General features: G+C 66.0%; 53 protein-coding genes, 2 pseudogenes and 1 CRISPR repeat array (1 of these 56 running past the window's edge). Of the genes and pseudogenes, 23 read left to right on the forward strand and 32 right to left on the reverse strand.

Going from position 1 to position 56,246, the window contains the following annotated elements; genetic code table 11:
• Positions 1-1,039 (forward strand): DNA polymerase domain-containing protein (locus FJ694_RS22345; RefSeq protein WP_310735060.1); only part of this gene is annotated, 1,039 nt, incomplete at its 5' end.
• Between the two features lie 46 nt (positions 1,040-1,085).
• Here FJ694_RS22345 and FJ694_RS22350 read toward each other — a convergent pair.
• Entirely contained in the window at positions 1,086-1,268 is a 183-nt protein-coding gene (locus tag FJ694_RS22350; protein ID WP_157269535.1) for a hypothetical protein, read from the reverse strand.
• Positions 1,269-1,614: 346 nt separating this feature from the next.
• Here FJ694_RS22350 and FJ694_RS22355 point away from each other — a divergent pair, with 346 nt between their 5' ends.
• On the forward strand, positions 1,615-2,304 hold the full coding sequence (locus FJ694_RS22355) for a hypothetical protein (protein ID WP_157269536.1): 690 nt from the start codon (positions 1,615-1,617) through the stop codon (positions 2,302-2,304).
• Between the two features lie 137 nt (positions 2,305-2,441).
• Positions 2,442-2,753, forward strand: coding sequence for a hypothetical protein (locus FJ694_RS22360; RefSeq protein WP_157269537.1), 312 nt, complete (start codon positions 2,442-2,444; stop codon positions 2,751-2,753).
• A 60-nt stretch (positions 2,754-2,813) separates the two neighbouring features.
• Here the strand turns inward: FJ694_RS22360 and FJ694_RS22365 are convergent, their stop codons facing one another.
• The gene (locus tag FJ694_RS22365; RefSeq protein WP_157269538.1) at positions 2,814-3,008 is read right to left on the reverse strand and encodes a hypothetical protein; all 195 of its coding nucleotides are present in this window, start codon (positions 3,006-3,008) and stop codon (positions 2,814-2,816) included.
• A gap of 231 nt (positions 3,009-3,239) precedes the next feature.
• Positions 3,240-4,937, reverse strand: a complete 1,698-nt coding sequence (locus FJ694_RS37815; RefSeq protein ID WP_157269539.1) for a sensor domain-containing diguanylate cyclase — start codon at positions 4,935-4,937, stop codon at positions 3,240-3,242.
• Between the two features lie 246 nt (positions 4,938-5,183).
• Between FJ694_RS37815 and FJ694_RS22375 the strand changes: the two genes are divergently transcribed.
• From FJ694_RS22375 to FJ694_RS22385, 3 genes and pseudogenes are all read left to right on the forward strand, one after another.
• Positions 5,184-5,948, forward strand: a complete 765-nt coding sequence (locus FJ694_RS22375) for a DUF7673 family protein (RefSeq protein WP_157269540.1) — start codon at positions 5,184-5,186, stop codon at positions 5,946-5,948.
• 139 nt (positions 5,949-6,087) lie between these two features.
• Positions 6,088-6,807: pseudogene (locus tag FJ694_RS22380) on the forward strand (winged helix-turn-helix domain-containing protein).
• Between the two features lie 82 nt (positions 6,808-6,889).
• A complete protein-coding gene (locus tag FJ694_RS22385) occupies positions 6,890-7,465 on the forward strand; it encodes a ProQ/FINO family protein (RefSeq protein ID WP_157269541.1) in 576 nt (191 codons plus the stop codon).
• Positions 7,466-8,126: 661 nt separating this feature from the next.
• Here FJ694_RS22385 and FJ694_RS22390 read toward each other — a convergent pair.
• From FJ694_RS22390 to FJ694_RS22435, 10 genes are all read right to left on the reverse strand, one after another.
• The gene (locus FJ694_RS22390) at positions 8,127-9,221 is read right to left on the reverse strand and encodes an IS110 family RNA-guided transposase (RefSeq protein ID WP_157269542.1); all 1,095 of its coding nucleotides are present in this window, start codon (positions 9,219-9,221) and stop codon (positions 8,127-8,129) included.
• An 86-nt stretch (positions 9,222-9,307) separates the two neighbouring features.
• A CRISPR array of direct repeats spans positions 9,308-15,805; the repeat unit is 29 nt; unit sequence CGGTTCATCCCCGCTCGTGCGGGAAATAC.
• Positions 15,806-15,888: 83 nt separating this feature from the next.
• A complete protein-coding gene (cas2e, locus tag FJ694_RS22395; protein ID WP_157269543.1) occupies positions 15,889-16,185 on the reverse strand; it encodes a type I-E CRISPR-associated endoribonuclease Cas2e in 297 nt (98 codons plus the stop codon).
• The gene (cas1e, locus tag FJ694_RS22400) at positions 16,166-17,080 is read right to left on the reverse strand and encodes a type I-E CRISPR-associated endonuclease Cas1e (protein ID WP_157269585.1); all 915 of its coding nucleotides are present in this window, start codon (positions 17,078-17,080) and stop codon (positions 16,166-16,168) included. Before cas1e ends, cas2e begins: the two co-directional genes overlap by 20 nt.
• 19 nt (positions 17,081-17,099) lie before the next feature.
• Positions 17,100-17,807 (reverse strand): type I-E CRISPR-associated protein Cas6/Cse3/CasE, encoded by a 708-nt coding sequence (gene cas6e / locus FJ694_RS22405; protein WP_157269544.1) that lies wholly within the window; start codon positions 17,805-17,807, stop codon positions 17,100-17,102.
• Positions 17,804-18,577 (reverse strand): type I-E CRISPR-associated protein Cas5/CasD, encoded by a 774-nt coding sequence (gene cas5e / locus FJ694_RS22410; protein ID WP_157269545.1) that lies wholly within the window; start codon positions 18,575-18,577, stop codon positions 17,804-17,806. Before cas5e ends, cas6e begins: the two co-directional genes overlap by 4 nt.
• Positions 18,578-18,584: 7 nt before the next feature.
• Positions 18,585-19,652: a type I-E CRISPR-associated protein Cas7/Cse4/CasC gene (cas7e, locus tag FJ694_RS22415; RefSeq protein ID WP_157269546.1), complete on the reverse strand. Its 1,068-nt coding sequence runs from the start codon at positions 19,650-19,652 to the stop codon at positions 18,585-18,587.
• A 39-nt stretch (positions 19,653-19,691) separates the two neighbouring features.
• On the reverse strand, positions 19,692-20,189 hold the full coding sequence (casB, locus tag FJ694_RS22420; protein WP_157269547.1) for a type I-E CRISPR-associated protein Cse2/CasB: 498 nt from the start codon (positions 20,187-20,189) through the stop codon (positions 19,692-19,694).
• A 21-nt stretch (positions 20,190-20,210) separates the two neighbouring features.
• Positions 20,211-21,833, reverse strand: coding sequence for a type I-E CRISPR-associated protein Cse1/CasA (gene casA / locus FJ694_RS22425; protein WP_157269548.1), 1,623 nt, complete (start codon positions 21,831-21,833; stop codon positions 20,211-20,213).
• Positions 21,834-22,126: 293 nt separating this feature from the next.
• Positions 22,127-24,982, reverse strand: a complete 2,856-nt coding sequence (cas3, locus tag FJ694_RS22430) for a CRISPR-associated helicase Cas3' (protein ID WP_198320939.1) — start codon at positions 24,980-24,982, stop codon at positions 22,127-22,129.
• A 53-nt stretch (positions 24,983-25,035) separates the two neighbouring features.
• Positions 25,036-25,593 (reverse strand): transposase, encoded by a 558-nt coding sequence (locus FJ694_RS22435; RefSeq protein ID WP_157269550.1) that lies wholly within the window; start codon positions 25,591-25,593, stop codon positions 25,036-25,038.
• 1,315 nt (positions 25,594-26,908) lie between these two features.
• Between FJ694_RS22435 and FJ694_RS22445 the strand changes: the two genes are divergently transcribed.
• Entirely contained in the window at positions 26,909-27,589 is a 681-nt protein-coding gene (locus FJ694_RS22445; RefSeq protein WP_157269551.1) for an SOS response-associated peptidase, read from the forward strand.
• 23 nt (positions 27,590-27,612) lie between these two features.
• Here FJ694_RS22445 and FJ694_RS22450 read toward each other — a convergent pair whose 3' ends face one another.
• Positions 27,613-28,242: a class I SAM-dependent methyltransferase gene (locus FJ694_RS22450; protein WP_157269552.1), complete on the reverse strand. Its 630-nt coding sequence runs from the start codon at positions 28,240-28,242 to the stop codon at positions 27,613-27,615.
• Between the two features lie 383 nt (positions 28,243-28,625).
• Between FJ694_RS22450 and FJ694_RS22455 the strand changes: the two genes are divergently transcribed.
• Complete coding sequence (locus FJ694_RS22455) at positions 28,626-29,192, forward strand: OmpW/AlkL family protein (RefSeq protein WP_157269553.1); 567 nt, start codon at positions 28,626-28,628, stop codon at positions 29,190-29,192.
• A 331-nt stretch (positions 29,193-29,523) separates the two neighbouring features.
• On the opposite strand, the gene FJ694_RS22460 is transcribed toward FJ694_RS22455, so the two are convergent.
• Positions 29,524-29,697, reverse strand: a complete 174-nt coding sequence (locus tag FJ694_RS22460; RefSeq protein ID WP_157269554.1) for a hypothetical protein — start codon at positions 29,695-29,697, stop codon at positions 29,524-29,526.
• Positions 29,698-30,068: 371 nt separating this feature from the next.
• On the opposite strand from FJ694_RS22460, the gene FJ694_RS22465 reads away from it, so the two are divergent.
• From FJ694_RS22465 to FJ694_RS22475, 3 genes are read left to right on the forward strand one after another with little or no spacing between them, the layout of a single operon-like run.
• Complete coding sequence (locus FJ694_RS22465; RefSeq protein WP_157269555.1) at positions 30,069-30,875, forward strand: helix-turn-helix transcriptional regulator; 807 nt, start codon at positions 30,069-30,071, stop codon at positions 30,873-30,875.
• A complete protein-coding gene (locus FJ694_RS22470; protein WP_157269556.1) occupies positions 30,862-31,926 on the forward strand; it encodes a fatty acid desaturase in 1,065 nt (354 codons plus the stop codon). Before FJ694_RS22465 ends, FJ694_RS22470 begins: the two co-directional genes overlap by 14 nt.
• Before the next feature lie 33 nt (positions 31,927-31,959).
• Positions 31,960-32,994: an IS630 family transposase gene (locus FJ694_RS22475; protein WP_157269557.1), complete on the forward strand. Its 1,035-nt coding sequence runs from the start codon at positions 31,960-31,962 to the stop codon at positions 32,992-32,994.
• Between the two features lie 57 nt (positions 32,995-33,051).
• On the opposite strand, the gene mnmH is transcribed toward FJ694_RS22475, so the two are convergent.
• The 16 genes from mnmH to FJ694_RS22555 form a co-directional block, all read right to left on the reverse strand.
• Complete coding sequence (gene mnmH, locus FJ694_RS22480; RefSeq protein WP_375140247.1) at positions 33,052-34,089, reverse strand: tRNA 2-selenouridine(34) synthase MnmH; 1,038 nt, start codon at positions 34,087-34,089, stop codon at positions 33,052-33,054.
• Between the two features lie 606 nt (positions 34,090-34,695).
• Positions 34,696-35,151, reverse strand: coding sequence for a lysozyme family protein (locus FJ694_RS22485; RefSeq protein WP_157269559.1), 456 nt, complete (start codon positions 35,149-35,151; stop codon positions 34,696-34,698).
• Positions 35,151-35,738, reverse strand: coding sequence for a TrbM/KikA/MpfK family conjugal transfer protein (locus FJ694_RS22490; RefSeq protein WP_157269560.1), 588 nt, complete (start codon positions 35,736-35,738; stop codon positions 35,151-35,153). Before FJ694_RS22490 ends, FJ694_RS22485 begins: the two co-directional genes overlap by 1 nt.
• A complete protein-coding gene (trbL, locus tag FJ694_RS22495; RefSeq protein ID WP_157269561.1) occupies positions 35,735-37,243 on the reverse strand; it encodes a P-type conjugative transfer protein TrbL in 1,509 nt (502 codons plus the stop codon). Before trbL ends, FJ694_RS22490 begins: the two co-directional genes overlap by 4 nt.
• Before the next feature lie 7 nt (positions 37,244-37,250).
• Complete coding sequence (trbK, locus tag FJ694_RS22500; protein ID WP_157269562.1) at positions 37,251-37,472, reverse strand: entry exclusion lipoprotein TrbK; 222 nt, start codon at positions 37,470-37,472, stop codon at positions 37,251-37,253.
• The gene (gene trbJ / locus FJ694_RS22505) at positions 37,472-38,221 is read right to left on the reverse strand and encodes a P-type conjugative transfer protein TrbJ (protein WP_157269563.1); all 750 of its coding nucleotides are present in this window, start codon (positions 38,219-38,221) and stop codon (positions 37,472-37,474) included. The genes trbK and trbJ overlap by 1 nt, the downstream gene beginning before the upstream one ends.
• On the reverse strand, positions 38,218-38,490 hold the full coding sequence (locus FJ694_RS22510) for a hypothetical protein (protein WP_157269564.1): 273 nt from the start codon (positions 38,488-38,490) through the stop codon (positions 38,218-38,220). Before FJ694_RS22510 ends, trbJ begins: the two co-directional genes overlap by 4 nt.
• Positions 38,487-39,866, reverse strand: a complete 1,380-nt coding sequence (locus FJ694_RS22515; RefSeq protein WP_157269565.1) for a TrbI/VirB10 family protein — start codon at positions 39,864-39,866, stop codon at positions 38,487-38,489. The genes FJ694_RS22510 and FJ694_RS22515 overlap by 4 nt, the downstream gene beginning before the upstream one ends.
• A gap of 2 nt (positions 39,867-39,868) precedes the next feature.
• On the reverse strand, positions 39,869-40,288 hold the full coding sequence (locus FJ694_RS22520) for a conjugal transfer lipoprotein TrbH (protein WP_157269566.1): 420 nt from the start codon (positions 40,286-40,288) through the stop codon (positions 39,869-39,871).
• The gene (gene trbG, locus FJ694_RS22525) at positions 40,288-41,184 is read right to left on the reverse strand and encodes a P-type conjugative transfer protein TrbG (RefSeq protein WP_157269567.1); all 897 of its coding nucleotides are present in this window, start codon (positions 41,182-41,184) and stop codon (positions 40,288-40,290) included. Before trbG ends, FJ694_RS22520 begins: the two co-directional genes overlap by 1 nt.
• Positions 41,185-41,192: 8 nt before the next feature.
• Positions 41,193-41,918, reverse strand: a complete 726-nt coding sequence (locus FJ694_RS22530; RefSeq protein ID WP_157269568.1) for a VirB8/TrbF family protein — start codon at positions 41,916-41,918, stop codon at positions 41,193-41,195.
• Positions 41,915-44,449 (reverse strand): VirB4 family type IV secretion/conjugal transfer ATPase, encoded by a 2,535-nt coding sequence (locus FJ694_RS22535; protein WP_157269569.1) that lies wholly within the window; start codon positions 44,447-44,449, stop codon positions 41,915-41,917. Before FJ694_RS22535 ends, FJ694_RS22530 begins: the two co-directional genes overlap by 4 nt.
• Positions 44,446-44,763 carry a conjugal transfer protein TrbD gene (locus tag FJ694_RS22540; protein ID WP_157269570.1) on the reverse strand — a complete coding sequence of 106 codons (318 nt, stop codon included), beginning with the start codon at positions 44,761-44,763 and terminating at the stop codon, positions 44,446-44,448. The genes FJ694_RS22535 and FJ694_RS22540 overlap by 4 nt, the downstream gene beginning before the upstream one ends.
• Positions 44,764-44,766: 3 nt before the next feature.
• Positions 44,767-45,147 (reverse strand): TrbC/VirB2 family protein, encoded by a 381-nt coding sequence (locus tag FJ694_RS22545; protein WP_157269571.1) that lies wholly within the window; start codon positions 45,145-45,147, stop codon positions 44,767-44,769.
• Positions 45,148-45,175: 28 nt separating this feature from the next.
• A complete protein-coding gene (trbB, locus tag FJ694_RS22550; RefSeq protein WP_157269586.1) occupies positions 45,176-46,141 on the reverse strand; it encodes a P-type conjugative transfer ATPase TrbB in 966 nt (321 codons plus the stop codon).
• A 67-nt stretch (positions 46,142-46,208) separates the two neighbouring features.
• Positions 46,209-46,559, reverse strand: a complete 351-nt coding sequence (locus FJ694_RS22555) for a helix-turn-helix domain-containing protein (protein WP_157269572.1) — start codon at positions 46,557-46,559, stop codon at positions 46,209-46,211.
• Between the two features lie 177 nt (positions 46,560-46,736).
• Between FJ694_RS22555 and FJ694_RS22560 the strand changes: the two genes are divergently transcribed.
• The 3 genes from FJ694_RS22560 (at position 46,737) to FJ694_RS22570 (ending at position 48,348) form a co-directional block, all read left to right on the forward strand.
• Positions 46,737-46,937, forward strand: coding sequence for a hypothetical protein (locus FJ694_RS22560; RefSeq protein ID WP_157269573.1), 201 nt, complete (start codon positions 46,737-46,739; stop codon positions 46,935-46,937).
• Between the two features lie 102 nt (positions 46,938-47,039).
• Positions 47,040-48,026 (forward strand): ParB/RepB/Spo0J family partition protein, encoded by a 987-nt coding sequence (locus FJ694_RS22565; protein WP_157269574.1) that lies wholly within the window; start codon positions 47,040-47,042, stop codon positions 48,024-48,026.
• The gene (locus tag FJ694_RS22570; RefSeq protein WP_157269575.1) at positions 48,016-48,348 is read left to right on the forward strand and encodes a KfrB domain-containing protein; all 333 of its coding nucleotides are present in this window, start codon (positions 48,016-48,018) and stop codon (positions 48,346-48,348) included. Before FJ694_RS22565 ends, FJ694_RS22570 begins: the two co-directional genes overlap by 11 nt.
• Positions 48,349-48,379: 31 nt before the next feature.
• Here FJ694_RS22570 and traJ read toward each other — a convergent pair whose 3' ends face one another.
• On the reverse strand, positions 48,380-48,802 hold the full coding sequence (gene traJ, locus FJ694_RS22575) for a conjugal transfer transcriptional regulator TraJ (RefSeq protein WP_157269576.1): 423 nt from the start codon (positions 48,800-48,802) through the stop codon (positions 48,380-48,382).
• 394 nt (positions 48,803-49,196) lie between these two features.
• On the opposite strand from traJ, the gene FJ694_RS22580 reads away from it, so the two are divergent.
• From FJ694_RS22580 to FJ694_RS38095, 9 genes and pseudogenes are all read left to right on the forward strand, one after another.
• A complete protein-coding gene (locus tag FJ694_RS22580; RefSeq protein ID WP_157269577.1) occupies positions 49,197-49,580 on the forward strand; it encodes a TraK family protein in 384 nt (127 codons plus the stop codon).
• A complete protein-coding gene (locus FJ694_RS22585) occupies positions 49,580-50,308 on the forward strand; it encodes a PRK13886 family protein (protein WP_157269578.1) in 729 nt (242 codons plus the stop codon). The genes FJ694_RS22580 and FJ694_RS22585 overlap by 1 nt, the downstream gene beginning before the upstream one ends.
• Positions 50,308-50,748 (forward strand): conjugal transfer transcriptional regulator TraM, encoded by a 441-nt coding sequence (gene traM, locus FJ694_RS22590; RefSeq protein ID WP_157269579.1) that lies wholly within the window; start codon positions 50,308-50,310, stop codon positions 50,746-50,748. Before FJ694_RS22585 ends, traM begins: the two co-directional genes overlap by 1 nt.
• 38 nt (positions 50,749-50,786) lie before the next feature.
• On the forward strand, positions 50,787-53,105 hold the full coding sequence (traI, locus tag FJ694_RS22595; protein WP_157269580.1) for a TraI/MobA(P) family conjugative relaxase: 2,319 nt from the start codon (positions 50,787-50,789) through the stop codon (positions 53,103-53,105).
• Positions 53,102-55,018, forward strand: a complete 1,917-nt coding sequence (locus FJ694_RS22600; RefSeq protein WP_232540174.1) for a type IV secretory system conjugative DNA transfer family protein — start codon at positions 53,102-53,104, stop codon at positions 55,016-55,018. The genes traI and FJ694_RS22600 overlap by 4 nt, the downstream gene beginning before the upstream one ends.
• Positions 55,015-55,212, forward strand: a complete 198-nt coding sequence (locus FJ694_RS22605) for a hypothetical protein (protein ID WP_157269582.1) — start codon at positions 55,015-55,017, stop codon at positions 55,210-55,212. Before FJ694_RS22600 ends, FJ694_RS22605 begins: the two co-directional genes overlap by 4 nt.
• On the forward strand, positions 55,209-55,736 hold the full coding sequence (traF, locus tag FJ694_RS22610; protein WP_157269583.1) for a conjugative transfer signal peptidase TraF: 528 nt from the start codon (positions 55,209-55,211) through the stop codon (positions 55,734-55,736). The genes FJ694_RS22605 and traF overlap by 4 nt, the downstream gene beginning before the upstream one ends.
• Positions 55,737-55,749: 13 nt before the next feature.
• Positions 55,750-55,956: a conjugal transfer protein TraD gene (locus tag FJ694_RS22615; protein ID WP_198320941.1), complete on the forward strand. Its 207-nt coding sequence runs from the start codon at positions 55,750-55,752 to the stop codon at positions 55,954-55,956.
• 32 nt (positions 55,957-55,988) lie between these two features.
• Positions 55,989-56,246 (forward strand): annotated as a pseudogene (locus FJ694_RS38095) (zincin-like metallopeptidase domain-containing protein); its annotated part runs 801 nt beyond the window's last position; the annotation flags it as partial.

Genomic DNA, 56,246 nt, shown 5'->3' on the forward strand with positions numbered 1-56,246 from the left:
GCACGGCGCGGACGCAAGCGGCTCGGTGCCCGGCTTCGACGGCGCGCGCTTCTCGCGCACGCGCCACTGCCTGCCCGCCATGGTCGAGCAGGTCTGGCAGGGCCGCGAGGCCGCCAAGCGCGAGGGCAACGCACCCCTGTCCCAGGCGCTCAAGATCATCATGAACTCGTTCTACGGCGTGCTCGGCACGCGCGGCTGCCGCTTCTGCGACCCGCGCCTGACGGCCTCCATCACGCGCCGGGGCCACGAGATCATGCGCAGCACGCGCGAGCTGATCGAGGCCCAGGGCTGGCGCGTGATCTACGGCGACACCGACTCGACTTTCGTCTGGCTGGGGCGCGAGCACAGCCAGGCCGACGCGGCGTGCATCGGCCGCGGCTTGGCGCAGCACGTCAACCAGTGGTGGCACGACCACATCAAATCGGAATTCGGCCTGGACAGCGCGCTGGAGCTGCAGTTTGAGACGCACTACCGGCGCTTCCTCATGCCCACCATCCGCGGCTCGCAGGAGGGCAGCAAGAAGCGCTATGCGGGCCTGGTCACACGCGACGACGGCAGCGAGCATCTGGTCTTCAAGGGGCTGGAGACGGTGCGCTCCGACTGGACGCCCCTGGCGCAGCAGTTCCAGCAGCAGCTCTACCTGCGGGTGTTCCAGCGCCAGCCGCACCAGGACTACGTGCGCGACTTCGTGCGCCGCACCCTGGCCGGCGAGATGGACGAGCTGCTGGTCTACCGCAAGCGGCTGCGCCGGGAGCTCGACGACTACCAGCGCAACGTGCCGCCGCACGTGCGCGCGGCGCGCATGGCCGAAGAGAACGACAAGCGGCTCGGACGCGTGCTGCAGTACCAGGGCAGTAACCGCACCCGCATCAGCTACATGATGACGACTTCAGGCCCGCAGCCGCTGGAGTTGCGCAGCGCGCCGATCGACTACCGCCACTACATCGAGCGCCAACTCCAGCCCGTGGCCGACGCCATCCTGCCGTTCCTGCAGGACGACTTCGCCAAGCTGATCGACCCGAATCCCAGCCTGTTCTGATCCAGGCCTGCTCGACGGCCGCTTCGGCCCAAGGCATGCAGCAGCTTCAGTTGCCTGGCCTGACCCATTGCGCGACGGTTACAGCCAATGCCCGCTCCTGCGCCGAATCGCTGCAGCCAGCGGCGGGGTCGGCCAGGTGCTGCTCCAGCGACCAGCCGTCGGGCCGGCCGGCCTCCCACCAGGCTCTGGCGGCGGCGGCCAGCGCCAGCATCTGGGGCGACGCCTCCAACGCACTGTCATCGCCGGCAAGGGTTGACGGACCGCTGGATCGCCCGGCGCGTGGGACACCCGGGCCAAACGCGAACTGCAGCATCATCCCAACGGGGCTACTGGATCGGTTCATGGGCGCCTTCTGAAGCACTTCGGACACGACCAATGTACTGCGCGCTGTATTGGCTTGGGCACAGCAGCCGATCAGTCCCGCCTTGCTCGCCACACCTCAGCGGTACTCGGCAATGCAGCACTCAAGGCCCAGCCCGCTTGTTCACCTGGGATCTCGAAGGGACACGCGACATGCCGCGTCAATAATCCCGGCTGTCACAACACCGTTCGTTCCGTTGAGGGAGTAACCTACGATGCCGACCAAGAAGACCGTCGCCAGCAAGAACGTAGCCGCCAAAAAAGCCGCTGCCAAGAAGGCCGCGCCCGTTGCCAAGAAAGCGGCGACGAAGAAGGCCGTGCAGCCAGCGGCTGTCGCAGCCACGTTCCGCACGAAGATCGACCTGGCCAACCTCGCGGTGGGAGCCAAGACGGTCAAGCAGCTCGCCCGCGCGGTAGCCAAGCTGGCACAGACGTTGGCCAAGATGAATGAGAACGGTGCGGTGCGCCTAGAGCAGCCCGTGACGCCCAAGGGCGCGCATCTGGTCACGACCGACGCCAAGGCCACCAAGCGCTTCGGCATGGACGAAGGCCGTGCGCCGCGCGGCGCCAAGACGGCTGCGCCGGCGGCCAGGAAGGCCGCTGCGGCACCGGCTCCAGCGCCGGCGCCTGCGAAGAAGACGCGCACCCAGGCTGCGACGGCAGATGCTGCTCAGTCGGCCGAGGCGCTTGACGCCGCGACACCCGCAGCGAAGAAGGCATCCGCCAAGACGGCAGCTGCCAAGAAAGCTCCGGCGAAGAAAGCTACGGGCAAGAAGGCCGCGCGCAAGACGCTTGCTGCCAACGGCGGGAACGGTCCTGCACATGCCGCGGGCGCGAAATCCGCCGCTGCGCCCGAGGCGCCGCCGGCCACTGACACGCCGGGCGCCGAGGCCGCCGCGTCCTGACTGCTTCCTCAGCCTGAAACCACCCTGCCCGCCGCTTTGCCGGACTGATCTTCGGGGGCAGGGGTTTCCATGGCCCTGCCGGTCAAGTCCCCAGCGAGGGACGAACATCACGGCATGGCAACTTGGGGAGGGATGCCGTGAGAGAGCTGCGTGTAACGATCCCGGAAGGCGTCGAGTTCGCGGACCTGCGCCTGTCGCGTGATGTGGCCAATGGCCGCGTGCGCTTTTCCATGGCACCCATCGCGGCGATCTGCGAGGCCAGTGCCTTGGATCTCGGCGAGATCGTGGATGGGGATGAGCCGCTTGTGGTGCTGCTGATTGCAGCCTGGTACCGGGCGCACCGCAGCGGAGGCGGCGCACCGGACCCGGTGCAGGAGGACCTGCTTGAGGAAACGCGCCTGGAGATAGAGCACGGCGGCGGCTTCTCTTACGCGCCGGGGCACGCCTGAAGGCACGGCATGCCGGGCTCGGTGCTGATCAAGCCGCCGCAGCAATGGAGCCCGAAGCACTCAGGCGCTGCAGGCCGGCGGCTCCTTGGGCTGATGCGGCTTCGGCGCCAGCTCGGCAAACCGCAGCGCGGCGTCGCTCCAGTCGCATTCGGCCTCGACCCGCTTGAGCGCATCGACCGAAGACTCGCCCAGGTTGTCGAATTTCGACTTCCTCACGACCTGGCCGCGCCTGAAAACCACCCTCAACAGCGACATCTCCCTCAGCTCCTGCAACTCTTGTCAACGCCACCCGAACTGGCGCCGAATCCGATTACACAGCGTTGACGCGTCGCGTCGGCGACACGCCGCGGCAGTGCCCTTCAGCTACGGGATCAGGCCGGTGGCTGTTGCTGCCCCTGGCCTTCGCGACTTGCCTCAGCTCTACCGCGTACAGCCAACGCTCGAACCACAGTCTCGACGGTTCCCCAGTGGAACCATCAAGCCGCGTTACTGCACCCGCACATGGGACGCAGCGTTGGAGCTTGAGCTGCGACCGGTTCGGCCCTGGCGCTTGTGCTCATACATGCGGCTGTCGGCAAGCTGATGCAGTTCATCGACGCTGGCGACTTCGCTCAGATGCGCAGTCCCCCAGCTGGCACCGGCATTGACGAAGCCCTCACGGCGAAGCGCTTGCACTGCGGCGGAGACAGCCTTCTCCACGGCGGCGCTGTCTCCACGTGGGGCGATCACGGCGAACTCGTCGCCACCGAGCCGGTGCAGAATGGCGCAGTCGTCCAGCCGCCGTGCCAGCTCGGCGCCGAACGCGCGCAACAGCCGATCGCCTTGCGCATGGCCATGTCGGTCGTTGTAGTCCTTGAGGCCGTCGAGATCGATGGCCGTCAGGCTGGCCTGCGCAGGCAGCGTGCGCAGCCCGTCCGTGAAGGCATGCCGGTTGGGCAGTCCCGTGAGGGAATCGGTATGCGCCAGCCGCAGGTTCGCCTGTGCCCTGGCCAGCGCCTGCACGGTCGCGCGTTGCATCTCGCCGAACTGGAATGCCAGGACCAGCGACAGCAGCAGCACCTCGATGGTCACCGCCACCAGTCCCACGTGCTCCACCACGATGGTGTTGAGCTCGCCCATGCCGCCCAGCGTGATGGCCACCGATCCCGTGATGGCAAAGCCGACGTTGGCCCAAAGATAGGATCGTGCCAGCCGGTCGCCAGCGCGCGCGCGCAGGATGCCCGCGGCCAAGCCGTAGGCGAGGAACGCGCCGACGCCTGCACGGCACAGCTCCATGGCCCAGTTGGGCCACCACACGGCAACTGCGGCCATGCTCGCCATGACTAGCAAAACAACGAGTCCCAGGCGGTAGAGACCGGGTGCCGTCGTGCGCAGCCGCAGCAGCGCCATCACGAAGCCGACGTACGCCATGTTGGACAGCAGGATCGGCGCGCTGCTCAGGTGGAACCAGCGGATGCCCAGCAGTTCATGCGCCACGCCCAGTCCGCTGGCGTTATAGAGCAGGTTGCCGGCGATGAACGCGGCGTACAGCCCTTCGGTCCAGCGCTGGCGCGCGACGGCCAGCACTGCATAGAAGACGCCCAGCCCGATGAACACGCCCAGGCACAGCAGCGTCAGCGCGTTGCCCGGCTTGATGGCTTGCCGGTAGTGGTCCAGCGTATCGACGTAAGGCTGGGGCGGCGTGATGAAGTAGGGCGACTCCAGCCGGGTCAGCAGCCGGTAGTGTCCCGGCGCAAGTTCGAACTCGCGGCCATGGCGCAGGAAGAACGGGCCTGGATCGGAGGACGTCAGCCCGCCGCTGGCTTGGGCCACGACCCTGCCTTGCTCGTCCAGAAGCCGGTGCTCGAAGCGCCCCAGGATGGCGCCGTGGCGAAAGTCGATCACGTAGCGGCCGCCGCGAGCGATTAGCAGGGTGGCCTCGTGCTCGAACGTGCCCCCGGTGGTCGGTAATCGTTCGATGGCCTGCACAGGGCTTCGGGAAAGATCCGTCCAGGCGCCTTGTAGCGCCACGGGAAACGCAAGTGCAGCCATTGCGCCCCCGGACCACGCCAGCAGGCCCAGTACCAGGACCGGCCGCGCCATGACTTGGGCACGCAGCTTCAGGAAGGCGAGCACTGCGTTGACTCGCAGCAATGCCAGGCGATGCATCGGACTGTTTGGAGGAAAAACCTCGGAGTACAGCACGTGCCGGAGTTGTCAGCGTCACTCGGCCCGAAGAACAGGCAGCCAGCGCGTACCGAGGCGCCTGGAACAGCGCAAAACTGCACAACTTCGACATGCCGCGGCAGCAGACATCGCCTGCGCCGAAATAGAAAGTTCGCAGCGCCTGCGCACCATCAGCGTAGTGATGCTTGCCAGACATCCCTGCACGTACGGGCACCGCTGCCCTGGCATCCTTTGCATGCCGGGACGGCAGCGCCGCCGGCGCCCATGGACTCCAAAAGGAAACTTCCCTTGATGGGATCTACCAACGACGCACCCCCCTGCCCCACCGTCAAGGTCACGCTGGAAGTACCCCAAGAGCATCTGCCGGCCTTCGAGCAGCTGGTGAGCGATTTCAATGCTGGCAGGGTGCGGGCTGCCGCGCCGGCGTTCGACTTCACCGCCCGTGACTATCGCGAAGCGGCGCAGGCGCTGGTGCACGACCCCGAGACCACCTACGCACTGCGCGGCCGCATCCTCGACGACGACAAGCGCGACCCGGCCGCGGCGCTGACCGATGCCGAAGCCCTGCACTCACTGCAGGCACGGCGCTTTGCCGGGTCCGGGCCGCTCGGGGCAGTGAGCGGCGGCGAGGCCGCCATGGAGCAGGCGGGCATCGACGCGCTCAAGCGGCTGTTCCAGGTCGCGCAGGGCCAGTCGAGCCAAGGCAGCTGGATTGCGCGCTTCCTGCTGAGCCTCTACAACGGGCAGCGGTTTCCCTTCGACCTCGCATCCCTGCGCTGCCTGGATGCCGACGTGTTCGAGGACTGCATGCGGCTGCTGCGCATGGACGCTCGCTGCCGGACGCAGGAGGTGCACACTTACTTTTCCAACGGCGGCGTGCAATTCGAGGCACTGGCCAGGACCTGGCACATGCTCGACGTCAGCCGGCTCAAGGTTGCAGCCAAGGGGCTCGCGGAGCGGATCGACCCATCAGGGCCGTTCGCCAAGGAGGCGGTCGAGCTCGTGCAGCTGCTCAAGAACAATCGCTGAGATGCAAGGCCCAAGATTTTCGACAGCCGCCCCAGCAAAGCACGCTGCCGAGCCCCCGCATGAGCACCGGCGCGGAACGGGCCGCGGCCGGGGCTATGCTTTTGGGTTGCCTACTGCGCCCAAGAGCGCTCTTGCTTTCATGCCCCGACTGCTACTGATCGACGCCGATGCGCGCCTGGGTGCCATGGTGGCCGACTACCTGCGCAACGCCGGCTTCGATGTCGATCTCGCCACCACCTTTTCCGAAGGACGGCGCCGGCTGCTGATGGAGAACTTCGACGCCCTGGTGCTCGACTTCATGCTGCTCGATGGCGACAGCCTGGACCTCACGCGCGAGCTGCGCGCCGACAGCCGAATGCGGCGCCTGCCGCTGCTGATGCTCACCACGCGCGGCTAGCCGCTGGAGCGCAGCGTCGGCTTGGACCTCGGCACCGGCGACTACCTGGTCAAGCCCTTCGAGCCGCGCGAGCTGCTGGCGCGCATCAAGGCGCTGCTGCTGCGCGCCCAGCCCGTCGCGCCCGCGGAAGAGACGCTGCGCTTCGGCAGGCTGGAGATCGACTTGGGCGCGCACAAGGCCCGGCTCGATGGCCAGGAAGTCGAGCTCACCCCCCACCAGTTCGACCTGCTGCGCGTCCTGGCGCAGCATGCCGGGCGCGTCATGACCCGTGACCAGATCACAGACACCCTCAAGGGCCACGCGCCGGAAGCCTTCGACCGCTCCATCGACGTGCACGTCTCGCGCATCCGCGCCCTCATCGAGGACGACCCGCGCAATCCCCGCCGCGTGATCACCGTGCGCGGCGTGGGCTACCTTTTCGCGCTGCACCCCGACGACGACAAGCGCGAAGCCGAGGCCTAGGCCGAGGGCCAGGACGCCGGCAAACTGGCAACGTGAACCAGACGCGGCACCGAGAGCGTGCCCGAAGACCTGAACAACGCCCATGGCTTCCGAACCCATCGTCCGTCGCAAGCGCCGAGTCGTGATCGTCGCCGACGTGCAGCCGCCGACCACCCCAGCGGTGGCCAGCACTGAACCGAAGAGCGACAGGCCGGTGTTCAAGCTCAAGTCCCGATCTGAAGCCGCTCACACCCCAGCCGACGCCGCCCAGCCGCCCGTGGCTGCACCCGCAGCGCCTGCCAAGCCCGTGCAGGAGCCCCTGAGCGCCGCTGAACGCCGCCGACGCCTGGCGGTCAAGGCCGCCGCAGCCTTGAGCGTGCTGGCCGAGCACTACCCGGCCCTGTTCACCAGCGCGCGGCCCATGGCCATCGGCACCGGCAAGGTGCTCGATGCCGAGCGCAAAGCGGGGCGTCTTCCGCTGGGCACCATCCCGCTCAAGCCCGGCCTTTCCGCATGGGCCGCCTCGGATGCCTACGTCGAAGCGCTCGCTGGCGGGGGGCCGCGCTTCAACTTGGCGGGCGAAGTCGCAGGCGAGGTCACGCCTGAGCAGGTGGCCCACGCCCTCAAGAAACTGCACAAGCGGCGAGCAGTTGCAGCTGTTCCACAGGAACTGACATGATTAGAGCAGTGCAGGAAAGGTCACCCAACAAGGACGCGGGCTGGCGTGTGGACCTGCTCAAGCAAGACTATTGACTGCGGCCAGTGCGCGACGCCGGGTGGTGCGCCTCAATCAAGGTGATAGCCTCTCATCCAAATCGTAGCGCCACACGCGTGGGAAATACGCGCGCGGGCTTGGCTTGCTCGTCGCTCATGGCGGTTCATCTCCGTTCACGCGGGAAATGCTTCGTCGTCGGTCAGTGCTCGTCGCAGCCCAGCGGTTCATCCCCGCTCGTGCGGGAAATACGCTTGGTCGAAGGGGAAGAACTCGCCGTGATGGTTCTACAGGGACTTCCCCACGCGTCAAGAGGTTTGATTGATTACTTCATTGCTTCACCCAAGCCTATTCCTTCCGCAGTCGGAACTGGCGAGTGCATGAAGACGGCCACCATCGAGGCACAGACTGCACATCTACAGTCGGGCTTGTGCCGGCATTGGTTTTCCGGCGCCCCAGATACGAACCGCTCAGCAGGGCTCCATTCATCCCGCGGGGTCGGGTTCAAGAACCCGCCTCATACGAATTTCCGAGCTTGCCTGCTGCCGGTCTGACCTGTGGTGGTATCTACGCTCGCACGTCTGACTGAGGAATAATGATTTGCTGCCGTGATTTACCAGGTGTTATTTCAACTCGCTGCTGCATCCAGTGCAGCACGCTCGTGTGGCGCGATCGATACATGATTGGGGTCAAACGCCACGCCTCGCGTAAATATCGCCCACATGATGCGCGCATTTTTATTGGCCAAGGCCACGGCCGCCTTTTGCCAGCCTACGCGCTCATTCAACTGCACCAGCCATTGACTGAGACGATCCTGGCGCTTGTGTGCCGTTCTGACAGCTGATTTGGCGCCCTGGATCAATAACGTTCGTAAGTAATCATCGCCACGCTTGGTGATTCGGCCTAAGCTGGCCTTGCCGCCGGTAGAGTTTTGGCTTGGCACCAAGCCCAGCCATGCGCCAAATTGGCGTCCATTACGAAACTGTGCAAAGTTGCCCACGATGGCGACCGCAGCGGAAGCTGCCAGCTTCCCTACGCCAAGCATTTCTGCAGCCATTCCGGCCCGCTTATCACTGCGTACGTGCACTGTAATGCGTTCATCGCACCAAGCGATTTGCACGTCAATGTCTATCCAGTGCAGGTGGGCCTGCTGCAGTGCCATGCGCACCACACCAGGCAGCTCATTGCTGGCATCTTCAATCAACATTGGCAAGGCCAGTCGCAACTCCTTGGGACTTTGTGCGACGCTCAAACCAAATTCCCTGAGCAAGCCTCGAATGCGGTTGATGCAGGCAGTGCGTTCCTGCTTATAGCCTTCACGCAAACGATGGATCGTGACCTGCCCTTGCTGTTCAGCAGTCTTGATCGGCACGAATCGCATTTGCGGCCGCCCAGCAGCCTCACAAATTGCTGCCGCATCGTTGGCGTCGTTTTTACCGCTCTTGCCTGCCATGCGGTACGGCGTCACGAAATGGCCGGCGATCAGTCGTGCATCAAGCCCCATGGTTTGGAGCCGGCGCGCTACATGGTGCGCACCGCCACAGGCCTCCATCGCCACCATGCAACCCGCTGGCAACGTGCTGCACCACGCGTAGAAGCGCTCCACCGAGAACGCTTTGACCAGCACCACACGACCGTAGCGATCTACCGCATGCACCTGGTAGACCCGCTTGGCCAAATCCACGCCTACCCGGGCGATTGCTGCTCGTGTAACCTCTGTCATGGGCTTCCCCTTTCCAGATTCAGATTGACGTTCCGCCTGTCAATCTTGGTGCCTCGACACCGACCAAGGACTGGGGAAGTCCCTTCGTATTCATCCCCGCTCGTGCGGGAAATACCACTGGCCGTCCGAATACTGCTGCGTATCCACCGGTTCATCCCCGCTCGTGCGGGAAATACATCGAGGCCGGCGCCTTCGACCTGGCCCGCTACGGTTCATCCCCGCTCGTGCGGGAAATACGCCGGCGTGCTGGAGTGCAAGACCGCCAGCGCCGGTTCATCCCCGCTCGTGCGGGAAATACTCGTGCGTGCTCAAAACGCAGATACCTGAAGCCGGTTCATCCCCGCTCGTGCGGGAAATACAGGGCTGGCGCTGCTCAGAACGGGTTGAGCTCGGTTCATCCCCGCTCGTGCGGGAAATACAAGGACATCACGGACCAGCAGGTGCTGCTGGCCGGTTCATCCCCGCTCGTGCGGGAAATACATCTCGCCGCGAATCACGAGCCCCTGGTGCCCCGGTTCATCCCCGCTCGTGCGGGAAATAAGGCCGCCTGGCTTCGGACGAGGACAAGGCCGACGGTTCATCCCCGCTCGTGCGGGAAGTACCTCCGTGCGGCGGGCTTCAAGACGTGTCAGCTCGGTTCATCCTCGCTCGTGCGGGAAATACCTCTTGATGCCCTGCGTGACAGCCTCCACCGCCGGTTCATCCCCGCTCGTGCGGGAAATACTTTTCGATCTGCTTGCCGGCGTGGAACAGTTGCGGTTCATCCCCGCTCGTGCGGGAAATACATCACGCCGGCCTCGTCGATCACCAGCATCGTCGGTTCATCCCCGCTCGTGCGGGAAATACCATCTGATGGGTAAGGATCGTGTTCGGCATGTCGGTTCATCCCCGCTCGTGCGGGAAATACGCGTCGTAGGTGCCGGCGTTGCTCTCGGCCGACGGTTCATCCCCGCTCGTGCGGGAAATACATCCTGGCCGCGTACGCCGACAACACGGTGTACTGTTCATCCCCGCTCGTGCGGGAAATACGTCCACGGGGTTCAGCGTCTGCGCCAGGAACTCCGGTTCATCCCCGCTCGTGCGGGAAATACGGGCCGGCTCGCGGGGCTGGCGATGCTCAGGGCGGTTCATCCCCGCTCGTGCGGGAAATACGGCGGCGGCGAGGGCGGCGAGCGCCAGGTCCGCGGTTCATCCCCGCTCGTGCGGGAAATACGCCGCCACTCTGGTGCAGCGACACGACCAGCACGGTTCATCCCCGCTCGTGCGGGAAATACGCGCTGCTGGAGATCGCGCGCAAGACCGAGGGCGGTTCATCCCCGCTCGTGCGGGAAATACATCTGCGAGGCCAGCGGGTCGGCCCGCGTGACCGGTTCATCCCCGCTCGTGCGGGAAATACCGCTCTTGGCGGATGCGCTGTATCCGTCCGGCCGGTTCATCCCCGCTCGTGCGGGAAATACGAGGCCCGACTCTACGAGTTGCCTGACGAGGTGCGGTTCATCCCCGCTCGTGCGGGAAATACCGCGGCGCAGGAGGGGCAGCGGTGAGCGGGGCCGGTTCATCCCCGCTCGTGCGGGAAATACTTTGGCGTGGTCGGCCATGGTGGTCAGTAGCCCGGTTCATCCCCGCTCGTGCGGGAAATACCTGGCCGCGTCGCGGGCAGCACTGAAGCTGGCCGGTTCATCCCCGCTCGTGCGGGAAATACTGGGCCACCAACCCGCAGCAGCAGCTGTCCTACGGTTCATCCCCGCTCGTGCGGGAAATACGCGGCGCTGTCGCTGGCGTGCCCCAGCAGGGCCGGTTCATCCCCGCTCGTGCGGGAAATACCTCAGGAGTTCGGGGTCTGCCGAAATCTCCACCGGTTCATCCCCGCTCGTGCAGGAAATACCTCAAACTCTCCGGCATCCACCAGCCCGCAGGCTGTTCATCCCCGCTCGTGCGGGAAATACCGGCGCCACGCTGCGCACGCTGGCGGCCAAGGCGGTTCATCCCCGCTCGTGCGGGAAATACGCGCTGCCATTCTTCGGGGGTCATCCTTGGTCCGGTTCATCCCCGCTCGTGCGGGAAATACCGCCAGCCACCCGAGGCCGCAGGCCACGGTGGCGGTTCATCCCCGCTCGTGCGGGAAATACCGTGTTATCGCGGTGCTCGGGGAAGCCGGGAGCGGTTCATCCCCGCTCGTGCGGGAAATACGCCGCGTTTGAAGCGTGGTGCGATGCGAACGGCGGTTCATCCCCGCTCGTGCGGGAAATACCTTCACCGAACTGATGGGTGCGGCGGCGCTCCCGGTTCATCCCCGCTCGTGCGGGAAATACGTCCTCGTTCCAATTGATGTTGCTCATAGTCCCGGTTCATCCCCGCTCGTGCGGGAAATACCAGGGCGTGAGCTCCATGGCGCTGGAGAAGTCCGGTTCATCCCCGCTCGTGCGGGAAATACGCGCTCTAGTCACGCGACTGCTACAGGAAATGCGGTTCATCCCCGCTCGTGCGGGAAATACGCACACCGCAAACAGAGCCCGCCGCGAGCGGGCGGTTCATCCCCGCTCGTGCGGGAAATACACGCCACTCGTGGCAATCGCCGTGTTTGCGGGCGGTTCATCCCCGCTCGTGCGGGAAATACGCATCGGCCGCGGCGCGCGCCTCGCTCCAGGCCGGTTCATCCCCGCTCGTGCGGGAAATACCGTCATCGGCATGTGCTCGGCGCAGTGCCACTGGGTTCATCCCCGCTCGTGCGGGAAATACTGAGACGACGACGCCATGCCACAAGCCAACACCGGTTCATCCCCGCTCGTGCGGGAAATACGACCGCCAGGACCAGCAGCGCGTGTGGCGCAACGGTTCATCCCCGCTCGTGCGGGAAATACGCGAACAGGTTCAATTCGGCGTCCGGCACGCGCGGTTCATCCCCGCTCGTGCGGGAAATACTCAGCGACAGCGCGGCCGCGCAGATGGTGGACTGGTTCATCCCCGCTCGTGCGGGAAATACGCCGCCTCGTAGGTGGCCGCGAAGATGTCCGGCGGTTCATCCCCGCTCGTGCGGGAAATACCCGTCGGCATACCTGTAGCTGAACTCCTGCGGCGGTTCATCCCCGCTCGTGCGGGAAATACCATGGTCGGTTTCCTCAGAACATGCTGCGCTGCGGTTCATCCCCGCTCGTGCGGGAAATACGTTCCTCAACATGGCGGTGGACGTGCTGTGAGCGGTTCATCCCCGCTCGTGCGGGAAATACGCCACGCCAGCATCGATCAGCGGTGAGCCCGTCGGTTCATCCCCGCTCGTGCGGGAAATACAAGGAGCGCGGCTCCGACGACGGCAGCGTGCGCGGTTCATCCCCGCTCGTGCGGGAAATACCTCACACCGCCCAACGCCCGTGTGCCCATGGGCGGTTCATCCCCGCTCGTGCGGGAAATACGATTTCAGCGACGCGAGCAGACCCGCGCCATCCGGTTCATCCCCGCTCGTGCGGGAAATACCGCATGAAAGATCACGCCGGCTGCATTCGCGGCGGTTCATCCCCGCTCGTGCGGGAAATACCCAATCGGTGGGCTCAGTCCTGGCTGCGAACCCGGTTCATCCCCGCTCGTGCGGGAAATACATGACGGGCATCTGGGTCAGCATGTTGTCGGCCGGTTCATCCCCGCTCGTGCGGGAAATACCTCGCAGTTCATGGCCGAGTTCTTCGACGTGGCGGTTCATCCCCGCTCGTGCGGGAAATACAACCGCATGGCCTCGCTGATGTCCAGCTCGGACGGTTCATCCCCGCTCGTGCGGGAAATACACCTTGGTGAAGCTGATTGGGCTCTGCAGCGCCGGTTCATCCCCGCTCGTGCGGGAAATACGCGCCGATGGTGATGCTGGCCGTGGCGACGCCCGGTTCATCCCCGCTCGTGCGGGAAATACTCGTAAGTCGGGGCGCCCGGGCCGGTCGGGCACGGTTCATCCCCGCTCGTGCGGGAAATACCCTGACCCCTTCGAGTCGAGTTTTCCTGGCCGCGGTTCATCCCCGCTCGTGCGGGAAATACTCGATGGGCCAGCCCGTGGGGCCTGATGGCTTCGGTTCATCCCCGCTCGTGCGGGAAATACAAGTCAAAGGACGACGGCCCTTGGGTCACCGACGGTTCATCCCCGCTCGTGCGGGAAATACGTACGAGTAGATGTCTTCGTCCATGGCCACGTCGGTTCATCCCCGCTCGTGCGGGAAATACATGCTGGTTCCCTATGAACTCATCCACCCGGTCGGTTCATCCCCGCTCGTGCGGGAAATACTTACCCACAGTACATGAGGCGTATATCAACCAAGGTTCATCCCCGCTCGTGCGGGAAATACCCCAGCGTGCGGGCTTCCTCGTCCTGGTCGGCCGGTTCATCCCCGCTCGTGCGGGAAATACCTCGGCCTGCGCCGGCTCTTCCACGGCGAGGCCGGTTCATCCCCGCTCGTGCGGGAAATACCAGGTCATCGAGCGCACCGTCCACCGCTTCGCCGGTTCATCCCCGCTCGTGCGGGAAATACCCGTTGAGTTGCCACTCGCCGCGCAGCATGGACGGTTCATCCCCGCTCGTGCGGGAAATACTATTCCCTGGGAATGATTCATCTGCGCGCATACGGTTCATCCCCGCTCGTGCGGGAAATACCGTGTATTGCTGGCCGGCGTCCATGGGCATCTCGGTTCATCCCCGCTCGTGCGGGAAATACGCCAACTCCTCGGCGCTGATGGTGATGTCGTGCGGTTCATCCCCGCTCGTGCGGGAAATACCGAACGCTGTTGACCTGGAGAGCCTCGTTGAGCGGTTCATCCCCGCTCGTGCGGGAAATACCAGTTGAGGGCGAGGCCGGTGAGGGTGCTGACCGGTTCATCCCCGCTCGTGCGGGAAATACCCGTAGTTGCCGCCGAACATGAGCCAGCCGGGCGGTTCATCCCCGCTCGTGCGGGAAATACCACCAGTTACGGCATCACAGCAAAATCAAGGACGGTTCATCCCCGCTCGTGCGGGAAATACAGTAGCCTGGGCTCGGCGCTGTTCCCCAACCGCGGTTCCATCCCCGCTCGTGCGGGAAATACCATACCGCTGACAGCATCAAGAGCCTGGAAGGCGGTTCATCCCCGCTCGTGCGGGAAATACTTCGAGTACGCCGCTCCGCCGCAGACGCTGACCGGTTCATCCCCGCTCGTGCGGGAAATACCAATGGCCTGGTGCCTGTCGGGCCGCCGATTTCGGTTCATCCCCGCTCGTGCGGGAAATACGTGATGCTGATCGAGGTGATCCGCAACATGGGCGGTTCATCCCCGCTCGTGCGGGAAATACCGGCGGCGATCGCTACGGTGTCACCGGTATCGCGGTTCATCCCCGCTCGTGCGGGAAATACGTCTGCAAGGGCGAGGACGGCAAGCTGACCGGCGGTTCATCCCCGCTCGTGCGGGAAATACATCGGCCGTCTGTAAGCGGGGGCCGGAATGGGCGGTTCATCCCCGCTCGTGCGGGAAATACTTCGCTCATGCACCCTCCGCGTCGTGGAACTTCGGTTCATCCCCGCTCGTGCGGGAAATACGCGTAGCCCCGTGCCTCCGCCCACTGCACCGACGGTTCATCCCCGCTCGTGCGGGAAATACATTGACGACGCAACCAAATTCGACGCGATGGACGGTTCATCCCCGCTCGTGCGGGAAATACGAGCTTGACGGCAGCGACGCCGATTGGGGCGACGGTTCATCCCCGCTCGTGCGGGAAATACAAGCAGCCGCGAGGGAAGGCGTGATGGCTGACCGGTTCATCCCCGCTCGTGCGGGAAATACGCGCCCGCGTCGTCGATGTTCTTGGCGATGTACGGTTCATCCCCGCTCGTGCGGGAAATACGCCAAACCCACCACCGCCAGCACCTACGCAAACGGTTCATCCCCGCTCGTGCGGGAAATACACGTCAGCGTTGTCCTTGGCGGCCAGGGCAGCCGGTTCATCCCCGCTCGTGCGGGAAATACCATCCACGGCCGCCTGTGCCGCGCTGCCTGCACGGTTCATCCCCGCTCGTGCGGGAAATACGAGCTCGAAGCCATCACCAGCGCGGCGCGAGGCGGTTCATCCCCGCTCGTGCGGGAAATACCCCGAAGGGCCGCTCAGTCACGATCAAAGCCACGGTTCATCCCCGCTCGTGCGGGAAATACTTTGCCGGCATGCAACCCAAGGCCGCAGTTGACGGTTCATCCCCGCTCGTGCGGGAAATACATTGTCGCGGCGGGCAAGGACGGCATAAGGGCCGGTTCATCCCCGCTCGTGCGGGAAATACACATCGGCATACCGCTGGCTGAATTCCTGCGGCTGGTTCATCCCCGCTCGTGCGGGAAATACCACGGCGTCGGTGAAGAAACGAAGGTCCAGGACGGTTCATCCCCGCTCGTGCGGGAAATACGCCTCCTGCAGCTTCATGTGGCGCGCGCCGGACGGTTCATCCCCGCTCGTGCGGGAAATACAAGTCGCCGTTGCGGATCATCCGGCTCAGGCGCGGTTCATCCCCGCTCGTGCGGGAAATACCTCATCCATGCCATCACGGCGGCCCCGGTTGGCGGTTCATCCCCGCTCGTGCGGGAAATACTCTTCCTCCAACCCTTTGATTTTATTCACTTTTTCGGCACCCTCCCAGGCCACCGATCAGTGAGCTTGATTTTGAGCAAGTTGTTAAGGAGCGTCGCCGGCGGCGTCGGGTTGGAAGCTGACCAACTGCACGCCGTCGAAATCCACCGGCATGCGTCGGTTGTTGCCCAGCGTGCGGAACTCGAAACCGGCTTCAGCCGGACTGCGCCACACCATCACGGCGTTGCCGTCCTCTAGCCCTTCCTCCACCTGGCTCCAGATGTGTTCGCGCACGCGACGGCCATAGTTGCCGACATACACCCCCGCACGTACTTCCAGCAGCCACACCGCCAGCCGCCCGCGCAGCCGCGGCGGGGCATTCTCAACCACGATGACCAGCATCCCCCAGACCATTCGCGTCAGGAAAGGCCGGCCCCACGGCGTCGGCGGCGGGCGGCGGCGGCGCGATCTCACCGGCCGCGAGCATGGTCTCGATGTCCGGAATGATGCGCTCCAGCAGCTTCGTTTGCCGGAATACGTCGCGGCAGCCCAGCCGCACCGCGCGCTCCGGGTTGCCCACTGGGTTCGATGCCGCCACTTTGAACGCCACTGGCACCACTGTCTCGAACTTGTAGACGTCGGCCACGTCGTACACGAAGGACAGCGGCTTGCCGGTGTGGATGAAACCCACCGCCGGCGCATAGCCCGCGGCCAGCACCGCCGCCTCGGCCACGCCGTACAGGCAGGCCGTGGCCGCCGACAGGCAGCGGTTGGGCAGGTCGGAGGTGTCCCAGGACGCTGGGTCGTAGTCGCGCCCGCTCCACTTCACGCCGAACTTCTGCGCCAGCAGCTGGTAGGTGCGCCGCACCCGCACGCCCTCGATGCCGCGCAGCTGGTCCACGCTGCGCCGCGCCGGCGGCTCCTCGCCGAAACGGATGGCGTACATCTTGCGCACCACCTTCAGCCGTAGCCCCTCGTCCAGCGCCAGCCGCGCCTGGTACAGCAGCCGGTCGGCGCGCGCGCCGCCAGGCTGCCCGGCCGAGTACAGCCGCACGCCGGCTTCGCCCACCCACACCAGCAAGGTCCCCACGCGCGCGGCCAGCGCCGCGGCGCGGTGCGACACCCGCGTGCCGGGCTCCAGCATGATGCAGGCGACGCCGCCCACGGGGATATGCGTGCGGATGCCCGTCACGTCCACCACCACGAAAGCCCCGTCGAGCATGTCCACCTCGCCGCGCTCGATGAAGACAACGGAGATGCGCTCCTTCAAGGGGATGGGGCGCAGCGGGGGGAGCAACGGCGGGGTGTTCAAGGCGTCAGTCCACGATGCGCCGCACCAGCAGCAGCCCGCACCCGAACGCCTTGGCATGGCCTAGGCCGTTGCGCAGCACGGCGCCGAAGGCCTCGGCATCGGTGACGGTCAGTTCGCCGCTGAAGTCCACCGAGGTGAAGCGCAGCGCGCCGCGCTTGTGCTCATGCTGCTCGAAAGCTTCGATGCTCAACGTGTCCTCGTCCAGCTCGAAGCCGTTGCGCCCGGCACGCTGGCGCAGCCACGCGCCGCAGTGCTGCTGCACCAGCGTGTACAGCGACGGCTTGTCCGGGTCGTCGTCGCTCCAGTCGCGCCAGCGCTGCAGCCCGCGCGCCGCTAGCAGCTGCCGCTTGGCATCCATCACCACGTCGTGCCGCTTTGAGCGGCGGTCGCCCTCGGCCTTGTGCATGATGGTCGGATTGGCCCGCAGCTCGAAGCGGAAGCGGTCGCCCGGGCGAACATCGGGGTCATAGACGGCGGTCTGCAGCTGCCAGCCGTCAGGCGCAGGCCCCGGCGCGCGTTGCGACAGCAGGTGAAAGCGCGGCCAGCCCCGCACGTCGCGGCGCCGGTACAGGAAGTCGCGCGGCACACCTTCGGGCGCGGCAAAGAGCTTCCACAGCCACTGGTGCTCGGCATAGGCCCCATCAAGCCAGGCCTGCGCAGCGGCGCGCTCGCGGCCCTCCTCGGGCATCAGAACGCTGAAATACGGCGTCATGGCGCCTCCGTTTCGAGAAAAACGAGGTGTTCGATGCGGTCGCCGAACTGCCAGCCGCGGCGGCGGATGAGCCGGTCCTTGCGCACGGTGCTGAGGTCAGGCTGCAGCGTGGCGTCCATGCCGTCTTCGAAAGCGATGCGCTGTACTCTTGCGGGCGCATCAGGCAGCGGCTCGCCGTCCGGTGGGGCATGGTCACCCATGGCCTTGCGCAGCGCCGCCTCCAGGTCCGTCAGGTACTGCTCGAAGGCCTGCCGCAGTGACGTGCTTTCCATGATCCGCGGCCACAGCGGCGCGGCCGGCGGGCAGCTCTTGCGGCCCAGCCACAGCATCCAGCGCGGCTGGCGCAGCGCATCGGCAAGCTGAGCCAACGTATGAGGCGCGCCATCGCGCGCCTGCACCGCCACCAGGCAGGCGGCGTCCTGGCGGTAGTCGCGGGTGGACAGGATGGTGGCGAGCTCCGGCTTGGGCACGCGCAGCTCGTCGCGGCGTGTGGTGTGCGGACGCTTCTTCAGCGCCGTGCGCGGCGGCACCTGGGCGGTGTGGTAGTCGCGCAGCAACTCGCCGACGCTCTGCACGCCGATGGCGAAGCGGTAGCCGTCGCGCAGCGCGGCCTGCCCGGCCTCGTCGTCGCGGCGCACGCCCAGCGCCGCGCCCAGCAACCCCAGCAGCGCCGACAGCGACGGATACTCCGCCGTGCCGCGGAACTCGCCCACCGCCGGCTCGCCCCAGGACGCCAGCGGCGCCTGGAGCTGGAAGAGAAGCAGCTCCATCGCCGCCTCACTCGCTCACGAACTTCACCAGCGCTTCGAGCGAGCCTTCGCCCTTCTCCACGTCCAGGCTGCAGCGCGCGTCGGCGCAGGGGCCGTAGACCTTGTCGAAGTTGTCGCAGCGCTTGGTCAGCGCGCTGACCGACTTGGCCAGGATGTCATTGTCCTGGCCGTACGCGGCCACGGGCTTGTAGAAGGCCTGCACCAGCGAGCGCGGCTGCTGGTCGCCCTTCTCGGCCAGCACATAGGCGGCGTAGGCGCGCGAGGCGAAGCTGTTCTGCATGCCGGTGGGCGACACCTTGGTGGCGGCCTCCACCAGCGCTGCCAGCGCGCGCTGCGCCAGCGCGGCGTCGCCGCCCAGGTTCTCCTGGAGCAGCTCGCGGTCGATGCACAGGTACAGGTAGAACAGCCCCGCGCCGTAGCCGCGCTCTCCGATGTGGCCCGCGCCGGTCTGCTCGCGGGTGTTGAGGTCGTCCACGGCGCTGAAGTAGTCGTCTTCCACCGGGGCCTTGTGCACCGTGACGGCGTGCGATACCTGCACGGCGGCGTCCACGTTGAACTCCGCGGCATCGGCCAGCATGCGGCCGAACATGGCGATGTCGACGGCGCGGCGCGGCTTGACCAGCAGCTTCAGCTCGTCCTCAGCCGGCGGGGCGTCGCGCTGCTCGACGAGGCGCTGCACCAGCCGGTCGATCGCGTCCTTCTCCTCGGGGCTGAAGTGCGCGAGCTGCTCGATCTCCAGGTCCGCATCGTTCTCGGTCTTCTTCTCGGACTTGAGCTTGCCGAATCGCTCGGCGATCTGCTTGGCCCATTCCCGCGCCAGCTTCTCGTTGATGCCGCCCGCCTTCAGCGCCTTGAACACCTCCTTGCCCATGCTCTTCGTGCGCGTGCCGACATGGCCGGCCAGGGCGCCTTCGAACAGGTCCGAGGTGCGCCAGGCGCGCTTGAGGCTTTGCGAGGAGACGCGCAGCCGCATGGAGTCGCCCATGAGCGCGCTCTTGGGGCGGCCGGTGTCGTCGCGGTTGAGATTGGCCGGCGGGTAGCTGGTGAGGATGTGGATCTGGACGAAGCGGGACATGGTTGTTTCCTCCAAGGGGGGTTGTTGCGTGGGCGTCGGTCAGTCGTTGGCCTGGGGCCAGCGGTAGGCGTAGGCCCACCGCTTCTTCACGTCGTCGCCCCACCAGAAGACATCGTTTGCCAGCGCCATGGGACTGGCCTTGTGCTCAATCAGCGGCAGCAGGCGCCGCAGCCCGGTGAACAGGGTGTCCATGTCGCGCGCTTCAAGCAGCCGCCTGAAGCGCAACGGGCTTACCGGGTTGCGGTCAGATTCCTCGTCGCGCTGGCTCATGGCCTGGGGCAGCGACTGGTCGGTCTCGGCCTTGAGGTGCGACAGCAGCCCGGCCACGGCAGCGAAGCGGTCGCGCTCCCAGGGCTTCCACTGCCGCTGGGGATCCACGCGGGCATAGAGCCGCTGGAATGCTTGCTGCATGGCGATGTCGGTGAGGTTGGCGGCGCGCCGCAGTTCGGCGCGGTCGCCGCGGCGCTCGTCGAGCTTTTCCCACCACTCGAACAGCGTCTTGCCTGCGCCGTCGTCCTTCTTGAAATGGATTGACATGCGTTCTCCTCCTCAAGCCGGCTATGCGGCCTTCCTGGTGCTCTTGCGAGCGGCCTTGTCGGCCACGGGCAGGCCCAGCGCGGTCTTGAGCTTGGGCCCGTTCAGGTTCATGCCGAGCTGGCGCCGCGCCTGGGCCACGCGCTCGGGCTTCTGCTGCTCCACGGGGCCAGCGCCGACGAACACGTCGTCGAACAGCGCCAGCGCGGCCTTCTCCAGCACGCCGCGCCAGGCCTCGGCGGTTGCCAGGCGATCCGTTGCAACGCCGTCACGCGCCACGTCCAGGCGCTGCTTCAAGCGACGATAAAAGCCCGGCTCCGTGCGGCTCCAGAAGCTGGCGTCGATGTGGCTGAAGTCGCCGCGCGCATCGGCGCTGAACCAGGCGTCCTTGACGGCGTTGCGCAAGTACGTGGCCGCCAATTCGGCACCGGAGAGCCAGTTGCCGACCTCGGCCTGCAGTTCCTTGCTGGTGTCCGGCGCACAGTCGCCCAGCCCATACAGCGGCAGCATCGCGTCGTACCAGCAGCGGGCCTTGGCGTTTTCCATGTCGAAGCCGAAGGCCCACAGCCGCAGCCGGTCGGGCAGCCGCCGCGTGAGGCGGCCCAGCATGTGCTCCACCGTGGCCGCGGGCCGCAGCTTCTTCTTGTCGGTCTGTTGCCCCAGCACCCATCCCAGCCAGTGCCGGTAGCCGATGCCGCCGGGCTGGGGATGCAGCGCCAGCCATTCGCCCTTGGCCTCGTAGTACGGAGACAGCGGGTGGTTCCAGGGGCCCTTGTAGTTCAGGCCGCGGTTGCGCGTGACGTAGCGCTGCACCAGGCGCTCGGCGTGCCGGCCGCACAGGTCGCACTCGCCCGGCACGGTGCTGTCCAGGTCGAGCCGGATGCGCTGGGGCATGCCCCAGTACACGTGCGCAGGGTGAACCTGGATCGGCGCCGTGGGCCCTTCTTCCTTCTGGATCGCGCCTTGTTCCGCCAGCCAGGGAAAGCTGAAATGCGCTGCTATCCTAGACGCATCGCCGCCCCCGGCCATGTACACGTCGCGCTCGCGCACGTTGAGCCACAGGCTGTGCCAGAGCGAACGCGGCTGGTCCGGCGTGGAATGCGTGACCAGCAGGGTCGTCAACGGCCCTCCCCCGCGCAGCCCCGTGCGGTAGCCCACGCCGCCCGCGGGCGCGTTGATCTGCAGCGTGAACAGCGCCAGCGCAGCGCAGTGCGGACACATGGCCTGCATCTGTCCGCGCTTGACGAAGTGGTCCGTGTTGCGCTTGACGGCGTTGTCACCCGGCGACTCGATCAACAGCGCGCCGATCGACAGGGCTTCGCCGTCCTGCCCGCGCAGACTGAAGTCTTGCATGAAGCGCGCCTCGTCGCCGCCGAAGCGGAAAGCGGCGGCATGCGGCTCGAACCACTGCCGCAGCGTTGCGGCATCGGGCGGCGCCTTGAACAGCCGCTGCCATTCGCCCGGACTGTTCATCGGCGTGCTGACCTGGAGCAAGCCGATGGCGAACTGCATGGCCGCACCATTGAAGTCAGGACGCGACGCATCGAAGGCAGCGATGCCAGGGTCGGACAGCTGCCCGGGTCTGATCCAGTCGCGCGTGCCGTCATGACGGCGCACGGGCAACCATGCTTCTTCAAGCAAGTCCATGAATTCCTCCCTCTTTAACGTCAGACAGCGAACCGTCTTGCGCCGGCTATGGCCAGCTTCGTTGCGCCTCTCCTCCTCTTTTGTTGGGAGGCAGCCTCATCATAAGCGCCCATCGTTTGTCGTCAAGTGCTTTGCGCGTAGCGAAATAGAAGTGCTTTGCGCTCGGCGAAAGCATCGGCCATTGAGCAGACGGTGGGCATCGACGCGTGCAACACTTCAGGCCGTTCCCACACCCGTGGGGATGAACCGTGCTTGGCGCGAGGCGATTGCGCAAAGCCGAAGTGTTCCCCGCGTCAGCGGGGCTGCGCGCCGGACGCTTCGCCGTCCGGCGCCTCCTGCTCCACCAGCCCGAACCGTTCGTCGTAGCGCCACGTCGTCAACGGTGCGGCGTGCCCCTTTTTGTCCGGTGCCCCGTGCGCGTGTCCGATCCAGCACCCGCTTTTGAGCTCCAGCGCGAGGATGACGACCCACTTGCCCTTGCCGGGCAGGCCCTCCCGGACGGCTTGGAGCGCTGCCAGGCGATGCGGTGAATCCGGTTCCGGCGCACTCACGATTCGCCGTGCCGCGATGCGCACGCTGCTGTAGGCCCAGGCATGGCGCGGCTTTTCGTGCGGATACCAGGGCCGCAGCGTGTCGCCTTCCCAGCGTGCCAGCAGCACCTCCACCGTGTCCTCGCCCAGGCGCGAAGGCACCTTCGCGTCATCGAGCCAGTCGATGGCGCCGCGGGCGTAGCCGCAAGCGGGCTTGACGCAGTTGTCCTTGGCCTGGCTGGCATCGCAATACATGCGCCCTTCGGCCTGGTTGGCGTGGAACTGCAGTCCATCAGGAGACTCGGCATCCGCTCCGAACACGCCTTCGACGAGACCACGCGCATCGGCTGGGATCTCCACACACCGATCGCGCAGCGCGCGCGCCGTGAGCCAGAGTTGCCCGTGGTGCGGATACACGCCGGCTGCCTTGGGGAAGGACTGCTTAACCCAGTTCGCCGCCGGCTCCTCAGTCCACGGCGGAGCGAAGACCCACACGCAAGGCTCGCCGCGCCCATCCCGGGCACCGCGCTCCGTGATGCGCCGGCCCTGAGCATCGCGCACGTGCCGGCGCAGCCGGCCCGCGCGCTGCAGCAGCCGGTCCATAGGCGCCAGGTCCGTGACCAGGACGTCGGCGTCGATATCGAGGCTCTGTTCCGCGACCTGGGTACAGATCAGCAACCGGCCGCGGCGCTCTTCAGGAGTGCTGTCCTTGCCAAAGCAGCGCAGCACTTCCTTCTCAATGGCCAGCCGGTCGCCCAGCGCGAAGCGGGCGTGGAACAGCATCCGCTTGTCCGGCACCATGCGCGGCGCAAACAGCTCGTGCGCCGCCAGGGCATCCGCGACGGTGTTGCGAATCCAGGCCACACATTGGTCGGCAGCCAGGGCTTGTTCGATGAGCTCGGCTACCTTGTGGCGCTCGCTCAAGTAGCGCCAGCTCAGCGTGCGGCACACGTCGGGCCGCGTGGCGATTTCCTTCTCGTCCAGCCGCTGCGGCGACGCAGCGGCCCAGGACGTGACGAGCGGGAAATCCTCCTTTTCGATCCGCGGCGCCTGGGCCTGCCCGCAGCCCTGCGCAAAAGCCTTGAGCAGCGCCTGCTTCATGCCCTGCGGCAGCGTGGCCGACAGCAGCACCGCGCTGCCGCCGCCCTGCGCATGCAGGCGCAGCAGTTCTTCGAGCACGCCCTGCATGTAGGCATCGCAGGCATGGACCTCGTCCACCACCAACACCTTGCGGAACAGCCCCAGCAGCCGCAGCGACTGGTGCCGACTCTGCAGCGCGCCCAGCAACGCCTGGTCGATAGTGCCCACACCGGCCGGCGCCAGCAGAGCGCGCTTGCGGTGGTCGGCCAGCCACGCGGTGCATCGCGCGGTGGCGGTGTCGTCCTGTTGCGCGGCGTCCTTCTCTTCCTGTCCGGGGCGTACCACCGAAGCCGCGAAGTCTTCCACCAGTCGGTCCTTGCCGTGCGCCAGCACCAGGCTGGCGTCGTCACCAAACAGCCGGGCGTATACCTGCGCGATGCGCCCATACATGGCATTGGCCGTGGCCATGGTCGGCAGCCCGATGAAAAACCCGTCCGCCACGCCCGCAGCCATGAGCCGGTGCACCAGCAACACGGCCGCCTCGGTCTTGCCGGCACCGGTCACGTCTTCAAGGATGTGGAGTTGCGGCCCGTTGACCACGGGTAAGTCGCGGGCCCAGGCCTGCAACGGGGACGGCTCGTCGATCGCGGGAAATAACACATCGAAACCCTGCGGCGCCACGCTGGACACGGGCAGCACGCCACAGTCGTCTAATGCCTGGGCCGCCTTGTCGCAGGCTTCCTTCCAATAGAAGCCGAGTGACTCGGAGGGTTCGGCGCGGTAAGTGAACACGTCGGCATTGGAGCCGATCCAGTCCGACAGCACTGCCAGCCCGGCGACCCACCAGGACAGTTCGATACTGGCACGGCGAAACGCGTCAGCGTCCTGCTGCTTGGGAATGCACCACGCTTCATCGTCCAGGAACAGGCGGCGTACCTCCTGGGTGAATGCAACGATGGCGGGTGTGTCTTCATGCTGGTGAAAGAAGAATGTCCAGGGCTTGCTGTCTTCGTGCGGCGGCTGTCCGTGATGGCCCGTCACGGCCCGGACCCAGGCTTCGATACCTTCCAGGCGATCCCAGTTGTCGTCGAAGCATCCTTCAGCTTCCAAGACATGCTCCAACTCGCCTTTCCAAAACAGCATGCCTAAGCTGTCATGCCGCAGGCTGTAGATCTTGTCCGGCATCGGATCTCGCTTCTTGAGCCAGCGCACCAGGTCCTTGCGCTGCCTCTGGAACGCCTCGGAGAATTTGCCCAGGTCGTGAAGCGCCATCCAGAACGCCATCCAACCGTACAGCGCCTCATCGTCATCGACGTGCAGCAGCGCCTTGAAATGCGCACGCAACGTATGGTGCCGGCGCAGGTACTCCACCGCCACCGCTGCCACATCGAGGCAATGGAAGGGCAGCAGATGGCAGACGGCGCTGTCTGCGTGGGCCGGCTTGGCCTTGCCCCAGTAGCGCCAGTACGTCGACGCGGACGATGGCAAGCCGTCACTCGCCATTTGGTAACCGCCCCTGGAGCCGCCGAGTTCAAGCATCTCCGTACCTTCTTCCCTTGTTGCCATACGTGCATTGTTCGTTTTCCCATGGCTCATGGGGTGAGCCTATCGCCGCGGCGACCGCTGCGTTGCATACAGCCCATCGCAGGACAAAAATCCCATTGACCAGTTGTGATCTGCTCACGCCATGGGCCTCGCCGAGCGTGTTGACAACCACCGCCAGCAGCCGGCCAGCGCACGCACAGCAGCGTGCCGCCGCGGGTGAGCTCGATGTGGATGTCCGAGGTGCTGCACGCCGTGGCTTTGTCGGCGGCAGGGGCGGCCGACTCGAACTCGACACGGATGAACTGCACCGGCGTAGCAGCGGCCGGCTCACCGGCGGCAGGCAGTGCGCGGGTCGCAGTGGTCCTGGGCGCGGGCAGCCCAGTGCGCTTGATGCTACGACCAACCAGCCACTTGCGCAGGAGATTGACGTTCAGGCTGTGGGCCAACGCGATGGCCGCCACGGATGCGCCGGGCTGCTCGCACTCGGCCAGAACCTGCGCCTTGAACTCGGCGCCATGAACACGCCTCTGGGATTTGGGTTGCATAGGTGCCCACCTGTTCGAATTGGTGGGCGCCATCGTCACGAGCACTTTCGCGCCGTTCAAGATGGAGCGCCTGGACGCTCACACTTCATCTTCGGCGCGGTGTTTCTACTGCGCCCGGTCGTCACCGCCAGCACCGCGCGGCTCACCACCGCGTCGGTCGTGGCGCTGCTGGCCGTGGCCATCCTCGGCCCGGCGCTCGTGCAGCTGCTCGTGTGGGTGCTGCCGCAGGCGCCAGAGCTGTCACTGGCGCCGCAGACCACGATGCTGCTGGTCTCGGGTCTGGTGGCGGTGGCGTTGATGCTCGGGGCCACGCTGGAGCAGGTGCAGCCCCCGCCGGTGACGCAGACGAGCGCGCGCCAGAGCCGCGTGTCGCTCAACGTGCCGCCGAGCCTGCTGCTCGACGAGCTGGAGCGGCACCTGCAGGAGCAATGGGTCGAGCGCATCCCCAACCGCCGCTACTCGCTCATCCGCCCCGTGATCGACCCGCAGCTGCACGCCGGCCCCTTCGCCGGCGAGCTTATGGAGGAAACCCAGCCCATGCCCATGGCCCGCACGGCGCCGGCGAGCATCGCCCAGGCACTGCGCTCCAGCCGCCATCGCTTCCTGATGCTGCTGGACCTCTACGCGGCGCTGCTCATGGTGGTGGCCGTGGGCTGCGCGCTGGCCTTCGTCTACTCGGTGGACGAGGGCCAGGGCCTGTCGCTGCGGCTGCTTGGGGCGTCGTCGATCTTCCTGGTGGTGGCGGCGTTCTGCTTTCGGTCGTCGAGCCGCCTGTGGGGCCGCTTCGACTTCGAATCGGTGCTCACCTGGGTCGAGATGGAAGGCACCTACCAGACGGCGAGCCTGGGCACGGGCAACGCGCTCACCGGAAAAGTCCAGTCCTCCAACCAGATCGTGCGCTCGGAGTCGATGCCGCTGCGCGTGTGGCGCGCCCGCATCGAGTCGGTGGCTTTCGGCAAGGACAGCACACGGCAGGTGACCGCGATGTTCTCCACCGACACCGAGGCGCAGGCGCTCTCCGACCACCTGATCGACTTCGGCCAGTCGCGCGCCAGCCTGGTCGCGCCGGGCAGCACCGGGGACCTGAACCGCATTCACGCGCTGGCCAACGCGGAGCGCGCGCTGCAGGGCAGCATCGCTTCGCCCGCGCAGGACCGCCTTGCCGGCGACGTCGCCGCGGCGCTGGGCAGCGAGATGGCGAACTGCCAAGTGCCCAGGTACCTTAGGCCAAACCTCGGTTCTGCCCGGCCTGTGGCCACAGGAACCCGGCCCACGCGCGCTTATGCATGGACTGCGGAGCGAAGATCGAGGGCTGAGCCAAAAACTGGGCCCCTGTGCCTGGATACTGGAGCGACGCAACAACCCGCCCTGCCCGATGTGCGCGAACTACGAGGTCACGACGCCGCGGCACCTGCGCCTGCACCTGCAAACGCTGGAGCCCACGTTCTCCTATCCCGGCGAGGCGTACCCAGGCTCCAAGGCCGTCTTTGTCACGGCGGGCGAGAACGAGCAGGCCGACTTCTCGCCCTGGCCGGGCGTCTTCGGGCTGCAGCCGTCCTGGGCCAAGGACGACAAGCTCGCGCGCGCCACCTACAACGCCCGTAGCGAAACGGTGGCCGAGAAGCCCAGCTTCCGGCAGGCATGGAAGGCCAGGCGTTTCTGCCTCATTCCGGTCCAGGCGGTGTTTGAGCCCAACTACGAGTCGGGCCACGCGGTGCGCTGGCGCATCGCCCGCCAAGACGGAGCGCCATTCTTCCTCGCCGGCATCTGGGAGGAGGCGCAGCGCCAGGAGCAGCCGCTGTGGTCGTTCTCGATGCTGACCATCAACGCCGATGAGCACCCACTGATGCGGCGATTCCACAAGCCCGGCGATGAGAAGCGCTCGGTGGTCATCGTGCCGACCGCGGGGTGGCAGGACTGGCCGCATGCCGACGAGCGCGAGGCCAGGTCACTGCTGCGGCCCTTCGATCCTGAAGAGTTCACCGCCACCGCGGCACCGCGGCCGGCGCGCAAGTCGGCCAAGGACCAGGTTGCGAAGGACGATCCGGCCGCGTGACGGTGTCGCGTGATCGCATCGCCTTAGGTCGCCGCGGTTGCAGTGCCTACGAAGTTGTAGGCCAGGGATCTCGGCCACGCCACGTAGCCCGCCTCCATGTCGGCCGAAAAGCCCGCCTCGGCCAGCAGCCGCGGAATGTCCCGGGTGAGATGGCAGCCTCCGGCAATCCTGCTCCAGTACGGCTCCAGCCGGGCCTGCCAGCGAGCTACTGGCTCATCAGGCGCCAAGCCATGCTCGGCGAACAGCAGCTTGCCGCCCGGCTTCAGCACCCGGCGCATCTCGCGCAGGGCTTCGGACGGGTTGCTGATGGAGCACAGGCTATAGGTGCAGGTCACGGTATCAAAGGAGCCCGATTTCGCGGGTAGCTGCTCGGCGGAAAGCCGCAGCAGTTCCACCGGCAGGCCTAACTGCTGGCTGCGCCTGCGGGCGATCGGGTGCATCTCTGCCGCCGGGTCCACGCCGATCACCTTCTCTACCTTGCTTCGGTCGTAGAAGGCCAAGTTCAGCCCGGTGCCGATCCCGATCTCAAGCAACCGCCCGGCCGCCAGAGGAATTACCTTTCTCCGCTGGCGCGCGATAGGTGCAAGGCCGCACGCGAAGTCCAAGAGACGCGGCAGTAGATAACGGTCGTACCAATACGGCGAGAGCGGCATGACAAGCGAGGGAGGCTGACACGGAGACAGTACCCTGCCCTGCCATGGGAACAAAGCCCAGCATGCACGGCACAGGCCATTCGCTCATGGTCAGGAAGCAATTCGGCAGCTTTCCTTCGCAAGAATAAAAATGGTTTGGAAGCATCAAGCAAATAATTTAGCGAGAATAGGAATTCGCCGCTCGCGACTGACCACACTAGGGAGGTAACAGCTTGCGTCCAGACATATAGCCGTGACACTCATTCGACAGCAAGCTTCATCACAGCGCATATCGAGATATGGAAGGCAAACATGAGAATTCGGTGCATTGTTTTAGCCGTCTACGCATTTTCGCGAATGCTTGACCTGCCTTGGCCCAGGGTAGGGAAGAAAACCGCTGGAGCATGCAAATCGGTCCAGCACGTATTGGCTTCCATGAGTCGGCGGCTCTCGTCGTTGCCGGCGCGCCAGTACCCGGTGCGGACGCAGCACTGCAAGACAACACGACCTTGGCAGCGGGAATCTCGTACCACTTTGCGCCTGCCTGGTCTGCCGGGCTGACCATCGGCGTGCCGGCTCGCACGCGCATTGCGGGCACCGGGGCAGCTGAGAGCTTTGGAGAGATGGGAGCAGGTCGCTATGGTCCGATGGCTTTTACGTTCAAATATGCCTTAAACAACTTCGGACGGTGGCATCCCTATGTAGGCGTAGGCATCACGTATTTCGTTGTTCTCAAGGAATACGACCGCTTCATTAACTACCTGCAAATCGACAACGCCTTCGGCTGTGTCGTCCAAGTAGGAGTTCAATACGACATCGATTCACGGCTTGGCTTGTTTTTCGACGTGAAAAATCTCTATGTCAAAACTTCGCCCAGAGGAAGTCCTCCTGCTCTCGGCGGCGCACCGATCAGCGCGGATGTTCGCCTGAACCCTGCCGTTTTCCATGTGGGAATTTCATACCGATTTTGATCAGCACCCAGCGGACTACAGACTGAGTTCCAGCTCTTTGCCTGATCGTTCCGTGGGGTTACCTGCATGCGCATAGGCTGAACCTCTAGGCCGGTTCCGCCGTTCGGTCACGCCCAACCTGTATCGTCCTCTCGAAAGAAGTACTGCTACCTCCGTGCCGTGCCTCTATGGTTGAGACACTGGTGTGCCACATTCCGGGTTAACCCTGACGTTTCCAGCAAAACAAACCTTTTGTTGGAAAACAGGCGTCTCGTTACAAGCAGGCTGTGACCTCATGGTGCGACGGTAGATGCCATCGGTTTTCCATTGCATTTGCATGGACCGTGCTCCTTCAATCATTGCCAACTTCGACATGAGTACCGAAATATCCATGCTCTGCGTACAGTGCCCGCATTGCGGGCACGAAGCCGAAGATTTCTTCGAGGTTCTCGATGCTGATGTGCTCGATGACATGCGCTGCGAAAACTGTAGCAAGCATTTCTCCTTTGCCTTGATGGAGTGTCATCGCTGCGCCAACGAGCAGATTTTCACTTGGCCGCACGAGCCTTCTGCCTCGGCGTTGGACATGCTGACTTGCGAAGCCTGTGGAAGCACTTTCAGGTATAGCGATGAGACAGAGCAGAACGAGAGACAGTGTCGAGGATAGATCGCGACGGCAAGTGGCGTCTCTGGACGGTCGTCTTAGTTTTGTTTTACAGCGAACACGTACTGGCGTACATGTGCAGCGCAATGAAAAGGTAAATGCGAAGTCGCACGCGGGAACCATTTCATTGCAGATGCTTTTTACAACGGAAAGCGAATTCCGGCGTTTCTGCGAAGCGGATGACACACGCTTCAAGCAGCCTTTGACCTACCAAGCGTTGACCAGGGAGTTCCATGATCTCCTCAGCCTTGAACCCTGATAAACCGCAGCGACTGAGTGACGTCGTCAACGCAGAGGGTTACGCAGCCCGAGCCATAGACGTGATTCAGCACGTCCATGATGCCAAGGACGAGGCTGCGATGCTTGAATTGCTATACGCAGCAAAAGTTGTTCTGGGAGCCGAGCACGCAGTTTTCAGCAGCTTTATCCGAGACGACGATTCCCATGAAAGCTTCCGCTTCCTTATTGCTGCCGATCCGGTCTGGTGTGTGACCTACCAGCAAAAGGCCTGGTACGCCAAAGATCCATGGCTTCTGTACGCAATGACGGCAACCGAACCAGCATGCGACACCAGCATTCCTTTGCGTACAAAATCGCAGCGTGAGGTACGCTCTCTGGCTGAGCAGTTTGGCATGTCCTCTGCGTATATCGTGCCGGCTCCTTCAGGAAACGGGATTTCGAGACTGGGGGTACTGGTTCTCGGCTCCAGCGTCCCGGGTTATTTTGAATCGTCCGCAACAGCTCGCCTACAGGTACTGGCCCAAGGACTGGCAATGGGTCTGCATGCTTGGTGGGTGCGGTGGTTTCGCAAGGAAATCATCCTGACCTATCGCCTCAGCGGTGAAGACATCCAATTGATGAAGTTGGAGCGTGAGGGGAAGTCCACTAAGGAAATTGCTGCTGCCTTGGGCATCAGTCCGGCCAGCGTGGACAGCCGGTTTCAGCGGCTCAACGCCAAGTTCAACCAGCCCAATCGCCGGGCAACGGCACAGCTGGCTGCCGAGTACGGATTGCTTCAGGACGGGAATGAACCGGCCTGAATTGATCCATGGCAGCGGCTACCTGCTCATCGTTGTGCCTCCGGTCTTGCTGGCGCTGAGTGCCGCCCTGACGCTGCCGGCATTGCCCTTCGTCTGCTTGATCTTGGTAGCGCCCTTGTTGCGGCTGGTCTTTGGCGACGCACCGACCCAGCCGCACTGGAGCGAGCCCGCGGCCTCGGCGCTGGAGATAGTGCCTATGGGCGGAGCCATCGTCTTCCTGGCGTCGCTTGCCTACGCCGTGTGGGCTATCGGCCGGCAAGACTTGGAACCGCAGGACTGGCTTCAGTACGGACTGAGCCTGTGGGCCGTGGCCATCTTTTCCAGCTGCTATGCGCATGAGCTGCTGCATCGGCCCCGTGCGCCCGTGTCCAGGATGCTGGGCCGGCTGGTCAGCGGAGCAATGGGCTATCCGCTGCTGGAGCACGAGCATCGGGAGCATCATGCTCACGGCGTAGATGTCGTCGAGGCTGACTGGGCGCGCACGGGCGAATCACTGTGGCACTACACCGGGCGCCGCTTCAAGCGTGTGATGCATCACGCCTGGGAGGGTGACCAACTGGCGGCGGCGAGGAACGGTCATCGCTTGGCTGGTGGGCTGCCCCTGGCAGTCGCTGCGACATCGCTCACCGCCGTTCTTTTCTATGTCGCCGCAGGCGTCCCGGGCTTGGTCATGTACGCGGCCGTCGGGCTCGGCGTGGCCTGGACGATGCACGCGATGACGTACGTCCAGCATTGGGGCCTGGGGTCCGATGCGGCGCCGGATGCCTGGGAAGGCGGCTATGCCTGGGAAGACGGGTGCAGGCTGCAGGCTTGGCTGACCTTGTGCATCAGCTACCACCAAGCTCATCATCACCGCGCGACGGTGCCCTACTACCGGCGGGAACTTGCCCCAGGATCACCACGCCAGCCGGCCGGCTACGTGGTTCTGCTCTTTGCTGCCATGGTGCCCCCGCTGTGGCGCTTACTCATGTTGCCGGCGCTTGAGGCTTGGAAGCGCGACCCGTACCGCCAGGAGTCTGCCGGCCGCCGGCTCATCTGCTTTACTAAGTAAGTCGTAAGTAAAGCCTCATGGATAACATGAGGGATGCGCTGCAAGAAGACGATCGACGCCCGGGCCTACTCGCACGAGATGCTGGAGCAGATGCGCCGCGATGCGGTCAAGCGGGTGGAGAACGGCGAGAGCCCGGAGGCAGTAGCTGCCGGGCTGGGCATCAACCGGCGCACCATGTACCGCTGGCTGCAGGCGTACCACTACGGCGGTACTGGTGCTCTGGCAGCCAAGCCCATCCCCGGTGCACCGACCAAACTCAGCGCGCAGCAGATGGCCGAGCTGGCGCAGCTGGTGCGCGATGACACGCCGCTGCAGCACAAGTTCGAGTTCGCGCTGTGGACGCTGGCCATCATTCGCGATCTCATCAGCAAGCGTTTCAGCGTGAAGCTGAGCGAGGTCTCGGTGGGGCGGCTGATGAAGCGCCTGGGCTTGACGCCGCAGCGCCCGCTGTACCGGGCCTGGCAGCAGGATGAGGCGTTGGTGGCGCAGTGGCGCGAGCAGGAGTTCCCCAAGATCGCTGCGCGGGCCAAGCGCGAGGGTGCGGTGGTGCTGTTTGCAGACGAGTCGGGCATCCGCTCGGACCACCATGCGGGCACTACCTGGGCACCTGTTGGTCAGACGCCGGTGGTCAAGGCCACCGGTGCCCGCTACGGGTTCAACATGCTCTCAGCGATATCGGCCACGGGGCAGCTGCGTTTCATGACGGTCGAGGGGCGCGTCAACGGCACGGTGTTCCGTGATTTTCTCGGCCGCCTCATCACGGGCATGGATCGCAAGATCTTCCTCGTCGTCGATGGCCATCCCGCGCACAAGTCCAAGCTCGTCAAGCGCTTCGTCGAGGACAACGTCGAGCGGTTGGAATTGTTCTACCTGCCGCCGTACTCACCGGAGCTGAACCCTGACGAACTCGTCTGGGGTCATGTGAAATCCCGTGTGGCCAAGGCCACGGCGCAGACCAAGGACGAGCTCAAGAACATGGTCTACCGCGCCCTGCGCCGCCTGCAGAAGCTGCCCGGTGTCGTTGCGGGTTTCTTCCACGCACCCACTTGTCGATACGCTGCTGGGTGAGGCTTTATTTATGACAGGCTTAGTAAGCGCGGTGCAGGTGCCTGACACACAGCGCCCTCAGCCAAAGCGCTCGGCCAACTGCTTTGCCACCTCCACCAGGCGATCCGGCCCCAGCAAGTCGAGCTCGATGCGCGGTGATTCCTCTGCGGCCTTGTAGTTACGCCGCGTTGAGCGCTCGTAGCAGAGGTCGTAGTGATGCGTCATGACCCTGGCGAAGAGCTCATCCACACGCCCGGTGTTGGCCAGCTCGCGCCAGAGGTTTAGTTCCTCGCCACCGACGAGCGGTTTCAGTGGCTCCAGCAGGTCCACCAACGTGCCAGGATTACTGGCTAGGTGGGGATAGTCCTCCCGCCAGAGGCGCACGCGCTCGTCCATCGGCGCCGAGACGTGAATGGGAACTGTCTGGTGCATGGCCTCGAACAGCGCATCAGGCAGCTGGACGTTGCCAATCTTCTTGGACTCGGCTTCTACCCACACCGGGCGGCTCGGGTCGAGACTGCGCATGTACTCCAGCAGCAACGAGTCGAACCACTTCTGCGTCGGCTGGGACTTGCCGGGAAGCTTCCCAAGCAGCGAGCCGCGGTGCGACGCCAGTTCCTCGAGGTCGATGATCTGCTGGCCAGCAGCAGCCAGCGCGTGCAGCAGCCGTGTCTTGCCACAGCCCGTGCTGCCGCTGAGCACCCTGTACTCGAAGTGCCTCGGCAGCACCTCCAGGCTCTCACGGACCCAGCGCCTGTAGTTCTTCCAGCCGCCCTTGATCACATCGACGTTGAAACCGATGGTCCGCAGGTTGTCCGCCCAGAGCTTGCTGCGCTTTCCGCCCCGGAAACAGTAGACCAGCATGCGGTCACGCCGGTCGAACTTGGCGATCAGCGGCTTGATGTGGTTGGCGATGTTGCGCAACGAATACTCGACGCCGATCAGGTACGCCGCATGGGTGTCCGTCTTGTGCAACGTGCCGACTTCTGCGTATTCCTCGTCATTCACGACTGGCAGGTTGACAGCCCCCGGTACATGGTCCTCTTGATACTCACGAGGGGAGCGAGCGTCGATTACCAGCGCGTACTGACTCCAGTCTGCGACTTCCAGCTGCAAGGGACTGGGCAGGGAATCAGCGATGGGACCTGATTCAGTTTTTTGCATACGCTACTGTTTGTGAAATTCCGCTGAATTTCAGCCGAAATTCATCGACGGATTTCGGGGAAAACGACCATAGAGTTTGCCTCAAGGGTGGCTTGCGCCCTCAGTCGCTGGAAAGCGTCAGGGTCGCGAGACAGGGGATTTCCCTTGCTGTGAATGCGCTGCACAAATCAGAAGCCTAGTTGAGAGCGCAACAGAGCAAGCGAGTAGTTGAGGCGAGCTGTGGAAGCTTCGTTTGGTTCTGCCTGCTTTGAGGAACGTTACTTGGCCACTGATCCCCTCACGGGGCAGCCTATGGGTTTTGAGGCTTACGTTCCCATGCACCATCTGATGCAGCGTCTTGCTGACAATCTCACATGGGAAAACCCAGACGGGCTGTTTTACCGTAGCAGCGACGGTAGCCTGGGATACGTTCCCCATGCCTCACCTCCGCTGCAACCGTCCGACGAACGGCGCACTATGGGGCTGATCTATTGAGCGAGCGTCCGCGTGCACCCGCCGTTTGGTGCCAACAGGAACGCGAGTGCCGGCGCAACTTGATACTGGTGGCCCCAGCTTGGATCAACGCGCGGTCCACGTGATGGTGGTGAAGTGCGCATCGAGCCAGTCGGCCCACTTCACGGCCTTGCGCGTGATGTGTCCCCGGTAGATCGCATTGAAGTGCGGCGTGCGCGAGTGGTAGTTGGCGGCCCTTGTCCACAGCTCGCCCTTGTCGTAGCGGATATGGCGAGCGAGCCGCCAAGCAGCGAGCGTGTACGGGTAGCAGCCGCGGGCCACGACGTCCTCGGGCGTGATGCCGTAGCGCTCCAGCTCGCGCAGGTAGCCGGTGCTGAACTGCATCGGCCCGACATCCACAGCGCCGTTGGCATGCCGCACCCACTGCCCAGGGCGACCGTTCTCCTGCTCGGCCACGGCCAGCATCAAGTTGGCCGGGAGCTGGTAGCGCACCGCGGCGGCGATGGAGCACACCACGCGCTCCTGCTGATATGGCGGCAGGTCAGCAATCGCGGCCAGCATCAGCGCCACCACCAACCGTTGCGCGCCTGCTCGGCATCCTCGACCGCGATCCGCGCGTTGTACTCGGCCAGCACCCGGTCGTAGTCGGCTGGATCAGCCCACAGGCCCCCACGGTCCGGCACGCCCACATACCGCGGCAGAAGCTGGTCCCTGGGGTACGCCGTGTTGGGGTGCGTGTAGATCGCCGTGCAGTGGGCCGGCATGACGTTGCTGATCATCAACACCTCCACGCCGGTGATCGGGCTGATGCCCAGGTAGCCCAGCGTATTGAGGTTGGCCGCGTCGCACTGGCCGGCGCCCGCCGCCAGCGCGGACACCAGCGTGCGCATGCCGTCGTTCTTCTGTGCGTCAGGGCACAAGTTCAGGAAGTCGTGCCGTGCGCGGATCGTGTCGCGCAGCTTGCGCTTGCGAATGGAGAAGTACCTCTCCAGCGAGGGCTGGCACGCAGACTCGTTGGACCCCTGCGAGGACGACAGGCACATGATTGCCTCGCAGGCCAGCCGCGTGTCGCCGGTGAACAGTGTCTGGGCCTGCGCCGGCCCGACCAGGCAGATCCCGGCCAGGGCAGCAGTCAATGCGCGCTTCATGGCTGGTCCCTTCCGTCATCGAACTGCTCTTCGCCGTCAAACGTGTCTGGGTCACGGGCGGCGAAAGCCGCAATCTCGTCTTCCGGGGTGACAGGCCTGCTGCTACCGGAGAGGGCGTCATCCTCGAAGTCCGGTGTGTCATCGCTGCCCGCCTGCCGCTGCGGATTCAGCGCTGCGGCCAGCTTCGCGCCGGGCGTCTCGGCCACGCGCTCCTTCCAGGCTGCCTTCGTTCCGTCCAGCTTGGACTTCGCCATCTCGCCGACACGCGCCGCGAGAAGGTCGCCCGCGGCCGACATGCGGCGCGTGAATGACGGCGCCCCACCGTCAAACCCGGCAGCTTGCGCATAAGGCGTGCTGCCCGTGCCTGAGCCACCGGAACTCGGGCCGCTGGCCTCGGTGCCGCCACCACTCGTTCCCATATCCCCGCCGCCGTCGCTCCAGAAATGCCCAGACGAGCCTCCAGCGCCGCCGCCGTCGCTACCCCCTTCGCCACCATCGCCAGCCGCCTTGAGGGCCGCCATGAGGGCCTGCGCGCCGCCTGCGGCCTGGGCAGCGCCGGCCATCGCCATCGCCAAGCCCATGCCGCCAGCGGCCATTGCCATGCTGGCCGCGCCAACCAGGGCACCACCACCCATGTTGCCAATGCCCGACGTACTGGTGTGGCCGCTCGCCGGACCGGCGAGCATGGCCGGCAGCTTGTTGGTCAGCACGAACAGGATGACGGCCACGAAGAGCATCACGCCAACTTCCTTGATCGTCTGCCCGGCGCTCATGCGCGCGTAGTAGTCGTCGATGAACGTCTTGCCGATGCCGACGAGCAGCACCATGGCGAAGAGCTGCATGCCCACGCCGAACACCATCCAGTAGTAGCTGATCGCCTTGTCCGAGGTCCAGCGCCCGCCGCCGAATCCCAGGTAGAACATGCCGCCATACGCCAGGAGCCAGGCCGCGCACAGCAGCAGCAGCATGTTCACGGCGATCAGCCCGAGCACGATCATCACGCCCAGCGCAGTGACGATGCCGACCGTGGAATCCACGGGCGACATGGGCGATGAGTTGTCAACGGCCTTGTAGAAGATGGCGAAACCGACATCCACGATGCCGGAAGGCGCCAGCTCCCCGTTGCCCAGGTTTGCAGCCTCGGTCGCCATCCTGCGCAGCCCGGTGATGATCGTCGTGGAAAAAACGGGCGCGTTGATGAGCAACCACCAGAAGAGGCCGGTGGCCATCAGGAAGCGGATCAGCTCCGCGAACAGCTCGCCAAAATCGGCCCGGCGCAGCAGCATGAAAGCCATGGTGAAGGCCAGCGATATGGAGGCCAGCACCCAAAAGAGCCAGGTTGCATGCCGCAGGATCACGCCGCCCCAGCTGGCCGCGCCGGTTCTGAATCGCTCCAGCAGGTCGTCCGAGATCCCCGAGCTGTTGAGCTCCTGCGCTTGCGCCAACAGGGCCAGCGTCAGCAGCAGCAGCCCGAGGGCAGCGCGCCCTGGGTTGGTGAGTCTCATGGCGCGGTCACCAGGTCTTGTGCGGGCTGGGCTTGAAGGTCCCGCGGCGGAAACACCTGCCGGCGAGATCCTCGCGCTGTTCCTTCGGCAGCGTGCTCAGGAACTCCAGCCGGCAGTTCGCATCGTTGACCTCGAGCGGCTTCTCGGGCTCGGCGGGCGGCGAGCACGCGCTCAGCACGGCCGACAGCGTGGCGGCCAGGGCAATGGCAAGGCGGCGTGCCGTGCACATCACCAGCTCCGCGGCGGGCTCGGCACGAAGGTGCCGCGGCGGAAGTTCTCGCCGGCCGCCGCCTCGCGTGCCTCACGGTCGGCCTTCGCCTGCATCTGCGCCACAGCCGCGGTGTGCTGCGCCACCAGCAGGCCACGCATCTGCAGGAGCTGGTTGGATTGCTGGCTCGCCAGCATGTTCGCGTAGCCGATGGCCTCCATCTGCCCTTGCGCGCCCTGCGCACCGGCCTGGAGCTGCTGCAACCGCTGGGCATCGACCGCCAGCGCTGCGTGCTGCTGGTCCAGCGTGCGCACGAAGGCCTCGTTGGCCCTCTTCTGCTGCTCCGACAGCATGCGGTCCTTCTCCTGCAGCCGGGCACGCTCCGCGTGCGTGCACCCGTCCTTGCCGAAGCACGGCGAGGCGCGGTAGTCGCCCACGTCGTTGAACTGCCGCAGGTAGAAGTCGATGGACCCGAGCTGGCGCTTGTAGAAGGCCAGCGTGTCCAGCGCGCCGCGCAGCTGGTCCATGGTCCGCGTGGCTTGGTCCCACACGTAGGCGGCCGGCGCGGCGGCGTTCTTGATCTGCAGCGCGTACTGCTCAAGCTGCGTCCGGTACTGCTCGATCTGCTTCATCGTCTGCGCGACACTTTCCTGCGCAGTGATGGAGGTCTGGACGATGTTGGCCAGGTCCGTAGTGGGGATCTGTGCGTTCGCAACGCAGCTCACCGCAAGCACGACCGCGGTGGCGACATTGGCAATGCGGACTCTCATTGCGGGGGCCTTTCCTGATTGGTGGCGGGGCACTGGCACTGCTGCTCCAGCCTCTCGATGCGCTGCAGCATGAGAAGCATCTGCTCGGCCTGCTCCTTCTGTATCTGCAGCATCTGCCTGAGCACGTCCAGTGAGTTCATGGGCGCTGCGGACTGCGGGGTCTGCGGGAGGCTCCCTGCGGCCGTGGCCAAGGCCATGGGGTCTGTCGTGATGCCTGCATGGGCAGCGCTGGCCGCCAGAAGAAGGATGGTGGCGATCCTGGCTTTCATCGGGTGGCGCTCCTTCGGTAGTCGAAGGCCTGATAGGTGCCGGGCAGCTTCAGGTCCTTCGTGACGACGACGTTGAAGCGGAACCCGGGGCGGATCTCCAGCGTGGGAGACAGGTTGAGGTTCTTGGCGATCATCTGTGCCGTGACCTGACCGAGCTGCTGGCCCAGTGCCTCGCTCAAGGCGCTGCCGGCCGTGGGCGCGTACTGGCTCTGCCCGCGGTTCTGGCTGTAGGTGATGCCGCCCACGATGCCGCTCATGAGGAAGGCCGAGGCGAAGGTGCGCACGAGGTGCCGGTTCACCTTGTCCGAGAAGCCCGAGTAGCCGGCCGGATCGGCGCCGGGCATGGCGCCCAGGTCCAGCGTCTTGCCATCCGGGAAGACCAGCCGCTGCCATGCCACCACCACGCGCGACTGGCCGTAGCCCACGTCACTGGAATAGGCGCCGACGAGCTGCGTGCCCTGCGGAATCAGCAGGTGCTCGCCCGTGGCCGTGTCGTACACGTTGCGCGACACCTGTCCCCTGATCTGCCCCGGCAGCTCAGAATTGATCCCGTCTTGCAGGATCGCCGGGATGACGCCACCGGCCAGCAGCATGTATGGCGACTCTGGTGGGAGTACCTGCGCGTCGTGGGCCCATCGGTTGGGCTGGCCGTCGAACTGGGCCATGCCGGTGCGAGACGGGGCCGCGGCGGGCATCGAGCCGCCAGCACCGCCCGGCGCGGCGCGGAGCTGCGCCAGGCGCTGCTGGTAGGCCGCATTCACTTCCTGGCCCGCGTTGCCGGCGCCGGCGGCCTGCTGCTGCACCTGGGACAGGCGGGCAAGCATTTCCTCGCGCGAGGCCGGGGCGCCGCCCCCGCCGCCCGTGCGCTGCAGCGCTAACTTCACCGTCGTCGGGGCCTGCAGCGCCTGCTCGGCCATCTGCAGCCGGCGCTGCTCGATCTGAACAGCGACGGGGTCCGTCACCGGAGCAGGGGATCCGCCGCCACCGGGCGGCATCGGCGGCATGCCGGCCGCGCTGCGCCCAGGCGGGGGCGGCGGCGTGTCGAGGTCATCCCCGTGCGGGCGCGCGACCATGACAGCGCTGGCCGCGGGTGCCGGCGCGGGCGGCGTGGGCGGGGCCGCCGCTGGGACCACGGCTCCCTGGTACTGACCCGTGATGGCCTTGGCCGCCGACAGCGAGCTGGTGCCCGCGGTGGTCGGCTGCATCGCCTGCGCTTCCAAGTGCTGCCGGGCCGCGCGCTGCCAGGCCACGGACGCTATCACGGCCACGAAGAGGGACAGGCCGCCCGTTGCCAGGTAGATCGGCACGCGGTTGACGCGGCGCACGCCGGTACTGCCGGGCGACGCATCGGGCGACAGGAGGTCCTGCTGGGCCATGCTCACTCCTTGCGAGCCCAGGCGCCGGCCGGCACCAGCGCGTTGCCCTGCGGCACATAGGCCCGGGCCAGGGATTGGCTGCCCACGGCCACCATGACGCGGAACACGGGGCCTGCCTGGTCAACCACGTAGCGCAGCGGCAGCGAGCCTTCAGGAGCCTTGCCACCCTCCTGCACGGCGTAGCCGCCGGCGCGCAGGCCTTGCAGCAGCGCGGCCCCGAAGGCGTCCTTGGCGGGCTGCTCCACAGCCAGGCGTGTCCTGGCGGCTGGATACAGAGCGATGAGCTGGCGCACGGTGTCGGCCGCAAGCCGGGGCTGGTCGACGCCGGCCGGCAGGTAGTTGCCCTGCGGCGCCTCGGTCCTGGTGGTGGCGCAGCCGGCCAGGACCAGCGCGAACCCGGCCGCGGTGAGGATGTTGTTCATCACTTGGTCCTGCGGGTGATCGTCACGCGCTGCTGATCGCTGCCCGCGCCCGCAATCAGGATGGCCTTGTCGAAAACGGCGTCCACGATGTACCGGCCGTTCTGGTAGCGGGTGGCGATGCGATCGGGCTCGTCGTCCGAAAAGATCCCGCCTTCCCTGCGCAGCAGCACCAGCGAGAGAAGCTCGCCGTTGGCCGTCCCGGACGGCATCTCCACCACTGTCTTGCGGCCGTCGTTGTAGACGCGCACCGGGCGCAGGCCCTTCGGGCCGTCGAGGTCGTAGTCGAAGCTCAGGTCGCCGAGGTACTCGCCGGTGGAGGGGATGGTGCGTTCCTGGCGCTCCTGCTGCCGCAGTCGTCGCACCTGGGCCACCTTGGCGTTGGCGTCCTCGGGGTACTCGAAGCCCACCGTGGTCATGTTCTCGGTGAGGTGGGAGCGCAGCTTGAAGGTATAGCGGCGCCGGTCGGTGAACACGAACAGCGTGGTTTGCAGGCCCACGTCCTTGGGCTTGATGACCAGGTGCAGCGTCTCCTGGGCTCCGCTGCCCTCAATGGCGGGCTCCACGGTCCAGCGGGCCGCGTCGCCCAGGTGAACCCCGCCTTCGTTGATGTTCTCGCCCGGCTGCAGCGCCAGGTCGCAGCCATGCAGCACCGCGCACACCAGCGTGGCCTGTTGTGCTCCATAGATGAACCGGACCTGCCCGTTGGGGCCCGGCACGGGCGCCATGCCGGAAATGGAGTAGGTCTCCCAGCGGTTAGCGACCCCCAGGGCCTGGCGCTGCTGCTTCGTGAGCTTCTGCCCGCCATCCCTCGAGAGGAGTTGCTGGGTGGCCGGGTCGGCCGCCATGGCGGGCGCAGCCAGCAGGGCCACGCACGCCGCAATCAGGTGCTTCTTCATCGTCACGCTCACTTGATCTGCGTCCAGGAGAAGTCACTGACGAAGACGCGCGCGGGGTTCAGGGCCAGCTCGGCATCGGGCGTGTTGATCGGCGTGCTGGTAGCTACAGCAAACGTCACCAGGGCTCGCATGCGCACGGCCCCAAGCTGCGAGCCCTGCCGGTCGTGCGTGACCTCTTCCCAGTCCACCTGCAGCGTGGTGGGGCTCTGCAGGAGCACCGCGGCCTTGTCGACGCTGACCAGCACCTTGGCCGCACGCTTGAACGGCGGATCGGACGCGAACCACTCATCCATCCTGGTGCGGGCAGCCGTGCTGGGCGGCAGCTTCGCGTAGACCCGCTCGATGGCCTTGCGCTGCAGCGTCACGTCCGGGGTGACCGTACGGGCGTCCGTGATGAAGTCGCGCACGGCCGCGTTGATCACCAGTGGGCTGGCCGGGGACACCGGCATGGCGACGCCCAGTGCTTGCGTTTCCCCGTTGGGGCGCTCGACGTAGACGTAGGGCACGAACCTGGACTGGCTGCCGATGTGGACCATCCCGCCCACGGCGGCCAGCGCGATCACCATGCCGAAGCCGCCCACCATCGTCCCGATGAAGCCACGGTTGATGGCCGAGCCGACGGCCAGATTCCACGTGCGCCGGGCGTTGAGATAGGGGTTCTCGGTGGCCGTGTCGGGGTCCTTGCGCAACAGGAGCCTGATGCGGCCACCCAGGGCCGAGAGCTTGGGGTTCATGCCGTCTCCAGGTAGTCGTCGAGCTTGAGGCCGCGCATGGCGAGCCACTCGTGAATCCAGGCCTCGCCGTGCGTCTCTTCGAGCCGCCTGGCGGTTGCCAGGGACACCGGGTCGGTGGCGCCGACGAAGGCCTGCGCCAGAGGGCCGAGGGCCAGCTCGTACAGGCGGCATCCCGGCTCGGACATGAGGTAGTACTGCTGCTTGGGCAGGGCCTTCGCCACGATCTGGATCTGTCGGTCGTTGAGGCCGATGCGCCTGTACAGCGCAGTCATTTCCTCGGACACGGCATCCGGGTTGGGCAGCAGGATCTTCGTGGCGGTGCTGTCCACGATCACGTCGAAGATGCCGGACTTGGCCGCATCGGTGAGGTTCTGCGTGGACAGCACAACGGCGCAGTTGAGCTTCGCCAGGGTCTTGAGCCACTTCCTGATCCACTGCTCGAAGATCGGGTGCAGCAGCATCAGCCAGGCCTCGTCCAGGTAGATGACGGCCGGCTGGCCCTTGAGGCTGAGCACCACGCGGCGGAACAGGTACAGCAGCGCGGGGACCGCGTACTTGTCGCCCAGCTCCATCAGCTCGCCCACCTCGAAGGTGTTGAAGCGGCTGAAGCCCAGGGCATCTTCGGCCGCGTCCAGCAGGTGGCCCATGGCGCCGTTGACGGTGTACTGCATCAGGGCCTCGCGCACGGCGTCGTCCTGGCAGGCATTGAAGAAGTCCGAGAGGGTCCTGCCGCCGTTCCGGTGCATGCTCAGGATGGCCGTGGCGATGGCGGTGCGCTGCTCGGGCGTGGTCCTGAAGTCGTTGAGCGCCAGCACCTTGTCGATCCAGTCCATGGCCCACGCGCGGTCATTGCGGGTGTCCAGGAACTGCAGCGGCGCGAGCTGGGGCCGCTCGTCGGCCGCGACGTTGAAGTGCCGGCCGCCCACTGCCTTCGTGAGCGGGTACGCGCTCATGCCCGCCTCGAAGATGAAGACGGTCATGTGTTCGTAGCGCAGCGACTGCGCGGCCATCATCCCCAGGTGTGTGGACTTGCCCTTGCGGGTCGGGCCGATCATCAGCGTGTGGGCCAGGTCGCGCACGTGCAGGTTGAGGTGGAACGGCGTGCGGCCATGCGTCACGCACTGCATGAGCGCGGGCGAGCCCTTCGGGTAGTGCGGGCACGGCGCAGTCCGGCTGCCGCTCCACATGCTGGAGAGCGGCAGGAAGTGCGCGAGGTTCATGGTGTTGACCAGCGGGCGGCGCACGTTCTGCACGCCGTGGCCCGGCAGGCTGCCGATGAAGGCGTCCATCGTGTTGATGGTCTCGATGCGCGCGTTGAATCCCAGCCGCTGGATGACCTTCTGCGCCTCCTGGGCCGAGGCCACAGCCCGGTCCCGGCTCTCGTCCATGATCACGACGACGCTGGTGTAGTAGCCATCGGCCACCAGGTTGGAGCTCACCTCGGCCTTGGCGGCTTCCGCGTCCGCGACCATGTTGATGGCGTCGAGGTTGGCGCCGCCGACGTTGGTGTTGAAGACCTGATCGAAGAAGCTGCGGGTCTTCTGCTTCCACTTCTTGCGGAACTTCTCCAGGTGGCTCAGCGCCTCGTGCTGGTCCATGAAGATGAACCGCGTGCTCCAGCGATATTCGCTGGGCAACTCGGCCAGCGCCTGCAACATGCCGGACCAGCTTTCATGCGGGAACCCGTCGATGGCCACGATCTGGATGAACTTGCGGCCCAGCAGCGGGATCGTGCCGGGGGTCAGCTCCTGGCCGCCGATGAGCAGGTCCAGGTAAGCCGGGTTGTCCGGCAACGCTATAGGGTGGTGCATCCCGGTGATGCAGCTCTGCAGGAAGGACAACTGGTCGTCCAGCGTGCGCCGGGTGCCATCCTCGTCCGTCACCTCCTGGCCGCGCAGCCGCGTCATCTTCACCACGGACGACAGGCGGTTCTCGATGGCCGTGAGCTGCTGCTTGAACTGGTCGATGAGGCTGTGCGTGCGGCTGGTGTGGTCCGGCTGCACGGCGTCGTCGTCGAACATCAGCTCCACCAGCTTGCGCTCGGCCAGCTTCGGCGGCAGCCACGTCAGCGTGATGACGAAGTAGCTCTCGAAGAGCGCGCCGTGCCTGGTGAACTGGCGGCGGCGCTCCTCGTCAATGGCGGCCGACACGGGGTCGGGGAAGCGGCAGAGGTGGCGCTCAGGGTAGGTGGACGCCGGGCGCCGGCCTGCATCGACGTTGAGCATCCAGCCGCTGCCCAGCGGCGCCAGGGCCTTGTTGACCATCGCAGCGATGGCGTCGCGCTGCTTGTCCGTGCCGTTGGCCTGATCCTCGCCGCGGTAGAGATAGGAGGCCTGGAAGCCGGCGTCCTTGCCCACCACGATCCCGTCCTCGACGACGGCCGCGTAGTTCAGCAGGTCGGCCACGCTTGCATCCTTCGAGCGGTGGCGCTTGAGCCGCAGGGCAGCGTCCACACCCTTGAGCCGGAAGGCGAGCCCCGCCAAGGTGGTCGCGCCCGCCGCCGCAACGGCGAGGGTGGTGGGTACGATCATTTGTACTGCTTCCCCTGGGTGGCCGTGTTGACGCGGAACGGCGTCGAGCGCGGCGGGTAGTACCGCTGCCGGTAGCAGCGCAGGGAGCGCATGTAGACCTGGCGCATGAGCGGGTCCGACTTCGCCATGAGCCGCCAGCCGTACAGCGAGGCGAACCAGCCGGCCAGCCCGTAGAGGATGGCCTGCCATTCCATGGCCGAGAAGATCAGCGCCGCGGCCAGCAGCCCGCAGACCATCACCAGCTCACGGTCCCCGCCCATGAACAGGTTGGGGCGGTTGGCCGAGGCGCGCACAGGGACCTTGTGCAGCGCCATGGCTCAGGCCTCCTGGCGGTGGTGCGCCACCGTGGCGATGGAGGCGCCGCGACCGAAGGTGCCGGCCAGCCAGTTCTGCGCCGCGATCAGGATGGAAATGATCATGACGATCAGCACCATGGTCCTGAAGAAGGCGTTGAGGTCCGAGCCGAAGATCAGGATCGCGCCGGCCACCACGATGCCGATCAGCGACACGACGAAGGCCACCGGCCCGGTGACGGAAGCGCGGAGCTGGTCCAGCGGCCCTTCCCAGGGCATGCCGCCTCCCGCGCCCGCCGCGGCGTGTGCCAAGTTGGGCATCAGCGCCAGCACGGCCAGCGCCAGCAGGAAGCCGAGCACGAGGCTGGCAGGTTTCAAAAGGCGAGCTTGGGCCTTGGAGTGCATGCAATGCTCCTGGTTGCTGAGGTAACGGTCAGAGGAACGTGGTGACGAAGGCGCCGTCCCTGAATCCATCCACGCCCAGGATTCCCTGGACACGGCGAGAACCGTCCGGTAACCGGGCGATATGGACGATGGCGTGGACCGCCTCGGCAATCAGCGGCTCCATCGGCCTCGGGGACTCCGGGTGCATGCTCACGAGCATCTGCAGCCGGCTCAGTGCAGCGCGCGGGTTGTTGGCGTGAACCGTGGCGAGGCCGCCCTCATGGCCCGTGTTCCAGGCCGAGAGCAGGTCCATGGCATCGGGGCCGCGGGTTTCGCCGACGATGATCCTGTCCGGCCGGGCGCGCAGCGCGTGCTTGATCAGGTCGCGCAGGCTCACGTCGGTGGTGGTGTGCCACTGCGCGTAGTTCGCGGCCCGGCACTGGATCTCTCCCGTGTCCTCGATGAGGATCAGCCGATCACCTGGGAAGGCATTCGTGATCTCGCCGATGAGGGCGTTGGCAAGCGTGGTCTTGCCCGAGCCCGTGCCGCCCGAGACGACGATGTTGCGGCGCTCGTGCACGGCCTTGACGATCGCCGTGCACTGGGCATCGGTCATGATTCCCCGGGCCACGTAGTCGTCCAGCGTGAAGACCTTGATAGCCTTCTTGCGGATCTGGAAGGACGCCGCCGGAACGATGGGCGGGAGCTGCGCGGCGAAGCGGCTGCCGTCGATGGGCAGCTCGCACTCCAGCAGCGGGGAGGTGCGCCTGATTTCCTTGCGGTGGAAGCCGGCGACGTTCTCGAGGATGGATTGCGCCTTCGCGGCGCTCATGGCGCCGATCCTGCGCATCGGCTCGCCTAGGCACTCGACCCACAGCGAGCCGTCCGGATTGAGGATCAGCTCAATGGTCCTGGGGTCGTGCAGGACCGCTAGCAGCTCTGGACCGAAGGCGCGCTCGATGGCCTGCTTGGCTCGGTCCTCGGTCGTAGCGACTTGCGGAGCATTCTGCGACATGCCCCGCAAGATATAGTGAACGCTAGCCCAGCGCAATTGTCCGGGATAGCGGTAATCTTTTTACTGCTTACCGATCCATCATCTTGCGCGCGTCCTGTGCCCACTTCCTTGCGACGAAGGCCTGGTAGTCCGTGAGCACCAGAGAGACGCGCTGGAAACCCTTGGGCAGACTCTGGAGCGGCTTGTGACCGGAGAGCAACTCCAGGCCCTCTGGTGGCAGGTCGCAACGTTCCAGCAGCAGAGGAAGAGGCGTTTCGAGGGCGGTTGCGATCTTAGCCATGACCTTGAGCGACGGATTGCCGCGCCCTGTGGTGAGATCCGATATGAACGAAACCGACACTCCTGAATCGCGAGAGAGGTCGTGTTTGGACTTGCCCTGCTCCTCAAGGCACTGCAACACGTTGGTCAGGAAGATCATGTACTCGAGCAATGTGCCCTCCCTTGTTCTTTAGCCGCTGAAGGATTTCTTGCGGGAGTCGTCGATAGCCAATGTGGCAAGATGCGTTGGCTCCACGCGTCGGAAGCAGATTCTTACAGACGCCGGATTCACCGGACGAGCATGCTGCCCGGCGTACGTTTTCGGCTGGGAGAATCCATGGCCAATACTCCTCGCAAGACCGACCCGCTGGATTTCCTGCTCATGGCGGTAGTTCTTCTCTGGCCACTGCTGCGCTGGGGAATCGCCCTGATGGTGGTCGTGTTCTTCGTGATCGGCCATTGGTTCACCGCCTTGGGCTGCTTCGTTCTGCTCAGCTTCTTGAGTTGGTGGGTGGCCTACGGCAAGCTGCCAGACTAACTATTAGAAATTCGTAGGATCAGAAAAATAAACAATGGTAATGAGAACCCGGAAAGAACGGACCTGGGCCAAGCGTCCCTCAGCGCAGATGGAGACAGCCAGATGGCTGTGAAGACGCCGACGAAGCGGGCCGCGACGTCTGGGGCCCAGAAGTCGGAAAGGCCGTCCAGTCCGCTGAGCAACCCTGCGCCTGCAGTAATGAGCGGCGTCCCGCTGGAGTTGCCGCTGGACGCGGTATCCCCCGACCCCAATCAACCCCGCCGTGCCAAGAACCCGGGCTATACCCCGGAGAAGCTGGGCGAGCTTGCAAGTTCGATCAAGGCTCGTGGGCAGAAGCAGGCCATATCGGTGCGCATCAACCAGGGCGAGCCAGGACGCTACTTCATCAACCATGGGGAGCGACGCTGGCGGGCTTGCTCCATGGCCGGGCTTTCCACGGTGAAGGCCTTCATCGATAACGACTTCGAGCGCGTGGACCAGGTCATCGAGAACCTGCAGCGCGAAGGCCTGACCGCCCGGGAGATTGCCGACTTCATCGGCCAGGAGCTGGCACGCGGGAAGCGCAAGGCCGACATCGCGCGCGAGCTCGGGAAGTCAGCCGCCTTCGTCACGCAGCACGTCACCCTGCTGGACCTGCCAGACCCCATTGCCGAGGCCTTCGAGGCCGGCCGCGTCAACGACGTCACGGTGGTGAACGAGTTGGTGGTCGCGCTCAGAAAGAACCCCATGGAGGTGGCTGCTTGGATCAAGAACAAGGAACAGGAAATCACCCGTGGCACCGTCAGAGGGCTGCGCGAGTACCTCGAAGAGATAGGGAGACTGGCTGCGCCGAGCCCTGCCCCAGCGGTCGATGAGGCACCCCCCGCAGAAGCGTCAACGCGACGCCTGCCCTCCCCACTTTCCGACAAGACCAGCGAGCGCGTGCATCGCCTCTGGATAGAAGTCGGCGTGGACGGCCGCGCCGCGCGTCTGCTCACCACGCGGCGCCCGACTGCTTCCGGCCGGGCCTGGGTCCGCTTTCTCGCCGATGGGCAGGAGGTGGACGTGGACCTCGCCTCGGTCAGCCTGGTGACTTTCCATGAAGGTTGAGCAGCCCCCCAAGCGCCGCCTCGTGGTCATGAACGGCCACCGGGTTCTTCAGATCCTGGCCGACGACGACTGGGACATCGAGAGGGTGGAGAAGGCCCACGGGATACGCCCCGGGGTCTACGAACTGTTCAAGGCGAGCGAGGCGGATCGATCCAAGCCAGCCACCGGCGTCGTCGTCCACGTGGACGAACTGCAGGCGTACCTGCAGACCAATGCCGGCCTCTTCAGGCACGACCTGGCTGCTTTTGACCATCCACTTCCGCTCGGGGGCCGGGTCACCGTTTCCTACGACAGCCAAGGCCGCGCCAGCTTCGACGCGTAGCCTGCCAAGGGCGGCGCCCGCTGATCCTGGGTTAGGTCCTTCCGCGGGGCCTGACCACCTCCTGCATCACCTTCCCCAGTTCATCCTGCTGCGCCGTGATCCGCTCCAGCAGTACCTGCACCGTGGCCGGCGTGAAGCGCGCCGTGCGGGCGTCTGCGGCCAGCCACAGCTTCAGCAGCCCGCCCAGCCGCCCGAGGTCCCCGTTGATGCGAGCCAGTTCGCGCACCGCATCCAAGTCCACGGCGCTGTGCAGCTTGTACCCGAGCCCCACTTCGCGCAGGTAGCGACCGACGCTGCGCTTGGCCGTGCTTGCCTGCAGTCGCAGCGTCGCCTTCTCCTGATCGTTTACCAGCACCCGCAGGCAGTGCCTGCGCACCTCGTGCGCAGGCCTGCCTGCAGCCTGCTTGGGTTGGGGCACAGGTCGCTTCGCGGGCGCATTGGAGGGCGGCGGCATCGAGAACTCCAGGGTTAACGGCCTCGCAGAGCAGGATGCCCGTCGAGCCCAGCGAGTAAGGGGAGTGAACAGGGGCATGGCGCTCCGCGACATGGCCATGTTCACCTATCTTGCCCGCGCTTTGCCGTTCGGAAACACCACGGAAGCTCAGCAGTCTGTGTTCGTTTTTTCCGCTGAATCTGTGCTGAACCACCGCTGTTCGCATTAGGATATGGCGAACAGCTCCCAAAAGCACGGAAATGCGGCTTCTTCAGCGACATCCCAGCGCAGCTACAGCGTCGATACAGCGGTGCTTCCGTGCTGTTACAGCGTTGATACAGCGGTACTTCAGCGATCCGCGCAGCGGAGATGCAGCGATGCGGGAGCGCTCGCAGGGTGCGCAGGGGCGGCAGCCGTGCTGAAGGCGTGCACCGCTTACGTGGAAGAGCTGGCTGCCTGGGTCCAGGACCAGCCGCCGAAGAGGCGCGGGCAGGACACGAACGCGGTGGCCTTCCTGGCCGTGCGTGAGGACGTGGAAGCAGCCATTGCGGCCGGCTTCCCGCTCACGACGATCTGGCGCCACTTGCACGAGACGCGCCGGCTGGGCTTCCGCTACGACACGTTCCTGAAGTACGTGCGCAAGCACGTGAGGCGCGCGCCTGCGCAGTCCGTTGCGGCTTCCCCGCCCTCCTCTGCGCCTGTTTCCTCTCCAGTCCCCCTACCCGAGCCGCGACGCACCGACACGACCGTGCCGGGCTTCAGCTTCACGGCGGCCGCTGACCCGAAGGAGCTTTTCTGATGAGCAAGATCAACTTCGTCCTGCAGGGCAAGGGTGGCGTGGGCAAGTCGATGGTGGCGGCCATGCTGGCCCAGTACAAGCAGGCCAAGGGGCACAGCCCGCTGTGCATCGACACCGACCCGGTGAACGCGACCTTCGCCGGCTACAAGACGCTGGACGTCAAGCGGGTGGAACTGCTGGCCGGCGACGAAATCGACACGCGCCGCTTCGACTCGATGGTGGAGCTGCTCGCTACCGCGCAGGCCGACGTGATCGTGGACAACGGCGCCAGCTCCTTCGTGCCGCTGTCGCACTACCTCATTTCCAACGAGGTGCCGGCGCTGCTCAAGGACTTGGGCCATGAGCTGGTGGTCCACACGGTGGTCACGGGTGGCCAAGCTCTGGTGGATACGGTGTCGGGGTTTGCGCAGCTCGCCACGCAGTTCCCGGCCGACTGCTTGTTCATCGTGTGGCTCAACCCGTATTTCGGGCCGGTGACGACCGAGGACGGCAAGCCTTTCGAGGCGATGAAGGCCTACACCTCGAACAAGGCGCGGGTGTCGGCGCTGGTGCAGCTTCCGGCTCTCAAGGGGGAGACCTACGGGCGCGACCTCAGCGACATGCTGCAGGCGCGCAGGACGTTCGAGGAAACGCTGGGCACGGCCGCGGTGCCGCTGATGACGCGGCAGCGGCTGAAGATCGTGCGCGACCAGCTCTTCCGCCAGCTCGACGGCGCGGCGGTGCTGTGATGGCCGCGGGCGACCGCATCGAGCACGTGATTCGGGAGATCGCGGCCCGGCACGGCGTCGGGCTCACCCGCGACGACCCGGTCCTCATGCTGCTGACGATCAACGAGCACCTGCTGGCCGCCGGCGAGGAACAGCAGCGCCAGCTGCTTGACGCCTTCAAGTCCGAGCTGGAAGCCATCGCCCGGCGCAGCGGCGAGAGCGCGCGCGTCCAGGCCGAGAAGGCGCTGCAGGCGGCGCTGGAGACGAGCCGGGAGGCGATGGCGGCGGCAGCCCAGCAATGCGCAGCGGCAACGTCCACGGGGCTGCAGGCCTTGGTCCAGATGCACGCCCACCAGACAGCCGCCCACCTCAGGCAGGTGCGGCAAGTGGCCCTGATCAACCTGGGCGGCGGCCTCATGACGCTGGTGGCCGCGCTGGTGCTGGCCTGGGTGGCGATCTAGGGACGCGGCCGGATCGATCCTTCAGCGGCTGAAGACTCGTGATCGCCAAGCACGTCCCGATGCGCGTGCTGCGCAAGAGCAGCATGGCAGAGCTGGTGGGGTACCTCACCGACCAGCAAGGCCTGACCGAGCGCGTCGGGGACATCCGCCTCACCCACTGCGAGGCCGCGACGCTGGGCGCGGCCGTGAGCGAAATGCTGGCCGTGCAGCAGCTCAACACCCGGGCGCAGTCGGATTTCACCTACCACCTGCTGGTGAGCTTCCCGGCTGGGGAGAACCCCTCGCCCGAAACGCTGGCGGCGATCGAAGAGCGGCTGTGCAAGGGACTGGGCTTCGAAGGGCACCAGCGGATCAGTGTCGTCCACCACGACACCGACCACCTGCACGTGCACATCGGCATCAACAAGGTCCACCCGCAGCGGCTGACCCTGAAGGAGCCCTACCTCGCCTACAAGACGCTGGCCGTGATGTGCGAGCGGCTGGAGCGCGAGTACGGGCTGCAGGCGGTGAACCACACCCCGCGGCGCGGTGTTGGCGAGGGCAAGGCGGCCGACATGGAGCAGCACGCGGCCGTTGAGAGCCTCATTAGCTGGGTGCGGCGCGAGTGCCTGGACCTCTTGCACGCGGCCACCACCTGGCAGGAACTGCACCACGAGCTGGCCGACCATGGGCTGGAGCTGCGCGAGCGCGGCGCCGGGCTGATCTTCGCCTCCCAGGACGGCACCTTCGTGAAGGCCAGCACCGTGGACCGCGGCCTGTCGAAGAAGGCCCTGGAAGCCAGGCTGGGCGCCTTCCAGGCACCGGTGGGCCTGGTGTGGCCCTGGGCGAGCAAGTCCTACCGCAAGGGACCGGTGCGCAGCCGCGTGGACACCACCGAACTCTACGCCCGCTACCGCGCGCAGCGGGAGGCTGTAGGCGACCAGCGGGCCGAGGCACTGGGCGTTGCCCGCAGGCGCAAGGCCGAGGCACTGGCGGCGGCGAAGCGGGCTTATGCGCTGCAGCGTGCTGCGATCCGGCTTTCCGACGGCAAGGGTATCGACAAGCGCCTCGTCTACGCCACCGCGAGCTTCCAGATGCGCCAGCGGCTGCAGGTCATCCACCGCGGCTACGAAGCGGAGCGCGCCGCGATCCTGAAGAACCACCAGCACCAAGCCTGGGCCGACTGGCTCAAGGCCGAAGCCGTGAAGGGCAACAGCGAGGCGCTGGCGGCGCTGCGGGCGAGTACCGAAGCCTCGAACCTGCGCGGCCACACCGTGCGCGCGCAAGGCCTGACTGGGGCCACCGGCGCCAGCCCCGAAGTTGAGAACGTCACCAAGGCCGGCACCGTCGTCTACCGGGCCGGCGCCAGCGCTGTACGCGACGACGGCCGGCGGCTGCAGGTCTCGCGCGCGGCCGACCAGGACACGGTGCAGGCAGCACTGAAGCTGGCCCGCCAGCGCTACGGCGACCGCATCACCGTCAGCGGCTCCCAGCGATTCCGTGTGGCCGTGGTGCGCGCGGCGGTGGAGCGGGCGCTGCCGGTCACTTTCACCGACCCCGGCCTTGAGCGGCAGCGCCAGGCCCTGATGCGCAAGGAGCCCCCTCATGGAACGGATGAGCGACGAGGACCTGATCGACGAGACGATGGCCGCCCTGCCCGAGCTGCCCGATCTGGAACTGACGCGGCTGGCGCTGCCCGCCATGCCCACGGTCGAAAGCCCAACCCTGGCGGCGCTCCCAAAGGTACGCCGCCCCGATCCCGTCACCGTGTGCGAGACCTGCCCGAACGCGATGTGGCAGGCCAGCGAGCAGGATGTGAGCTGCTACTGCCGGGTGATGTACGTCACGGTGTGGAGCAACAAGGAGCCCAGGCACCTGACGCACTGCGACGGCCCGTGGATCGGGCAGGAAGAGAAGGAAGAGTAAGCCGCCCGCCCGTGGGCCGCCCGGGATCAAAGGCCCCGCCCAAGGCCGAGGCGCGGCTGCGCACCGGCGCCGGCGTGGGCGTGCGTGCGCCGACGGCGCCACGGCCAGCGCCAACCGCCCCCGCCTGGCCGATACCCGGCGCGAAGCTGGCGTCGCAGGCCTACGCCGCCGCGGACAGCTACATCGAGGAGCGCGAGGGCAAGCGCGCGCGCGGCATCGACGTGCCCAGGCACGTGCGCTACAGCCCGACCAGGCAGCCCCTTTCCTTCGCAGGCCTGCGCAGCGTCGATGGCTGCACGCTGGCCCTACTCGACCGCGGCGATGTGGTCCTGGTGATGCCAGTTGACTTCACAACTGTTCGGCGGCTGAAGTCCGTATCCATCGGGCAATCCATCACCGTCACCCCCACGGGCTCGCTGGCTGCGAGCCATTCCAGAGGACGAAGCCGATGACCCGCTCCATGACAGTGAACAACCCTGCCGTCGGGCCACAGGTGCGCCAGCGCCGCAGGACCCGTGGCAAGCTGGTGCCCATCATGGGCACCGCCTCGGTGGCGGGTGGCTTGTGGACGGCCACGCAGCACTTCGCCCATACCTTCGACTACCACGCCAGCCTCGGGATGAACGTGGGCCACGTGTACCTGCCCTGGCACGTGCTGGGCTGGGCCGCGAAGTGGAGCGAGGTCTACCCGCAGCAGCTGATGACTTCGGGTAGCGTCGGCGCGATGGTGGCCGCAGGCGGCCTGATCGCCACCATGGTCGTGAAGATGGTCGAGGCCAGCAAGCCCACGGGCAACCAGTACATGCACGGCAGCGCCCGCTGGGCCACGCTGAAGGACATTCAGGCAGCAGGCCTGCTGCCACGCGAGGCACGGAGCTGGCGCGAGAGGATGCACAAGCTGCCGCCGCCGTCAGCCCTGGCCTGCTACGTGGGCGGCTGGATCGACAAGCAGGGCGTGCTGCGCTACCTGCGCCACACCGGGCCGGAACACATCCTGTGCTACGCCCCCACCAGGTCCGGCAAGGGCGTGGGCCTGGTGATCCCGACGCTGCTTTCCTGGGTCAAGAGCGCCTTCATCACGGACCTCAAGGGCGAGCTGTGGGAGCTGACCTCGGGCTGGCGAAAGCTCTTCGCCGGCAACAAGGTGCTGAAGTTCGAGCCGGCTGCGCTGGACAGCGCGCACTGGAATGCGCTGGACGAGGTGCGTCTCGGGACCGAGCACGAAGTCGGGGACGTCCAGAACATCGCGCAGATGATCGTGGACCCCGATGGCAGGGGGCTGGAATCGCACTGGCAGAAGACCAGCTTCGCCCTGCTGCAAGGGGTCATCCTGCATGCCCTGTACCGGGCCAGGAACGGCGACGGCCCGCGCGCCTCGCTGCCGGTGGTGGACCACATGCTGGCCGACCCGGAGCGCGCGACGGCCGAGCTGTGGGTGGAGATGACGCAGTACCACCACCTCGACGGCGAGGTGCACCCGGTGGTCGGCGCCGCGGCGCGCGACCAGCTTGACCGGCACGAAGAGGAAGCCGGCTCGGTGCTGTCCACGCTCAAGAGCTACCTGTCGCTGTACCGCGATCCGGTTGTGGCCCGCAACGTCGCGGACAGCCACTTCCGTAGCAGGGACCTGATGCACCACGACAGCCCGGTGAGCCTGTACCTGGTCACCCAGCCCAGCGACAAGGAGCGGCTGCGCCCGCTGCTGCGGCTGCTGATCACGATGACGATACGGCTGCTGGCCGACAAGATCGGCTTCGAGCAGGGGCGTCCGAGGCCCAGCTACAAGCACAAGCTGCTGATGATGCTGGACGAGCTCACGGCCTTCCGCAGGCTGCCGATCCTCGAGGACGCGCTGTCGTGGATGGCCGGCTACGGCATCAAGGCCTTCTTGGTGATCCAGGACATCACGCAGCTTCGCCACCCTCAGCTGGGCTACGGGCCGAGCGAGACGATCAGCTCGAACTGCCACGTGCAGTGCGCCTTCCCGCCCAACCGGGTCGAGACGGCGGAGTACCTGTCGCGGCAGACCGGGCAGACCACCGTGCTCAAGGAGGCCATCACGGTCAGCGGCAAGCGTGTGGCCTTCATGGAGTCCAACGTCTCGCGCACGGTGCAGGAAGTCGCGCGCAACCTGCTCACGGCCGACGAGGCGATGCGCATGCCCGGCCCCGAGAAGGACAGCGCCGACCAGATCACGAAGGCCGGCGACATGGTGGTGTACGTGGCGGGCTACCCGGCGATCTACGGCAAGCAGCCGCTGTACTTCCAGGACCCCACCTTCCTGGCCCGCTCGCAAGTGGCGCCGCCCAAGACCAGCGACTGGATCGTGGCCACGAACCAGCCGCGCATGGAGCAAGCAGCATGACCTGGCAAGCACCGCCGACCCGCTGGGAGCAGTTCACCGACTCCATCGGTGTCTCGTTGCTGGCAAGCCTGTTTGTCATCCTGCTGATGGCCTGCTGGCACTTTTGGAAGGAGCGCAGCAACCGCAGGCCCGAGCAGCGCGGAAAGGACCCCCCACGCGGGGAAGACGCCCCGCATGGAAGGGTCGGCCCATGAGGCGCTGGCACAAGTTCGCCCTGACCGGCGTCGTGGCCGCCCCGCTGGCGCTGGGCGCCGCGACCAAGGCGCTGGGCCTGTACTGGAACACCAGCCCGAGCATCCCGCTGGGCCTGTACCGCGCCACCAGCGAGCTGGTGCGCGTCGGGTCCTACGTCCTGCTGTGCCTGCCGCAGGGCGGCGTCTTCGAGCAGGCCTACCGGCGCGGCTACCTGGGTGTGGGCGTGTGCCCTGGTGGCGCCGGCTACGTCATGAAGCGCGTGATGGCAGCGCACGGCGACCACGTGGAGCTGGATGACGACGGCGTGCGCGTCAATGGCCAGCCGCTGCCCGACAGCGCCCCGGTGCGCTTCGACGGCGCCGGCCGGCTCATGCCGCACCTGCAGGCCACCAGCGCCACGCTGGCGCCCGACCAGGTCCTGCTCATGTCCGACCGATTTCCCCTCTCCTTCGATGCCCGCTACTTCGGGCCGACCAGCCGCAGGCAGATCAAGACCGTGATCCGCCCCGTGTTCACCTACTGAGGAAAAGCCACTCATGGACATGCCAAACGACGAAGACGTGTCGGTGCCGGCCCCGAGCCTGGCCGAGGTGGTGCGCGACAAGCTGCGCGACGCCGGCACGCCCGCCTTCCTGGCCGAGCTCGACCCCGACGAGGCGGCGCTGGCCGGCGCCTTCCTGGAAGACGCGCTGACCCTGGGCGAGGCCCTGGACAGCGCCACCGATTTGGCCGCGGAGGCCTGACCATGGATCGCGACAAGCCTTTCCATGAGCGGGTGGCCGAGAAACTCATCGAGCAGCTCGAAGCCGGCACGGCGCCCTGGCAGAAGCCCTGGGAGCCCGGCCGGCCAAGAGCTGGCGTGCCGATGAACCCTGTCAGCGGCAAGCGCTACAGGGGCATCAATGCCGTCTTCCTGGCGGCCCAGGGCTACAGCGACCCGCGCTGGATGACGTACAACCAAGCGCAGGCCCAGGGCGCCCAGGTGCGCAAGGGCGAGCACGGCACCCCGGTCCAGTACTGGAAGTTCAGCGAG

The sequence above is a fragment of the Azohydromonas aeria genome (assembly GCF_009760915.1).
Taxonomy (GTDB): Bacteria; Pseudomonadota; Gammaproteobacteria; order Burkholderiales; family Burkholderiaceae_C; genus Azohydromonas; species Azohydromonas aeria.

Coding starts and splice junctions, on each gene's coding strand:
- FJ694_RS22355 (WP_157269536.1), top strand. CDS start 1,615: ATGCCGACCAAGAAGACCGTCGCCAGCAAGAACGTAGCCGCCAAAAAA.
- FJ694_RS22365 (WP_157269538.1), bottom strand. CDS start 3,008: ATGTCGCTGTTGAGGGTGGTTTTCAGGCGCGGCCAGGTCGTGAGGAAG.
- FJ694_RS22375 (WP_157269540.1), top strand. CDS start 5,184: ATGGACTCCAAAAGGAAACTTCCCTTGATGGGATCTACCAACGACGCA.
- FJ694_RS22385 (WP_157269541.1), top strand. CDS start 6,890: ATGGCTTCCGAACCCATCGTCCGTCGCAAGCGCCGAGTCGTGATCGTC.
- FJ694_RS22390 (WP_157269542.1), bottom strand. CDS start 9,221: ATGACAGAGGTTACACGAGCAGCAATCGCCCGGGTAGGCGTGGATTTG.
- cas2e (WP_157269543.1), bottom strand. CDS start 16,185: ATGCTGGTCATCGTGGTTGAGAATGCCCCGCCGCGGCTGCGCGGGCGG.
- cas6e (WP_157269544.1), bottom strand. CDS start 17,807: ATGACGCCGTATTTCAGCGTTCTGATGCCCGAGGAGGGCCGCGAGCGC.
- cas5e (WP_157269545.1), bottom strand. CDS start 18,577: ATGGAGCTGCTTCTCTTCCAGCTCCAGGCGCCGCTGGCGTCCTGGGGC.
- cas7e (WP_157269546.1), bottom strand. CDS start 19,652: ATGTCCCGCTTCGTCCAGATCCACATCCTCACCAGCTACCCGCCGGCC.
- casB (WP_157269547.1), bottom strand. CDS start 20,189: ATGTCAATCCATTTCAAGAAGGACGACGGCGCAGGCAAGACGCTGTTC.
- casA (WP_157269548.1), bottom strand. CDS start 21,833: ATGGACTTGCTTGAAGAAGCATGGTTGCCCGTGCGCCGTCATGACGGC.
- cas3 (WP_198320939.1), bottom strand. CDS start 24,982: ATGCTTGAACTCGGCGGCTCCAGGGGCGGTTACCAAATGGCGAGTGAC.
- FJ694_RS22445 (WP_157269551.1), top strand. CDS start 26,909: ATGTGCGCGAACTACGAGGTCACGACGCCGCGGCACCTGCGCCTGCAC.
- FJ694_RS22450 (WP_157269552.1), bottom strand. CDS start 28,242: ATGCCGCTCTCGCCGTATTGGTACGACCGTTATCTACTGCCGCGTCTC.
- FJ694_RS22455 (WP_157269553.1), top strand. CDS start 28,626: ATGCAAATCGGTCCAGCACGTATTGGCTTCCATGAGTCGGCGGCTCTC.
- FJ694_RS22460 (WP_157269554.1), bottom strand. CDS start 29,697: ATGACACTCCATCAAGGCAAAGGAGAAATGCTTGCTACAGTTTTCGCA.
- FJ694_RS22465 (WP_157269555.1), top strand. CDS start 30,069: ATGATCTCCTCAGCCTTGAACCCTGATAAACCGCAGCGACTGAGTGAC.
- FJ694_RS22470 (WP_157269556.1), top strand. CDS start 30,862: ATGAACCGGCCTGAATTGATCCATGGCAGCGGCTACCTGCTCATCGTT.
- FJ694_RS22475 (WP_157269557.1), top strand. CDS start 31,960: ATGCGCTGCAAGAAGACGATCGACGCCCGGGCCTACTCGCACGAGATG.
- FJ694_RS22485 (WP_157269559.1), bottom strand. CDS start 35,151: ATGCTGGCCGCGATTGCTGACCTGCCGCCATATCAGCAGGAGCGCGTG.
- FJ694_RS22490 (WP_157269560.1), bottom strand. CDS start 35,738: ATGAAGCGCGCATTGACTGCTGCCCTGGCCGGGATCTGCCTGGTCGGG.
- trbL (WP_157269561.1), bottom strand. CDS start 37,243: ATGAGACTCACCAACCCAGGGCGCGCTGCCCTCGGGCTGCTGCTGCTG.
- trbK (WP_157269562.1), bottom strand. CDS start 37,472: ATGTGCACGGCACGCCGCCTTGCCATTGCCCTGGCCGCCACGCTGTCG.
- trbJ (WP_157269563.1), bottom strand. CDS start 38,221: ATGAGAGTCCGCATTGCCAATGTCGCCACCGCGGTCGTGCTTGCGGTG.
- FJ694_RS22510 (WP_157269564.1), bottom strand. CDS start 38,490: ATGAAAGCCAGGATCGCCACCATCCTTCTTCTGGCGGCCAGCGCTGCC.
- FJ694_RS22515 (WP_157269565.1), bottom strand. CDS start 39,866: ATGGCCCAGCAGGACCTCCTGTCGCCCGATGCGTCGCCCGGCAGTACC.
- FJ694_RS22520 (WP_157269566.1), bottom strand. CDS start 40,288: ATGAACAACATCCTCACCGCGGCCGGGTTCGCGCTGGTCCTGGCCGGC.
- trbG (WP_157269567.1), bottom strand. CDS start 41,184: ATGAAGAAGCACCTGATTGCGGCGTGCGTGGCCCTGCTGGCTGCGCCC.
- FJ694_RS22530 (WP_157269568.1), bottom strand. CDS start 41,918: ATGAACCCCAAGCTCTCGGCCCTGGGTGGCCGCATCAGGCTCCTGTTG.
- FJ694_RS22535 (WP_157269569.1), bottom strand. CDS start 44,449: ATGATCGTACCCACCACCCTCGCCGTTGCGGCGGCGGGCGCGACCACC.
- FJ694_RS22540 (WP_157269570.1), bottom strand. CDS start 44,763: ATGGCGCTGCACAAGGTCCCTGTGCGCGCCTCGGCCAACCGCCCCAAC.
- FJ694_RS22545 (WP_157269571.1), bottom strand. CDS start 45,147: ATGCACTCCAAGGCCCAAGCTCGCCTTTTGAAACCTGCCAGCCTCGTG.
- trbB (WP_157269586.1), bottom strand. CDS start 46,141: ATGTCGCAGAATGCTCCGCAAGTCGCTACGACCGAGGACCGAGCCAAG.
- FJ694_RS22555 (WP_157269572.1), bottom strand. CDS start 46,559: ATGATCTTCCTGACCAACGTGTTGCAGTGCCTTGAGGAGCAGGGCAAG.
- FJ694_RS22560 (WP_157269573.1), top strand. CDS start 46,737: ATGGCCAATACTCCTCGCAAGACCGACCCGCTGGATTTCCTGCTCATG.
- FJ694_RS22565 (WP_157269574.1), top strand. CDS start 47,040: ATGGCTGTGAAGACGCCGACGAAGCGGGCCGCGACGTCTGGGGCCCAG.
- FJ694_RS22570 (WP_157269575.1), top strand. CDS start 48,016: ATGAAGGTTGAGCAGCCCCCCAAGCGCCGCCTCGTGGTCATGAACGGC.
- traJ (WP_157269576.1), bottom strand. CDS start 48,802: ATGCCGCCGCCCTCCAATGCGCCCGCGAAGCGACCTGTGCCCCAACCC.
- FJ694_RS22585 (WP_157269578.1), top strand. CDS start 49,580: ATGAGCAAGATCAACTTCGTCCTGCAGGGCAAGGGTGGCGTGGGCAAG.
- traM (WP_157269579.1), top strand. CDS start 50,308: ATGGCCGCGGGCGACCGCATCGAGCACGTGATTCGGGAGATCGCGGCC.
- FJ694_RS22600 (WP_232540174.1), top strand. CDS start 53,102: ATGACCCGCTCCATGACAGTGAACAACCCTGCCGTCGGGCCACAGGTG.
- FJ694_RS22605 (WP_157269582.1), top strand. CDS start 55,015: ATGACCTGGCAAGCACCGCCGACCCGCTGGGAGCAGTTCACCGACTCC.
- traF (WP_157269583.1), top strand. CDS start 55,209: ATGAGGCGCTGGCACAAGTTCGCCCTGACCGGCGTCGTGGCCGCCCCG.
- FJ694_RS22615 (WP_198320941.1), top strand. CDS start 55,750: ATGGACATGCCAAACGACGAAGACGTGTCGGTGCCGGCCCCGAGCCTG.